Origin of the sequence: Phytopseudomonas daroniae (assembly GCF_004327275.1) — a bacterium.
In the GTDB taxonomy this organism is placed as follows: domain Bacteria; phylum Pseudomonadota; class Gammaproteobacteria; order Pseudomonadales; family Pseudomonadaceae; genus Aquipseudomonas; species Aquipseudomonas daroniae.
This window is the reverse complement of record NZ_QJUJ01000004.1, coordinates 513493-570633: the sequence shown is the minus strand read 5'-3', so window position 1 is coordinate 570633 and position 57141 is coordinate 513493. Positions and strand designations below refer to the sequence as shown.

The window sequence follows — 57141 nt, the reverse complement described above, 5'->3', positions numbered from 1 at the left end:
CCAGATCACGCTCTGCACGAACACCTTGTGCTCGTACATGGCGATCAGCGCGCCGAGCCGCCGTGGGCTCACGCGTTCCATGACCAGGGTGTTGCTCGGACGGTTGCCGGGGATCACCTTGTGCGGCGCCAGACGCTGCACTTCCTCCTCGCTCACACCCTTGGCGCGCAGCTCCTCTTCGGCTTCCTCACGGGACTTGCCGAGCATCAGCGCCTGGCTCTGCGACAGGCAGTTGGCGTACAGCCACTGGTGGTGATCGGCAACCGGGTTGTAGCTGCTCACCGGGACGATGAAGTCGGCCGGAATCAGCTGAGTGCCCTGATGCAGCAACTGGTGGTAAGCGTGCTGGCCGTTACAGCCGACCCCCCCCCAGATCACCGGGCCGGTGGCCGTGGTGACGGGCTGGCCATCCTGGCGCACGCTCTTGCCGTTGGACTCCATGTCCAATTGCTGCAGGTGCTTGGTGATGTTACGCAGGTAATGGTCATACGGCAGGATGGCGTGGCTCTGCGCATTCCAGAAATTGCCGTACCAGACGCCGAGCAGCGCCAGCAGCACCGGCATGTTCTCTTCGAACGGCGCGGTCTGGAAATGCTCGTCCATGCGGTAGGCACCGGACAGCAGCTCCTTGAAGTTGGACATGCCGATGGACAACGCGATGGGCAGGCCGATGGCCGACCACAGCGAGTAGCGCCCGCCGACCCAGTCCCACATCGGGAAGATGTTCTCTTCACGAATACCAAAGCCCACCGCCGCTTCGCGGTTGCTCGACACGGCGATGAAGTGCCGGTACAGCTCGGCCTCGGAGCCACCCTGAGCCAGGTACCAGCCGCGAGCGGCCTGGGCGTTCTTGAGGGTTTCCAGGGTGCCGAAGGACTTCGACGAGACGATGAACAGCGTGGTCTCGGCGCGCAACTTGGCCGACAGCTCATGGAACTCGCTGCCGTCGATATTGGCCAGGTAGTGGCAGCGTACGCCGCGCTGGGCAAAGGGCAGCAGCGCCTCGGAAACCAGTTGCGGGCCGAGGAAGGAACCGCCAATGCCGATGTTCACCACGTCGGTGATGGGCTTTTCGGTGTAACCGCGCCACAGGCCATCGTGAATACGCCCGACCAGCTCGGTCATCTGCTGCAGCACGCGCTGCACCTCGGGCATGATGTCGACACCATCGACCTGCACCTTGTCGCCCAACGGCCGGCGCAACGCAGTATGCAGGGCCGGGCGCTTCTCGGAACCGTTGAGCAGGTCACCGTCGAACAGCGCATGGATGCCTCGTTCCAGGCCGACTTCGCGGGCCAGATTGACCAGCAGTTCGCGGGTTTCGGTGTTGATCAGATTCTTCGAGTAATCGAGGAACAGCCCGCAGCCGCTCAGGCTGAAGGTCTCGAAGCGCTGCGCGTCAGCGGCGAAGGCCTGGCGCATGCTGAAACCGGCGAGGTGCTCGCGATGTGCGACCAGGGCTTGCCAGCTCGGCAGTTGCGTGACATCCAGCGATGATGAAAGGTGCGGCATGAAGACTCCTTGGTTCGCTCACGAATTCACAGACAGACTGTCGAGACGCCCTCTCGCGGGCACACGTCAATGATCGTGTCTGCCTCGTCTGGTTCGCCTCAACGGTCAGTTTCCAGCTCATGGCGATACGGCAACTGCGGGCCGACCCGCGAACAGGTCAACGCCGCGGCCTGCACCGCGAAATCGAGCATCGCATCGAGCCGCTCGCAAGACAACGTAGCGAGGGCAGCCGGGTTGTCCAGCCCATGCTGCACCAGGAAGGCGATGATCGCCGCCTGAAAGGTATCCCCCGCTCCCACCGTGTCACGCGTGATCACCTGACGCGCCGGCACTGACCAGTGCCCATGCTGCCGGCTGAACACGCCCGCCCCTTCGCTGCCACGGGTCAGAAACACCACCTGGCAACGCTGAGCCAGCCAGCGCTCGATACTCGTCAGCGGCTCGACACCAGGATAGAGCAGATCCAGGTCTTCCTCGCTGACTTTGATCAGATGCGCGTGGGCGGCAAAAGATTCAATCCGCTGGCGCCAGCGCTCGATATCCGGTGCGGGATTGAGACGTACGTTGGGATCCAGGCTGATCAGCCGTCGTTCGCTCTCGCGCTCGACCAACGCCAGCAAAGTATCGCCAACCGGCGGCACGACCAGCGAATAGGAGCCGACGTGCAAGCCACTGATCCGCTCATCCAGGGTCGGCAGGTGCTCGGGGTGCAGTTGCCGATCGGCGCAGCCCTCGCCCCGAAACATGTACTGCGGCGAACCCTGGGCATCCAGAGCGACCATGGCCATGGTGGTCGGTGCATCGCTGGGCACCAGGTACTGCGTGCTCACCCCCTCCTCCTGCAACACCTGGCGCAGACGCTGACCCAGGTAGTCGCTGGAGATGCCGCTGAACAACGCCGACTCTACGCCCAGCCGGCGCAGGCCGACCGCTACGTTGAACGGAGAACCGCCGGCCAGTGCCTTGAAATTCAGCTCGCTGCTGCGCTCACCAGGGTTGCAGAAGAAATCGAACAGGGCTTCACCGCATACCAGGTACATGGGTTCTCCACATCACAAAAGGCGCACTCGCGCAGGAAACAGCCGACGGCGCGGCCGCCGGGAATCGATTCATTGCAGTTGCCGTACCTGCTCCCGATAACGCTGGTACACAACCTCATAAGCCTGGCTACGCTGCGCGTCGGGCTGCGCGCCACGCTGTTCGTCCAGTGTCACGCAGGTATCGCACAGGCTCTGCAGGCTGACGGCCTGGCCGCGCTCGCGGGCCACACACCAGGCCGCCTGGATAGCCGCGCCAAGGGCGGCCGCTTCGGTATGCTGCGGGCAGGCCACGGGTGCGCCCATGATGTCGGCGACGATCTGCCGCCACGTCGCACTCTTCGCGCCGCCACCGATCAGGCGGATGGCATCGCTGCGAATACCGCTGTCACGTAGCAGGTCGAGGCCGTAGCGCAGGCCGAAGGTGGTGCCCTCGACCACCGCACGGCAGAGGTTGGCGCGGGTCAGGTTGTCACTGGTCAGACCGTGCAGGCTGCCGCTGGCAAGCGGCAGTGCCGGCACCCGTTCGCCGTTGAGGAACGGCAACATCAGCACACCTTGCGCACCGATGGGCGCTTCGCCGACCAGCGCGCCGAAGGCGTCGATATCCAGGCCCAGCAATTCACGGATCGCACCACTGGCGTTAGTCAGGTTCATGGTGCAGATCAACGGCAGCCAGCCACCGGATGACGAACAGAAGGTCGCCACCTGCGGATGCGGGCTCACCCGCGGCTGATCGGCATAGGCATACACCGTGCCCGAGGTGCCCAGGCTCATGGTGATGGCGCCGGGGGCGATGTTGCCGGTGCCAATGGCGCCCATCATGTTGTCGCCACCGCCGCTGGCCACCAGCGCCCCGGGGTTGAGGCCCAGACGCTCGGCGACTTCCGGGCGAATCGAGCCGACACAGCGATCCGCTTCGATCAGCTCGGGTAATGCCCGCACCAGCGCGCCGTCCGGGTCGATCAGCTCCAGCAGTTCGGTGTCCCAGGTGCGGGTGCGTACGTTGAAATAGCCACTGCCGGAGGCGTCGCCGTACTCGGCGCAGCAACGGCCGGTCAGCCAGTAATTCAGATAATCGTGGGGCAGCAGGATATGGGCGATACGGGCGAACACCTCGGGGTGATGATCGCGCGTCCATAGCAGCTTGGACACCGTGTAGCCCGGCGCGATGGCCACCCCCAGACGTTCCAGCGAACCGCTGTCACCACCGAGGAAGTCCAGCAGTTGCTGGTTCTCGGCCGCCGACTCGGTATCGCACCAGAGCTTGGCCGGGCGCAAGACCTCGCCCTGGGCATCGAGCAGCACCAGGCCGTGCTGCTGGCCGGACACGCCGATACCGAGAATCGCACTGCCAGGTACGCCGGCCTGCTCCAGCGCCGCTCGCGTGGCCAGCTCGAAGGCCTGCAGCCAGTCGCTCGCCTCCTGCTCGCGACGGCCATTGGCCCCACTGATCAATTGATGCGCGGCGCTGCCCTCACCGAGCACGCGGCCGCTTTGGGTGTCCAGCACCAACGCCTTGGTGCCCTGAGTGCCGCAATCGATGCCGAGGTACATGACTCAGTCGCCCAACAGGGTCTGCAGGGTACGCGTCACCCCGAGCTTGCGCAGGCTGTCGTAGCACAGCTCGAAGGCGGTGACGAAAGCCGCGGACTGCGGGATGGCGTTGCCGAAGATGACCTCGACGCCCAGCACGCGCTCACGCACCCGGTCATCGTCCTGCACCAGCGCCTGGCAGAACTCGGCACGCGGATCGGGGATGCGATACCGGCTGCCGTTCTCGTCGGCGCCCTTGAGATACAGGGCCCATGCCGCGACCACCAGGGCGGCGCGTTCCAGCGGACGACCGTCCTCGATCAGCCGGTTGATGGTCGGCACGATGAACTTGGGAAACTTCGACGAACCGTCCGAGCAGACCCGCTCGAGCTGATCGGCGATAGCCTGGTTGGAGAAGCGCTCGATCAGGGTGTCCTTGTACGCGTCCAGGTCGATGCCCGGCACCGGCGCCAGCTGCGGCGTCACGTCGAGATCCATGAAGGTGCGCACGTAGCGGCACAGCAGCGGATCGTTCATGGCTTCGTGAACGAAGCGGTAGCCCTTGAGAAAACCCAGGTAGGTCAACGCCAGGTGGCTGCCGTTGAGCAGCTTGATCTTCATCTCCTCGTAAGGCGTGACGTCGTCGGTGAACTGCACGCCGACCTTTTCCCAGGCCGGCCGGCCAGCGACGAACTTGTCTTCCAGCACCCATTGCAGGAAAGGCTCGCAGACCACCGGCCAGGCGTCCTCGACGCCGTGGCGCTCGGCCAGTTGCTGGCGGTGGGCGTCGCTGGTCATGGGAGTGATGCGGTCGACCATGGCATTGGGGAAGCTGACGTGGCTGTCGATCCAGGTGGCCAGCTCATGGTCGGCCAGGTGGGCGAAGGCCAGCAGCGCCTTGCGGGTCACCGCGCCGTTGTGCGGCAGATTATCGCAAGACATCAGGGTGAAGGCCGGCGTGCCCGCCGCGCGGCGCCTGGCCAGGGCCGCACAGAGAAAACCGAAGACGCTGCGCGGCGCATCCGGGTGCGCCAGGTCATACTGGATGTCGGGCAGATGGGCCATGAATTCGCCGCTGCTGTCATCGATGCAGTAACCGCCTTCGGTGATGGTCAGCGAGACGATGCGGATCGCCGGGTCGGCCAGCTTGTCGATCAGCGCCGCGGGCGAATCCTCGGCCAGCAGCATGCCGTTGATGGCGCCGACCACGCGCACTTCCAGGCCGGGCTCGTCGCCCAGTACGAGCATCGTGTAGAGGTGATCCTGCTCGGCCAGTGCCTGCTGCATGGCACGATCTTCACGGCGCAGGCCAACGCCGCAGATGCCCCAATCCCCGGCCTCGCCCTGATTGAGCAGAGCTTCGGTATAGATCGCCTGGTGAGCACGATGGAAACCACCGACGCCGATATGGGCGATGCCCTGACGGACATCCGACGGATCGTAAGCCGGTACCTCTACCTCGGCGGCGAGTGAGCCGAGATTGTTGCGTGTCAGTTTCATGATCGCTCCTGCACGTCAGGCGGCCTGGCCGGCCTGAATGCGTTTGTCGATGGCCATGCCATCGGCGTTGAAGAGGTGGCAGTGGAGCGGGTCGAAATCCAGCGCAAGGGCTTCACCATAGGCCGGGGAAAAATCGCCGCGTACCCGCACGGTGAGGACTTCGTCGCCCACGCGGACATGGCAGAAGGTATCGCTGCCCAGACGCTCGCTGACGTCCGCGGTGGCCTGCAGACGACCCTGCCCGGCCAGCACCACATTGAGGTGCTCGGGACGGATACCCAGGGTGACCTGGCTGCCAGTCGTCAGGCCGGTACCCGCCAGCGGCAGATCCAGGGTGGCACCGCCCTCCAGACGGATCTGGCACAGACCGTCATCGACACGCTCGACCTGGCCACGCAGGAAACCCATCTTCGGCGTGCCGAGAAAGCCGGCGACGAACAGGTTGACGGGATGGTTGTACAGCTCCAGTGGCGAGCCGACCTGCTCCACGCGGCCGCCGTTGAGCACCACTACCTTGTCGGCCAGGGTCATGGCTTCGACCTGGTCGTGAGTCACGTAGATCATGGTCGCCTTCAGCTCCTTGTGCAGCCGCGCCAGTTCCAGGCGGGTCTGCACGCGCAGGGCTGCGTCGAGGTTGGACAGCGGCTCGTCGAACAGGAAGATCTTCGGATTACGCACGATGGCCCGGCCGATGGCCACGCGCTGGCGCTGGCCGCCGGAGAGCTGTTTGGGCTTGCGCTCGAGCAGCGCTTCCAGTTCGAGGATGCGCGCGGCGTTGGCGACCTTCTCCTGCACTTCCTGCTTGCCCACCCGAGCGAGATCGAGGGCGAAGGAGAGGTTCTTGCGCACGGTCATGTGCGGGTACAGGGCGTAGGTCTGGAACACCATCGCCAGGTCGCGCCTGGCTGGCGCGGTGTCGGTGATGTCGGTGCCATCGAGGGTGATGGTGCCGCTGGACACTTCCTCCAGCCCGGCGATCAGGCGCAGCAAGGTGGACTTGCCGCAGCCGGACGGGCCGACGAACACCACGAACTCGCGGTTCTCGATATCCAGGTCGATGCCCTTGATGATCGCCGTGCCGTCGAAGCCTTTCTTCAGGTTGCGGATTTTCAAATCAGCCATAGCGGGCTCCAGTCTTATTCTTCGATTATTTACAGACGCTGCAATTCTGCTTCTGTCCAACGGGCGTAGGAGCCCGGCTTGCCGGCGATCTGCTGGGAACCAGCAGCAAAACCTTTCTCGGTCGTGACAGCAAGGCTGCTTTGTTGGAGCTGATCGCGAGCAAGCTCGCTCCTACGGCCGGCGGCCAGAATCAAATGCATATGTCTGCGTCCTCACTTCACGGCGCCGAACGACAGGCCACGCACCAGCTGCTTCTGGCTGATCCAGCCGAAGATCAGGATGGGTGCGCAGGCGAGCGTCGAAACGGCGGAAAGCTTGGCCCAGAACAGGCCCTCGGGACTGGAATAGGAGGCCACCAGCGCGGTCAGTGGCGCGGCGGCGGAACTGGTCAGGTTGAGCGACCAGAACGCCTCGTTCCAGCACAGGATCAGCGACAGCAGCATGGTCGAGGCCAGGCCGCCACGGGCGATGGGCAGCAGCACGCGGACGATTTCCTGCCAGGTGGTGGCACCATCCAGGCGCGCCGCTTCGAGGATTTCCACGGGGATGTCCTTGAAGTAGGTGTACACCATCCACACCACGATCGGCAGGTTGATCAGGGTATAGATGACGATCAGCGCGATACGCGAATCGAGCAGGCCGAACTGCTTGGCCAGCAGGTAGATCGGCACCAGCACGCCCACCGGCGGCAGCATCTTGGTCGACAGCATCCACAGCAGCGTGCGCTTGGTATGGCGGGTTTCGAAGAAAGCCATGGAGTACGCCGCCGGCACGGCGATCAGCATGCTCAGCAGGGTCGCCGAGAAAGAGATCAGCACCGAGTTCCAGGCGAAGCTGAAGTAGTCGCTGCGCTCGTTGATGTGCAGGTAGTTCTCCAGGGTCGGCGTGAAGATGAACTGCGGCGGCGTGGCGAAGGCGTCGAGTTCGGTCTTCAGGCTGGTCATGACCATCCAGAAGATCGGAAAGAAGATCAGCGCGGCGATGGCCCAGGCCAGCGTGCCGATGAGCACGCTCTGCAGGCGGCGGGATTGCTTCAGGGTCAACATCTCGGCGCCCTCACTGTTTATCGGTCAGGTTCTTGCCGATCATGCGGATCAGCACGATAGCGGCAATGTTGGCGATGACCACCGCGATCAGCCCGCCCGCCGAGGCCATGCCCACGTCGAACTGCAGCAGCGCCTGGGTGTAGATCAGGTAAGCCAGGTTGGTCGACTCGTAACCCGGGCCGCCGCCGGTGGTGGTGTAGATCTCGGCGAATACCGAAAGCAGGAAGATGGTTTCGATCATCACCACCACGGCGATGGGCCGCGCCAGGTGCGGCAGGGTCAGGTGCCAGAAGATCGCTATCGGCCCGGCGCCATCGAGGCGCGCCGCCTCCTTCTGCTCCTGATCCAGGGACTGCATGGCGGTCATCAGGATGAGGATGGCGAATGGCAGCCACTGCCAGGACACGATCATGATGATCGAGAACAACGGGTGGTGCGCCAGCCAGTCCACCGGCTGGGCGCCGAAGAACTGCCAGACCGCGGCGAGAATCCCCGAGACCGGGTGGAAGATCAGGTTCTTCCACAGCAGCGCGCTGACCGTGGGCATGATGAAGAACGGCGAGATCAACAGCACCCGCACGATGCCCCGACCAAAGAACTCGCTGGCCTCCAGCAGGGCCGAGATCAGCACGCCGAACACCACGCTGATCAGCAACACGCTGCCGACCAGCAACAGGGTATTGGTGGCACCGGACAGGAACGCGGCGTCGGTGACGAAGTACTCGAAGTTCTCCAGGCCGACGAAATCGTTGTCGCCGGGATACAGCAGGTTGTAGCGGATCAGCGAGAAATAGATGGTCATGCCCAGCGGCACGATCATCCAGATCAGCAGCAGGATCACCGAGGGGCTGACCAGGAACCAGCCGGGCGCCAGGCGTCGCGATTTTCGCGGCGCCAGCTCGCGGGCCTGCTCTGCAGGATTTTCGATGGTGTTCATCGTGTCTCCGAAAGACGGTTCTACAGCGGATGACGCTTTACGTAGGGTGGGTTAGCGGCGCCGTATAGCGTTTCTAACTGTCGCCACGATTGCGGGGCGTCGCGTAACCCACCAGGCGATCGTCTGCGTTGCGCCCATGGTGGGTTACGGCGCCATGCCTATTGCATGACACGCATGTCATGCGATAAGGCGCCTAACCCACCCTACGGATTGGCTACTTGGGATAACCGGCGCGCTTCATTTCCCGCTCGGTGCTCTGCTGTGCCGCCTGCAGCGCCTGATCAGGCTGCATCTGCCCGGTCAGGGCGGCGGCGAACAGCTTGCCGACCTGGGTGCCGATGGCCTGGAACTCGGGAATGGTCACCAGTTGGATGCCCACGTAGGGCACGGGCTTGGCGCTGGGGTCGGCCGGATCGGCCTTCTTCAGCGAGTCGAGGGTGACCTTGGCGAACGGCGCGGCCTGCATGTAGGCATCGCTGTAGGTCGAGGCGCGGGTGCCCGGCGGCACGTTGGCCACGCCATCCTTCTCGGCGACCAGCGCACCATAGGCCTTGGAGGTGGCCCAGGCACTGAAGGTCTTGGCCGCGTCCTTGGACTTGGAGCTGGTGGGGATCGCCAGCGCCCAGGAATACAACCAGGAGGCGCCCTTGTCGGTGACCTGGGTCGGCGCGAAGGTGAAGCCCACCGAGTCGGCGACCTTGCTCTGCGATTTGTCGGTGACGAACGAGCCGGCTACGCTGGCATCGACCCACATGGCGCACTTGCCGCTGTTGAACAGCGCCAGGTTCTCGTTGAAGCCGTTGCTCGACGCGCCCGGCGGGCCGTATTTCTTCATGGTGTCGACGTAGAAGTTCAGCGCGTTCTTCCACTCGCTGCCGGTGAATTCCGGCTGCCACTGCTCATCGAACCAGCGCGCGCCAAAGGCATTGGCCACGGTGCTGATCAGCGCCATGTTCTCGCCCCAGCCGGCCTTGCCGCGCAGGCAGATGCCGTACTGACCCTTGTCCGGCTGGTGCAGCTTGCCGGCGAATTCGGCCACCTGCTCCCAGGTCGGCTGCTCGGGCATCGTCAGCCCGGCCTGCTCGAACAGGTCGGTGCGGTAATAGGTGATGGAGGCTTCGGCGTAGAACGGCAGGGCGTAGAGCTGGCCCTTGGCCGAGAGGCCTTCGCGCACCGAGGGGAAGACGTCATCGAGGGCGTAGTCGGCGGGCAGATCGGTCATCGGCTCCAGCCAGCCCTTCTCGCCCCACAGCGCCGCTTCGTACATGCCGATGGTCAGCACGTCGAACTGGCCGCCCTGGGTGGCGATGTCGGTGGTCAGGCGCTGACGCAGCACGTTCTCTTCGAGCACCACCCACTTGAGCTTGATCTCGGGGTTCTGTTCTTCGAAGGTTTTCGCCAGGCGTTGCATGCGGATCATGTCGCTGTTGTTGACCGTGGCGATGGTCACGGTCTCGGCAGCCTGCGCGCCAACGGTGAGCGATAGGCATGAAGCGGCTACGAGTACTTTGATCGTGTGGTTCATGGTCTTGAACTCCTCTCCCTGGTCGCGAAGACCTCGGAAGACATTATTGTTTTTGTGGGGCCGACTCGGATTACACCCCTACAACAAGGCGCGAACAACGCCTCGACTGCACAAGTACTGATACTTTTTTGCACTGCAATGGCAGTCGGAAATATCGACTAAAACTGCTTGAGAGCCTAAAGCACGGGCTTAACAGCATCGACGGAGCGAATGAGAGCGACAGAATCAGTACAGGTTTTGCTCGGTAACGCGTTGCGTGACCAGCCTGCGGTAGCCGCTGGGCGTCATGCCCTTGAGCTGCTGGAAACGCCGGTTGAAGTTGGAAATGTTGTTGAAGCCGGACTCGAAACACACCTGAGTCACCGGCTTGTCGCTCTGAGTCAGCAACTCGCATGACTTGCTCACCCGCATGCGATTGACGAACTCGACGAAGCCACGCCCGGTGGCCTGCTTGAAGAAACGTGAGAAATACGTGGGCGTCATGCCCAGATACTCGGCCACTTCCTCCTGGGTCAGCTCCTGGGCGTAGTGTTGGAAGATGTAATCCACCGCTCGGTTGATACGCTCGACATGATGCTCGTCGGCCAGCTGCGCCGCGGTTCTGTCCGAGAGCAGCTGGTAATCGTCGCACGCGGCGAGCAGCTCCATGAGGATGAAGAAATTCCCCAGACGAGTCATACCCTGGGAGTCGGCGATGCGCTGCAGCAGATGCCGGGCCTCGGCGATGGTGCGCTCGCAGCGAAACTCGATGCCATAGTGGGCACGGGTCAGTAGCGGCTGCAGATCCTTGAGTTCGGCGAACACCGCGGTGCCGCTTTCCAGCACCTCGTCGGTAAAGTTGACCAGCATGTCGCGCTGGGCCACCGCCTCGCCCACGGCCATCTGGCTGATCCAGTTGTGCGGCAGGTTGGGGCCGGTGAGAAACAGGGTATCGGGGGAAAAGTTGCCGATGTAATCGCCGATGAACACCTTGCCCGAACTGGCGACGATCAGGTGCAGCTCGTATTCCTTGTGGAAATGCCAGCGCACCAGCGGACTGGGAAAGCCATGCTGGCGATAGATCAGCGAATGACCTTCGTGGTCATCCATCAACTCATAGGACGGATCGAGCGTTCTTTGCGTTCGGGACATGATCGGGCAGCATCGTTTTGTTTTTGTCGGAATATCGACTAGAGACCCTAGCATAGCCCTCCGAGTTCGCCGATCTCGCGCCCGCGAACCGGGCTCGCGTCCGAACAAGATGCTACAAGGCGAAAGCGGCCTTTCGTAGGGTGGACGACGCTTCATCCGTCCACCGCTCTGCAACCGCGATGGTGGATGAAAAGAGCGTCATCCACCCTACGCTCTATCACTGTGGGGGGCTTTAGCCGCGAGCCCTTCGCGCCCTTGACGGCTCAATCGCGGCTAAAGCCCCTCCCACGCAAACTGCAATGCCCGCTCCCGCCACGTTGCAGCCCCTACGCAACCATCGGCGGGCGGCCTCTCAGCCCTGTGGATAACGTGCACGCGGTGTGGCCATCGGCAGCGGGCCGTCACCGATCTGGCGGAACGCGCCTGTCTCGGAATCGTACGCCTTGATCTGACAACTTTCGATGTCATACACCCAGCCGTGGATGAACAACTGCCCGGCGGCCAGGCGTGAGGCCACCGATGGATGGGTACGCAGGTGGTCGAGCTGAGCCACCACGTTTTCTTCGGTGAGCACACCCAGGGTGGTGTGATCGGCGCAGCCGCAGTTGTCCGCGACTACCGTCTTGGCCACTTCGGCATGGCGCAGCCAGGCCTTGACCGTGGGCATGCGCTCGAGGGTGGCAGGATCGAGCACCGCTTTCATCGCGCCACAATCGGAGTGACCGCAGACGATGATGTGCTGTACGCCCAGCGCCGCTACGGCGTACTCGATGGCGGTGGAAACCCCACCGTTCATCTGGCCGTAAGGCGGTACCACATTACCGACGTTGCGGGTCACGAACAGATCGCCCGGCTCGCTCTGGGTAATCAGCTCGGGAACGATGCGCGAATCGGCACAGGTGATGAACATGGCACGCGGTGACTGAGCGTGGGCAAGCTTCTTGAACAGTGCTTGTTGCTGCGGGAACACATCCTGGCGAAAGCGCAGGAAGCCATCGACCAGGTGATCCAGCGCCTCGGCGGCAGAAGCGGCGTTTTTCTCGGATTTGCCATCGGCAGAACGATGATTACCAGGCATAGCGTTACCTCGTTTACGGATGGGGCGAAGCGTATGACAGCGCACAGCTTCCCAGTCGGCAGGATTGTCGACAAGTGGTCGAAGGCTTGGACTGTGCCAAGATCATTCAAGGCACGTCTGCGTGACAAATCTCCGCTCGCCGGGGTGATTGAGGGATGGAAAGCACTGCGCCCGCCCTCCTAGTAGCTAGTAGCCGCCACCACCTTTCTCAGAACAACCCCATCTGCTGTCCCGGCGGGCAGAACTGCGAGCAATCCAGGCTGGCCCGCTTGGTGCCGTCGTAACCGTAACGACGCCGGGCCAGGCGGAAGCGCTGGGCCAGCAGTTCGGCGAAATGGCCCTCGCCCTTCATCCGTGAGCCGAAGCGGCTGTCGTAGTTCTGCCCACCGCGGGATTGGCGAATCAGGCTCATCACATGCTCGGCGCGTTCAGGGAAATGCGTCTGCAGCCACTCCTCGAACAACCCGGCAATCTCCAGCGGCAAACGCAGCAGCACATAACCCGCCGAACTCGCCCCCGCCTCGCGCCCGGCCTCGAGCAGGCGCTCCAGTTCCATGTCATTGATCATCGGAATCATCGGCGCTGCCATCATGCCCACCGGTACGCCGTGCTCATGAAGGGTGCGCATGGCCCGCAGGCGTGCCCGCGGCGCAGCGGTACGCGGCTCCATGATGCGTTTGAGTTCGTCATCCAGGGTGGTGACGCTGAAGGCCACGCTGACCAGATTGAGGCTGGCCAGCTCTTCGAGCAGGTCGAGATCGCGCAGGATCAGTGCGCTCTTGGTGATGATGCTCAGCGGGTGGCGATAGCGCAGAAGGATTTCCAGGGCCTGGCGCGTCAACTGATGCTCACGCTCGATGGGCTGATAGCCATCGGTGTTGATGCCCAGAGCGATGGGTTTGGGCACATAACCCGGCTTGCTCAGTTGCTCCTCGAGGCGCTCGGCCAGGTTGGTCTTGGCGATCAGCTTGGTCTCGAAATCGATGCCCGGCGACAGATCCCAGTAGGCGTGGCTCGGCCTCGCAAAACAATAGATACAGCCGTGTTCACAACCCCGGTAGGGATTCACCGAACGGTCGAACCCCACATCCGGCGAGTTGTTGCGACTGATCACCGTCTTCGCCAACTCATGCCGCACCTCGGTAACGAAGGTCAGCGGTGTCTGTTCCTGATACCAGCCATCGTCCTCGGCCTCGCTCGTGGTAGGCGCGAAGCGGTTGTGGGGTTTGCTGGCGGTGCCGCGACCGCGCGGGGCTGAGGTGGGATTCATGATGGAGGCTCGATAACTGTATATAAATACAGTATTCGCTTACCCGCACAGGTACAAGCCACCTTCGTCGGAAGAGGTTGCCTGAACCGTTCGTCGCCCGCTGCGGTCGCATCTGCACACACCTTCGCATCCTGCCGTGCCGGAGCCCGCATGCCACCCGTATCGATCTTCGCTTCGTCTCGTATTGCCGGGGCCTTGCTGGCATTCGTGCTGCTGGCCGGCTGCGCCGACGAGACGCCGCCCGAGCCACAGCACCCACGGGTCAAGGTGGCGACGGTGAGCCAGGTCGATTACGCGGCGGACGCCACGCTGACCGGCGATATACAGGCACGGGTGCAGACCGATCTGTCGTTCCGCATTGGCGGCAAGATCACCGAGCGCCTGGTCGATGTCGGCGACAGCGTGCAGGCCGGCCAGGTACTGGCCCGGCTCGATCCACAGGATCAACGCAACGCGGTACGTTCCGCCGAGGCCGCCGCCGAAGCCGCTCGGGCCCAGGTAAAACTGAGTGCGGCCAACCTCTGGCGCCAGCAACAGCTGCTGCCCAAGGGATACACCAGCCGCAGCGAATACGACAGCGCCCTGGCCAGCGAACGCAGCGCGCGCAACAGCCTGGCCGCGGCCGAAGCACAACTGGCCGACGCCCGTGAACAAAGCGGCTACACCGAACTGCGCGCCGAGAGCGATGGGGTCATTACCGCCCGCCAGGCCGAGGTGGGCCAGGTGGTGCAGGCGGCCACGCCGATCTTCGGCCTGGCCCGTGAAGGTGAGCGCGACGCGGTGTTCAACGTCTATGAAGCCCTGCTCGTCGAGCCCGGCCAGGCGTTGCGCGTCAGCCTGCTGGACAACCCGGATGTCAGTGCCGAAGGCAAGGTGCGCGAGGTCAATCCCCAGGTGTCGGCGCAGAGCGGCACGCTGCAGGTCAAGGTCGGCCTGGAGCAGGTGCCGGCGGCGATGACCCTGGGTGCCACCGTCAGTGCTCATGTGCGCAACCAGACCAACCGCAGCGTCGAGCTGCCCTGGTCGGCGCTGACCAAGGCCGAGCACGAACCGGCGGTATGGCGGCTTGGCGACGACGATGTCGCGCAGCTGCATCCGGTGCAGGTCGGTCGCTACCTGACCGACAAGGTGATCATTCGCGGCGGCCTGGAAGATGGCGATCGCGTGGTGGTGGCCGGCGGGCAACTGCTGCACCCGGGCCAGAAGGTGGAAGTCGCCGAGGCGCGCGAGCAGGAGGAACAGCCATGAGACCTGCCAGACCGCTGAAAAACTACCTGCGTCGCCAGCACGGCGTTGAAAGCAGCCTCAAAATGCTCATGTACTACTCGTACACTCCGCTTTCTCGGCTACTTTCGCCTTGCGCTGACTTCCTCGCCTACGCTTTTCAACGGCCTGGTACCGGTATCGCCCTGATCGCAGCCGTGCTACTGGCAGGCTGCGCCGAGGAGGAGAAGCCCGAACCGATCCGCCCGGTGCTGTATACCGAGGTGCAACAACAGAACCAGCAGATTCTGGGCCGCTTCGCCGGCACCATCGAGGCTCGGGTGCAGAGCACGCTGGGCTTTCGTGTCGGCGGCCGCGTCGCCCAGCGCCTGGTGGACGCCGGTGCCGAAGTGAAGGCCGGCACGACCCTGGCCACCCTCGACCCGACCGATCAGCAGAACGCCCTGCGTGCCAGCGAAGGCGATCAGGCGCGTAGCGAAGCGCAGTGGATCAACGCCCAGGCCAGTGCCCGCCGCCAGCAGGAACTGTTCGACCGGGGCGTCGGCGCCAAGGCCGTGCTGGAACAGGCGCAGACCGAACTGAGCAGCGCCCGCAGCAACCGCGACCAGGCCGAAGCCGCCACGCGGCAGGCCCGCGACCGGCTCGCCTACGGCACCCTGAACAGCGAATTCGATGCGGTGGTGACGGCCTGGCACGTGGAGGCCGGCCAAGTGGTCGGCGCCGGCCAGGAAGTCGTAACCCTGGCCCGCCCAGACGTCAAGGAGGCGGTTTTCGACCTGCCCGTGGAGCTGGCCGACGCCCTGGACGACGGGGTGAAGTTCAACGTCGTCTCCCAGCTCGACCCGAGCATCGCCACTCGCGGCCACCTCCGCGAGCTGGGGCCGCGTGCCGACGCCGCGACCCGCACCCGCCGCGCGCGCCTGACCCTGGAAGACACGCCCCCCGGCCTGCGCCTGGGCACCGCGGTCGCCATCAGCCTTTCCCGCGAGCAGACGCCGCGCAGCCTGCTGCCGGCAGGTGCGCTGCAGGAGATCGACGGCCAGCCCCGCGTGTGGGTCATCGACACGGCGGCGAAAACCGTGCACCCGCGCGCCGTACGGATAGTCGGCCGCGAAGGTCAACAAATCAGCGTCGAGGGCCTGGCCCCTGGCGACAAAGTGGTCAGCGCCGGCCTGAGCGAGCTCAAGGACGGCCAGGCAGTACGCATCGATGAGGGCGTGGCACCATGAATCAGCAGGCGCCGCGCAAGAACGGCTTCAACCTCTCCGACTGGGCGCTGCGGCATCAGTCGTTCGTCTGGTACCTGCTGTTCGTGTCCCTGCTCATGGGAGTGATTTCCTACATGAACCTGGGCCGCGAGGAAGACCCCTCCTTCACCATCAAGACCATGGTCATCCAGACCCGCTGGCCGGGCGCCACGGTGGACGAGACGCTCAACCAGGTCACCGACCGCATCGAGAAGAAGCTCGAGGAACTGGACTCCCTGGACTACGTGAAGAGCTACACACGGCCCGGCGAGTCGACCATCATGGTGTTCCTGCGCGACACCACCAAGGCCGGCGATATTCCCGACATCTGGTACCAGGTGCGCAAGAAGGTCGACGACATCCGCGGCGAGTTTCCCCAGGGCTTGCAGGGCCCTTCGTTCAACGACGAATTCGGCGATGTGTTCGGCTCCATCTACGCCTTTACCGGCGACGGACTGAGCATGCGGGCCCTGCGCGACTACGTCGAACAGGTGCGTGCCGAGATCCGCAGCGTGCCCGACCTGGGCAAGGTGCAGATGGTCGGCCAGCAGAACGAGGTGTTCTACCTCACTTTCTCGACCCGCAAGCTGGCCGCTCTGGGTATCGACCAGAGCCAGGTTATCCAGAGCCTGCAGGCGCAGAACGCGGTGACGCCCTCCGGCGTGATCGAAGCCGGCCCGGAGCGTATTTCCGTACGCACCAGTGGCCAGTTCGCCTCGGAAGCCGACCTGCGCAACGTCAACCTGCGCCTGGATGATCGTTTCTATCGCCTGACCGATATCGCCGAGATCAGCCGCGGTTATGTCGACCCGCCGCAATCGCTGTTCCGCTTCAACGGCACGCCTGCCATCGGCCTGGCCATCGCCATGCGCGACGGCGGCAACATCCAGACCTTCGGCAAGGCCCTGCACACGCGAATGGACGAGCTGACCGCCGATCTGCCGGTGGGCGTTGGCGTGCATGTGGTGTCGGATCAGGCCGAAGTGGTGGACGAAGCCGTCAGCGGCTTCACCCGCGCACTGTTCGAGGCCGTGCTGATCGTCATGCTGGTCAGCTTCGTCAGCCTCGGCATCCGCGCTGGTCTGGTGGTCGCCTGCTCGATCCCGCTGGTGCTGGCCATGACCTTCATGTTCATGGAGTACAGCGGCATCACCATGCAGCGCATCTCCCTGGGCGCGCTGATCATCGCCCTCGGCCTGCTGGTGGATGACGCCATGATCACCGTCGAGATCATGGTCACGCGCCTGGAAAAAGGCGACTCGCTGCACGACGCCGGCACCTTCGCCTACACCTCCACGGCGTTCCCGATGCTCACCGGCACCCTGGTGACGGTGGCCGGTTTCGTGCCCATCGGCCTCAATGCCAGCTCGGCCGGCGAATACACCTTCACCCTGTTCGCGGTGATCGCCGTGGCGCTGTCGCTATCCTGGTTGGTGGCCGTGGTATTCGCCCCGGTGATCGCCGTGCATATCCTGCCCAAGCGCATGAAGGCCAAGGAAAGCGGCCCGGGACGCATCGCCCGCGCCTTCGACAAGGGCCTGCTGCTGGCCATGCGGCACCGCTGGTGGACGATCGGCCTGACGGTGGCCATGTTCGCCGCCTCTCTGGCAGGCATGACCCTGGTGCAGAGCCAGTTCTTCCCCGCCTCGGATCGCCCGGAAATTCTCGTCGACCTCAACCTGCCGCAAAACGCCTCGATCAACGAGACCCGCGCCCAGGTCGACCGCCTCGAAGCCAGCCTCAAGGACGATCCGGACATCGCCCGCTGGAGCACCTACATCGGCCAGGGCGCCCTGCGCTTCTACCTGCCGCTGGATCAGCAACTGCAGAATCCGTTCTACGCCCAGTTGGTGATCGTCAGCCAGGACATCGACGCCCGCGATCGGCTGGTCGGCAAATTGAAGAAACGCCTGCGCGAAGATTTCGTCGGCATCGGCAGCTTCGTCCAGCCGCTGGAAATGGGCCCGCCGGTAGGTCGGCCGATCCAGTATCGGATCAGCGGCGCGGATGTCGACCAGGTGCGCAAACACGCCCTGGAACTGGCGGCGCTGCTGGACAAGAACCCGGACATCGGCGAAATGGTTTACGACTGGAACGAGCCGGGCAAGGTGCTGCGCATCGACATCGCCCAGGACAAGGCGCGCCAGTTCGGCCTGTCCTCGGAGGACGTCGCCAACCTGCTGAACAGCATCGTCAGCGGCACCACGGTCACCCAGGTCAAGGACGACATCTACCTGATCGACGTGATCGGTCGTGCCGAAGACAGCGAACGCAGCTCACCGCAGACCCTGGAGAACCTGCAGATCGTCACCCCGAGCGGCGTGGCCATTCCGCTGCGCGCCTTCGCCAGCGTGGGCTACGAGCTGGAACAACCGCTGGTCTGGCGCCGCGACCGCAAGCCGACCATCACCCTCAAGGCCGCTGTGGCCAGCGATATCCAGCCGACCGATCTGGTCACCGACCTGGCAGCGGACATCCGCAAATTCTCGGATCAATTACCGAACGGCTACAGCGTCGCCACCGGCGGCACCGTGGAGGAAAGCGGCAAGGCCCAGGGCCCGATCGCCAGCGTGCTGCCACTGATGCTGTTCCTGATGGCCACCTTTCTGATGATCCAGCTGCACAGCGTAGCGAAGACCTTCCTGGTGTTCAGCGTGGCGCCACTGGGGCTGATCGGCGTGGTATTGGCCCTGGTGCCCACCGGCACGCCCATGGGCTTCGTGGCCATCCTCGGCATCCTGGCGCTGATCGGCATCATCATCCGCAACTCGGTGATCCTGGTGACCCAGATCGATGAGTTCGAACGCGCCGGCGACTCGCCCTGGAAAGCGGTGGTCGAAGCCACCCAGCACCGCCGACGGCCGATCCTGCTGACCGCCGCCGCGGCCAGCCTGGGCATGATCCCCATCGCCCGCGAAGTGTTCTGGGGACCGATGGCCTACGCCATGATCGGCGGCATCTTCAGCGCCACCCTGCTGACCCTGCTGTTCCTGCCGGCGTTGTATGTGGCGTGGTATCGCATTCGCGAGGATGATGAAGAGACGCAATCGTAGGGTGGGTGCAAGCGCCACGTCGGTAGCCGGCACAGACAACATTCCCAGGGGCGCTGTAACCCACCACCGACATTGCACCGATAACCCCTGCGGTGGGTTACGGCGCGCGACACCAGCTTCGTCATCGAATACATAGCGCGCCTCCACCCACCCTACGGATCGGACGGCGCACGCATGGCCGTCACACCTTGGCTTGCAAACCCTCGTCCACGGATTCCGGACGCTTGGCATAGCGCTGAGCGAGCACCGCGCAGACCATCAGCTGGATCTGGTGGAACAGCATCATCGGCAGGATCATCAGGCCGATGCTGCTGCCGGCGAACAGCACCTGGGCCATCGGCACGCCAGTCGCCAGGCTCTTTTTCGAGCCGCAAAACAGAATGGTGATACGGTCTTCCACGTTGAAGCCGCACCATTTGCCCAGCAGCGCGGTGATACCCAGCGCCAGGGCCAGCAGCAGGCAGCAGGCGAACACCAGCGCCGCCAGGGTCGGCCAGGACACCTGATTCCACAGACCTTCGACCACCGCCGCACTGAAGGCGGTGTAGACCACCAGCAGGATCGAACTCTGATCGACGTACTTCAGCCAGTTCTTGTTGCGGCCTACCCAGGCGCCGATCCAGCGCCGGGCGATCTGGCCGGCGATGAAGGGCACCAGCAGCTGCAGGGTGATCTTGCCGATGGCATCCAGGGTCGAGCCACCGTCACCGTGCACATCCATCAGCAACGCCACCAGTAACGGCGTGAGGAAGATGCCGAACAGGCTGGAGGCCGCCGCGCTGCAGATCGCCGCGGGAATGTTGCCGCGTGCCAGGGAGGTGAAGGCGATGGCCGACTGCACCGTAGCCGGCAAGGCGCACAGGTAGAGCATGCCGAGGTACAGCTCGGTGCCGATCATTGGCGACAGCAACGGCTTGAGCGCCAGCCCCAGCAGAGGGAAGAGAATGAAGGTGCAGCTGAACACCAGCAGGTGCAGACGCCAGTGGCCGGCACCGGCAACGATGGCCTCACGCGACAGCTTGGCGCCGTGCAGGAAGAACAACAGGGCGATGGCCAGGTTGGTAATCCAGCCGAAGGCCACCGCCGCATCGCCGCTGACGGGCAGGAAGGTGGCGGTGGCGACGACGGCGATCAGGGTCAGCGTGAAGTTGTCGGGCAGCAGACGGGAGCGGGCCATGGGCAGAATTCCGAGCAGACGAAGGCAGGCAGTTGCCATAGAAAGGCGCCCACTCTACCCTGAGCCTTCATTGCCGACTAACGCCATAAAGCCAGATCATGTCGCCTAACGGACACAACGCGATTGCCGAACGCAGTATTCCCCAGTTGCAGCGCCTGCCGCGGCCGCTGTACGCGCGTAATGAATCCCTGCCCCGGCAGACCGGCACGCCGCGTCATAATCACCCGTGGGTGCAGCTGACCTACGCCATCCAGGGCGTGCTGCATGTGCGCACCGCGGTCGGCAGCTTCGTCGCGCCCCCGCAGCGGGCCATCTGGATTCCCGCGGGCCTGGAACACGAGGTGCTGAGCTCGCCGAATACCGAAATGCGCAGCCTCTACCTGGACGACAACCGTGTCGATCCATTGCCCGGCAGTTGCCGCGTGCTCGGTGTGGATGCCCTGACCCGCGAACTGATCCGCAGCTTCTGCGAACTGCCGGTGGAATACGATGAAACGGGCCCGGACGGCCGGCTCGCACAGGTACTGCTCGACCGCCTGCGGGCGGCGCCCGAAGTGCATCTGTCGCTGCCACTGCCGAGCGATGCACGCCTGCGCACGCTGTGCAGTCGCCTACAGAAAAGACCGGATGACGACCGCCCGCTGGCGGCCTGGGGCGAAAACCTCGGCGTGTCGGAAAAGACCCTGAGTCGCCTGTTCCTGCGCGACACCGGCCTGACCTTCCGCGCCTGGCGCCAACGCCTGCGCCTGCTCGGCGCACTGACGCCCCTGGAACAGGGCCAGCGCGTCACCGACGTGGCATTGCTCTGCGGCTACGACTCCACCTCGGCCTTCATCGCCGCGTTTCGCCAGCAGTTCGGCGCCACGCCGGGGGAGTTCTTTCGCGGCTGAGTCAGGAGCCGCGACGAACCTGCAGCGATGAATAACCGTGCTCGCCCGGCGCACCACTGGGTATCGGCCGCCTGTGCGCCGATCACACGGATCACCTACAGCGTTATCGCCACACAGCAGGTGCCACGGGCTTGCCTTCTTAAACGTTTGACCAACACGCCAAGCGCGGCTTTCTTGCCCTGCTGCCAGGCCACTCCACCTCGCGAAGAAGCAAAAAACGCACCACCCCGGTGCAATCAGCACTATCGATGCGCCACATTCTTTCCAGGCTGGCGACGCGACTGAAAAGCTTACCGACGCAGACGGCTAAAGATGCCGGGCGTATCCGGTAAGAGACTCGGATCATGAACCGACTCTCCGGCTGCAAAGCCTCAATATTCAAACGCCTTGGCCGCAATCCTTGTTCAGTACCGGGAAATCGCGATCATGCCTCCTTAATTTCCTGTCAACATGGTCAGCTTTTTGCAGGAATTTCAGCATTCCTCAGGAGAACGTATGAAAGACCTCAATGTGATCATCGCCGGCGCCGGTATAGGCGGCCTTACCGCAGCGACTGCACTGCAGAAAGCAGGATGCCGAGTGCACGCTTATGAACGGGCGACTGAACTGGCGCCCATCGGAGCGGCCATTTCTATCTGGCCAAACGGTGTCAAGGTTCTGCAAGCGCTCGGGCTCGCCGAGGCCATTCGAGACGCGGGCGGTGATATGCGCGCGATGAGCTACAGCGACCAGACAGGAAAACTCCTGACCCGCTTCAGCCTTGGCGCGCTTTACGAACACGTCAATCAGCGCGCCATACCCATCGCCCGCGCTGAACTGCAGCGAATCCTGCTTGAGTCAGTTGGCCTGGAGAGCATCTCGCTCGGGGTGGCGATTGAGGGCTATGAGGAGGACGAAGACGGCGTTTCGGTGAAACTTTCCAGCGGCGAAACGATACGTGGGGATCTGCTGATTGCGGCCAACGGTACGCACTCCACCCTGAGAAACCTCGTCACCGGAAAACAGATTGACCGTCGCTATTGCGGCTATGTGAACTGGAATGGTCGTGTCCGCGCAGACTCAGCGCTGGGCGACGGCCACGAATGGGCACAGTACGTGGGTGAAGATAAGCGGGTGTCTCTAATGCCCATGGGTGGCGGCGAGTTCTATTTCTTCTTCGATGTGCCATTGCCGCAGGGCACGCCCAACATACGTGAGCGCTATCGGGAAGAGCTCAAGGAGCATTTCGCTGGATGGGCGCCCCCCGTCCAACGCCTGATCGAGCAACTGGATCCCGCGATGATCGCGCGGCTGGAGATTTACGACACGGAACGGCTTCCCTGTTTGGTCAGTAAGCGTGTCGCACTGTTAGGCGACTCGGCCCATGCCATGACGCCCAATATAGGCCAGGGCGGCTGCCAGGCAATGGAAGATGCCTGGGTTCTGATGCAGTGCCTGACCTCGTCCAGCCGGGTCGATGAGGCACTCGAAGCCTATCAACACGCGCGCGCCGACCGCGTGGCATCACTCGTCAGCAAAGCGCGAGAGCGAGCCGCGATCATTCATGGTGAAAACCCGCAGGCAACTCAAGCCTGGTATGCGCAGCTGGCCCTGGAAACAGGTGAAGGGATTATCAACGGGCTGGTGAAAACAGTGCAGGGCGGACCTCTGTGAGACTGAACGGCTGCCCACCCCGAGGCCATGCCTGCTCAGATGTTTAAGCATAAGGCAGCCCGTAGACTTTGCGTTGAAGCAGAGACCGTGCACCCACGCAGCCCCTTGAGTGATCAGTGGCAACAGACGCAGATCTCGCTGAAACAGCACCAGCAGGTGTGACCGCCGCTCAGCGACCTTGAGATAGCGTCGCCGTGACAGCTGCTCCCATGCCGCCGCCTTCATCGCCAGCGCGCCCCTCGCGCACCGACAGCAGAGCGCTGCTGCGCCCCCAGCCGCTGTCCGGCTTGGTGCCATAAAGCCTGGCGGACATGAGCCAACGCCACCCGTAGCCAATCAATTGCCCGTGCATGCAGCCCAAGGGCGCTTTCGTCATGTCTTCACGCTCTGCGCCAATCACCGCGTAGTGCCTAGCCACGCGCAGAGCCAGTGCACGCTGCCTCATATAGAGGCAGGACTCTGCGCTGCAGCGAATGCCGGCGGCCAGCAAACGCTGCGCATGTGCTGCCTGAATTGCAGCCCAGGCCGCGGATTGCAAGGGGGTTGCGACTACATGACAGAAATATATCGAGTCCTCCCATGCTTACCTGTCCACTTGGTCAGATATTTGCAATAGCGAAAATACCTGACCATTCGGCCAGAGAAAAAGACCAATAAACACAACTTAGGAGCATCGATGAATCGCACAATGCCGCTGTCCCTACTGCTCGCCGGTAGCCTGCTCAGCACCGCTGATGTTTATGCCGACAGCCCGCTGCTGTGGCAGAACAACAGCCTGTCGTACCTGTATGGCAAGAACTTCAAGGTCGAGGAACCGATCCAGCAGACCGTCACCTTCGAGCACGCCAGCGGCTGGAGTTGGGGCGACATCTTCCTGTTCGTCGACAACAAGTGGTTCAACGGCGAGAGCGGCAATGCCGGCCATACCTACTACGGCGAGTTCAGCCCGCGCCTGTCGCTGGGCAAGATCAGCGGCAGCGACCTGTCCTTCGGCCCGATCCAGGACGTGCTGATCGGCGCCACCTACGAGCGCGGCGAGAACCGCAATCGCAATTACCTGCTGGGCCCGGCGGTGGATCTGAACGTGCCCGGTTTCGACCGCCTGGGCATCAACGTCTATTACCGCAAGCCCGACGGCATCACCGGCAAACCGTCCGGCCAGTGGCAGATCACCCCTACCTGGGCCATCACCATTCCCGTGGGCAAGTCGGACATCCTCATCGACGGCTACATCGATTGGGTGGTCAACGATGCCGGCTCCAAGGCCAGAGGCGATTACCTGGCCAAGAACCTGCACATCAATCCGCAGATCAAGTACGACCTGGGCAAGGCGCTGGACTGGGGTGAGCAGCAAGTCTACGTCGGTATCGAGTACGACTACTGGAGCAACAAATTCGGCATCGAGGACAGCTCGGCCTTCACCACCAACCAGAACACCGCCAGCGCCATGCTCAAGGTGCATTTCTAAGCCAAGGAAAACGCGCCGCTCGCGCGGCGCCGGAGAAGCCTCGATGACAGCATCCATCCCACCACGGCGCCTGCTCGCCGCCACCGGCAAATGGCTTGGCGCCCTGGGTCTGGCCGGGCTGATGGCCAGCGCCCAGGCCGCCGCCCTGACGCCCGTCAAATTCACCCTCGACTGGCGTTTCGAGGGCCCTTCCGCCCCGTTCCTGCTGGCCGCGCAGAAAGGCTACTTCGCCGAAGAGGGCCTGGAGGTGAGCATCGACGCCGGCAATGGCTCGGCCGGTGCGGTCACCCGGGTCGCCACCGGCGCCTACGACATCGGCTTCGCCGATTTCAACGCCCTGATCGAATACAGCGCGGGCAACCCGCAGACGCCGCTCAAGGCCGTGTACATGGTCTACAACAACACCCCGGCGGCGGTGTTCGCGCTGAAGTCCTCGGGCATCGCCAGCCCCGCCGACCTCAAGGGCAAGACCCTCGCCGCGCCGGTGTTCGATGCCGGACGCAAGGCCTGGCCAGCCTTCGCCCGGCACAATGGCCTGGCAACGGACGACGTGACCTGGCAGAGCGTCGACCCGGCGATCCGCGAGACCCTGCTGGCCCGCGGCCAGGTGGACGCCATCACCGGTTTCTACTTCACCAGCCTGCTCAACCTGCAGGCCCGCGGGGTCAAGCCGGAGGACATCGTCAGCCTGCCGTATCCGCAGTACGGCGTGGAGCTGTATGGCAACGCCATCATCGCCAGCGACAAGCTGCTGCAGGACAAACCCGAACTGGTCAAAGGCTTCCTGCGCGCCTTCAACAAGGCCCTGCAGGAAACCCTGACCGATCCCGACAGCGCCGTGGCCTACGTGGTCAAGCAGGATCCCCTGGCCAAGGCCGACCTGGAGCTGAGCCGCCTGCAGCTGGCCCTGGACGCCAACGTGGCCACCGACGAAGTGCGCGAAATCGGCCTCGGCGCGGTGAAGGCCGAGCGCCTGCAGCGCGCCATCGAGGAAGCCGTCAGCGCCTATGGCCTGCAAAACGTCCCCACGGCAGACAGCCTGTTCGACGCCGCCTACCTGCCCGCCGCGGCGGATCGCCAACTGCCCTGAAAGCCGTCCCCGGCGTCGCCTGCCGCGCCGGGGATGCAGCACAGCCCGAGAGTGTTCCATGGAATTCGTCAAATTTGAGAACGTCAGCCTGGCCTACAACGAAGGCGGGCCGCTGGCCATCGAGCAGATCGACATCACGGTGCGCGAGAACGAGTTCGTCGCCGTGGTCGGCCCGTCCGGCTGTGGCAAGTCGACGCTGATGAAGCTGGTGTCCGGCCTGCGCGAACCCAGCGCCGGCTATGTCTACCTGGGCGGCCGCCAGATCGGCGGCCCGCAGAAATGCATCGGCATGGCCTTCCAGGCCTCCAACCTGCTGCCCTGGCGCACCACCCTGCAGAACGTCATGTTGCCGCTGGAGATCGTCGAGCCGTACCGCTCCAACCTGCGCCGCGAACGCAAGGCCTACGAGCAGCAGGCCCGCGACCTGCTGGCGCGGGTCGGCCTGGCCGGCTACGAGGACAAGTTTCCCTGGGAGCTGTCCGGCGGCATGCAGCAGCGCGCCTCGATCTGCCGCGCACTGATCCACAAACCGCGCCTGCTGATGCTCGACGAACCCTTCGGCGCCCTCGACGCCTTCACCCGCGAGGAACTCTGGTGCCTGCTGCAGGAGCTGTGGCGCAGCGAGCCGTTCACCGTGATCCTGGTGACCCACGACCTGCGCGAAGCGGTGTTCCTCGCCGACACCGTGTACGTGATGAGCAAGCGCCCCGGGCGCATCCTGCTGCGCAAGCCCATCGAACTGGCGCGCCCGCGCACCCTGGAAGCCACCTACAGCGAAGCCTTCGCCGCCGACGTGCACCTGCTGCGCGAACAGATCGGGCGTATCCGCGAGTCCTGAACCTCCACGAGATCCACTGCCATGCTCACTGAAAAACAACTGATCCGTCTGGCGCCCTGGCTGGTCATCCTGTTCCTGCTGATCCTCTGGGAAGCCATCTGCACCGGCTTCAAGGTGCCCGAATACCTGTTCCCCGCCCCGAGCGCGGTGTGGCAGGCCGGCCTGGCGCGCTGGGAACCGATCCTCATGCATGCCACGCAAACCCTCTTCACCACCCTGGCCGGCTTCGCCATCGCCGTGGCCGTGGGCCTGCTGCTGGGCATCGCGGTGGGCCTGTCGCCGCTGGTGTACAAGGCGCTGTATCCGCTGCTGGTGGGTTTCAACAGCATCCCCAAGGTGGCCTTCGTGCCGGTACTGGTGGTGTGGTTCGGCATCGGTACGGTGCCGGCGATCCTCACCGCCTTCCTGATCTCCTTCTTCCCCATCCTGGTCAACGTCGCCACCGGCCTGGCCACCCTGGAGCCGGAACTGGAGGACGTGCTGCGCTCGCTCGGCGCCTCGCGCCTGGACATCCTGCGCAAGGTCGGCCTGCCGCGGGCCATGCCGTACTTCTTCGCCTCGCTGAAGGTGGCCATCACCCTGGCCTTCGTCGGCTCGGTGATCTCCGAGACCGTGGCCTCCAACCTCGGCATCGGCTACCTGATGATGGCCGCCAGCTCGTCCATGGACATGGCCCTGGTGTTCGCCGGGCTGATCGTCATCGGCGCCATGGGCGTGGTGATGTACGAGCTGTTCGCCTTCTTCGAGAAGCGCCTGACGGGCTGGGCGCACCGTGGCGAAAGCAGCGCCCTGTAAATCAATGGCCGGGAACCAGAACGCCCACAAGCCGTTCTGGTGCTGGCCACATGGCCGAGCTCATGGTTGTGCGGCCGTACCTATCGCAGTTGTAGTTGCTCCTGATGAAAAATAGCCACTGAGCCTGGCCATCAAATCGGTCAATTTTTCGCGTGTCTTCGACGCCCCTGGATCAGCAGACAGGGTCAACACTGAGCTGGCTAACCTGAACACGACCTCAGAGGAGCCTGCCCATGGCCGCTACCCGTATCTGGATCAAGAACCCCCTTGCCGTCTTCACCGCCAACGATCAGGACGCCAGCGCCGGACTGGTGATCGAAAACGGCGTGATCGCCGAACTGCTGGGCGCGGGACAATCGCCCAGCGCACCCTGCGATCAGGTGTTCGACGCCAGCCAGCATGTGCTGCTGCCCGGCTTGATCAACACCCATCACCACTTCTACCAGACCCTTACCCGCGCCTGGGCGCCGGTGGTCAACCAGCCGCTGTTCCCCTGGCTGAAGACGCTCTACCCCGTGTGGGCACGGCTGACCCCGGAAAAACTCGCGGTGGCCAGCAGCGTCGCGCTCGCCGAGTTGCTGCTGTCCGGCTGCACCACCGCGGCAGACCATCACTATCTGTTTCCGGATGGTCTGGAAGACGCCATCGACGTGCAGGTCGAGGCGGTTCGTGCACTGGGCATGCGCGCCATGCTGACCCGTGGTTCGATGAGCCTCGGCGAGAGGGACGGCGGCCTACCCCCGCAGCAGACGGTGCAAGAAGGTCAGGTGATCCTCGACGACAGCCTGCGGCTGATCCGCTGCTATCACCAACGCGGCGACGGCGCACAGGTGCAGATCGCCCTGGCTCCCTGCTCGCCGTTCTCGGTAACTACCGAGATCATGAGCGCCAGCGCCGCGCTATCCGCGGCCGAGGATGTGCGCCTGCACACCCACCTCGCCGAGACGCTGGACGAGGAGGATTTCTGCCTGCAGCGCTTCGGCCTGCGCACCGTGGACTATCTGGACAGCGTCGGCTGGCTCGGCCCGCGTACCTGGCTGGCCCACGGCATCCACTTCAACCCGGACGAGATCGCCCGCCTTGGCGCTGCCGGCACCGGCATCTGCCATTGCCCGAGTTCAAACATGCGCCTGGCCTCGGGGATCTGCCCGACCGTCGACCTGCAAGCGGCCGGCGCGCCGATCGGCCTGGGCGTTGACGGCTCGGCCTCCAACGACGCCTCCAACATGATTCTCGAAGCCAAACAGGCGTTGTACCTGCAGCGCCTGCGCTACGGCGCCGAGCGGATCACCCCGGAGCTGGCGCTGGGCTGGGCCACGCGCGGTTCGGCGCGCCTGCTCGGACGCAGCGACATTGGTGAATTGGCGGTAGGCAAGCAGGCGGATCTGGCGCTATTCAAGCTCGATGAACTGCGCTTCTCCGGCAGCCATGACCCGCTCTCGGCGCTGCTGCTGTGCGGCGCCGACCGCGCCGACCGGGTGATGATCGGTGGCCAGTGGCGAGTGATCGACGGCCAGATCGACGGTCTCGACCTGCTGGCGCTGATAGCCCAACACCGGCAGGCGGCAAAAGCACTGATCGGCGGGTGATGCGAACACTGCAGCGTGTCGGGCAACGCGAATACGGTCACCAGCAGGTCATGTTTTGCTCTCTGCACAACGCGAGCAGGGAGCGAGAGACCTTTGGGATCGATGCTTGCCACGCACCAGCGCATGGCGACCCGTGCTGCCCATGCACCAGTCCGGCACATCGCGGCGTACGCGCGGCCGGGTTCGCAGGCGTCGTACTGGCGCTGCCGGTTTTTGTCTAGTTGGTCAGCTTTTTGCAGTCATCCGAAAGCCCAAGGGCAGCCACGCAAAATAGACGAACAAGGAGCCTCACCTATCATGCAGAAGAAGTCGAACAAAGCCATGCTACGCGCACTCGTCGCCGCCCTCGGATTCAGCGCCACGCTCGGGGCCTACGCCGCCGACCCGCTGAAAGTCGGTTTCGTCTACGTTGGCCCGGTTGGTGACCACGGCTGGACCTATCAGCACGAACAAGGCCGTCAGGAGTTGATCAAGCATTTCGGCGACAAGGTACAAACCAGCTTCGTCGAGAACGTGGCCGAGGGCGCTGACGCCGAGCGCGTGATACGCAACATGGCCAAGGGTGGCTACGACCTGGTGTTCACGACCTCCTTCGGTTACATGAACCCCACTGCCAAAGTCGCCAAGCAGTTTCCCAAGGTCACTTTCGAGCATGCCACCGGTTACAAACAGGACAAAAACCTCGGCACTTATCTGGCCACGTCCTATGAAGGCCGTTACGTCGGTGGCTTCCTCGCCGCCAAAATGACCAAGACCAAGAAGATCGGCTATATCGCCTCTTTCCCGATTCCAGAGGTGATCCGCGACATCAACTCGATCCAGCTGGCACTCGACAAATACAACCCCGGGACGGAAATCAAAGTGGTGTGGGTCAACTCCTGGTTCGACCCGGGCAAGGAAGCCGACGCCGCCAACGCGCTGATCGACCAGGGTGTCGATGTGGTGTTCCAGCACACCGACAGCCCGGCACCGATCCAGACCGCCGAGCGCCGTGGCGTCTACTCCGTGGGCTATGCCTCGGACATGGGCCACTTCGGACCGAAGGCCGTGCTGACCTCCATCGTCAACAATTGGGGCCCGCACTACATCAAGTCGACCCAGGCCGTGATCGACGGCAACTGGAAGTCGCAGGATTACTGGGGCGGCCTGGCTGATGGCACCATCCAGCTGCCGATCAGCGACTTGGTACCGGCCGACGTGAAAGCCGAAGCCGAGGCGATCATCGCCGACATCAAGACAGGAGCCTTCCACCCGTTCACCGGCCCGATCATGGATCAGAGCGGCGCAGTCAGGATCCCGGCCGGGACTACCGCCAGCAACGCCGAACTGGCGGGCATGGACTACTACGTCAAAGGCATTGGCGCACAAATCCCGAAATAAGCCCCCCTGCAGGTATGACCCTGGCTGCGCTACACGCAGCCAGGTGGACTCAGGAGCGATACGCGCCGCCCCAGCGCAAGCATGACCGCGCCCCAATGGCGGACTGCAATTGCGCCCCTTCGCTGCCCTGGGAACGAGAACACTCGCAGCACCGCCCCACCAGGAGCAACCATGAACGCACTGCCGATCATCGATATTTCTCCCCTGTATAGCGCCGACCAATCCGGCTGGCCGACCGTCGCCAGGCAAATCGACCAGGCTTGTCGCGAGTGGGGTTTCTTCTATATCGAAGGCCACCCGATCAGTTCCGCGCGCATCGCCGAACTGAAAGCCGCCGCCATCGACTTCTTCGCCCTTGCGACCGAGGAAAAGCTGAGCATCGACATCACCCAGAGCCGGCATCACCGTGGCTATGGCGCCATTGCCACCGAGCAGCTCGACCCGAGCAAGCCGTGTGACCTGAAAGAAACCTTCGACATGGGGCTCAACCTGCCCGCAGGACACCCCGATGTGCTCGCTGGCAAACCGCTGCGCGGGCCAAACCGCTATCCACGCATCACTGGCTGGCAGGCGCTGCTGGAGCAGCACTACCTGGACATGCACGAACTGTCGAAAACCCTGCTGCGAGCCATGGCCGTGGCGTTGGGCATTGAACGCGACTTCTTCGACCGGCGCTTCGAGCAGCCGATCAGCGTGCTGCGGATGATCCACTACCCGCCTAGCCAGACAGCCAACTGCAGCGAACAGCAAGGTGCCGGGGCGCATACCGACTATGGCTGCGTGACCCTGCTGTACCAGGACAGCGTCGGCGGCCTGCAAGTGCAGAATGTTCGGGGCGAGTGGATCGACGCCCCCCCCATCGATGGCACCTTCGTGGTCAACATCGGCGACATGATGGCGCGCTGGAGCAATGACAATTACAAGTCCACCCCACACCGGGTGATCAGCTCTCAGGGTATCGATCGCTATTCGATGCCATTTTTCGCCGAACCGCATCCGGATACCGAAATCAGCTGCCTGCCGGGCTGCCTGGACAGCGCACACCCAGCCAAATACGCCCCCATATCCTGCAGCGACTACATGCTCTCGCGTTTCGCCGAAACCTATGCCTATCGCCGTGACACGGATCAGGCCGCCGCCAGCAGCCCCTGACGCGCAACGGCGGCCTGTCGCCTGCATGCAGCCGCCCGTAGCGGTCTCGAAGGCATGCACCGGCCTGCAACCGTCACCGAACCGAAAAGCGCCAGAATCAGTCTCGCCGCAGCCCTGCCGACCGCCGCCGAACGGCGGCAAAACGCGGCCTTGATTCGTCAGGTTGCCGTGTGAGCCGCTGCTGTCCAGCCTGCGCAGGCAATCCCAGCCGCGCAGAGCTAACCGACCTGCGGCCTGGCGAGGCAGCAGGTGGAGTGGATCAGTGCCCGGGTTTCCACGGCCGGCCGAGGGAAACCGGGGCGAACAGGCGGGTCTTGAGCGTATCGCGAGAGAGGATCACCAACACCAGAATGGTCGCCACATACGGCAGCATCGCCAGCAGGTTGGCCGAGATGTTCATGCCGATCCCCTGAGCCACCAGGTGCAGGATGCTGGCCAGACCGAACAGGTAGGCACCCAGCAGTACGCGCCACACCCGCCAACTGGCGAATACCACCAGGGCCAGGGCGATCCAGCCGCGCCCTGCGCTCATGTTTTCCGCCCACATCGGTGTATAGGCCAGCGACAGGTAGGCGCCAGCCATGCCGGCCATGGCCCCGCCGAACAGCACCGCCAAGGTACGCACGCGCAGAACCGGCAGGCCCATGGCGCTGGCCGCGTCGGGATTCTCGCCAACGGCCTGGATGATCAGGCCCAGGCGGCTTTTCATCAGCACCCAGGCGACCAGAGCGAACAGGGCCAGAGACAGGTAGACCAGCACATCCTGCTTGAACAGCATATGGCCGATCAGCGGAATGTCGCTGAGGAGGGGAATGGCGACCGGCTCGAAACCGCTGAGCGGCTTGCCGACCCAGGCGCTGCCGATAAAGGCCGACAGACCGATACCGAAAATGGTCAGGGCCAGGCCGGTGGCTACCTGGTTGGCCTGGCAGCCCAGGGCCACCAGGGCGAACAACGAGGCCAGCAGCATGCCGGCCAGGCAGGCCAACAGCACGCCGAGCCAGAGGCTGCCGGTGGCGAAGGCGACGATAAAACCGACCACCGCGCCGAACAGCATCATGCCTTCCTGGCCGAGGTTGAGTACGCCGCTTTTCTCGCAGATCAGTTCTCCGAGGGCGACCAGCAACAACGGCGTACCGCAGCGCACCATGGCAAACAGAATGTTTCCGAGCAGTTCCATGTCCATGAATCAGTTCTCGCAGGCGTTGAACAGGGGAAGGTGCAGGCGCTTCATGCCAGGGCCTCCCGTTTTTTGCCGTCGGCCTGCGGCTTTCGCCACCAGGCCTTGAAGCGCAGGCGGTAGAGGATCAGCACATCGCAGGCCAGGAGGAAGAACAGCATCATCCCCTGGAACAGTTCGGTCAGTGATTGCGGCAGGTTGAGCTGCATTTGCGCGTTTTCCCCACCGAGGTAGAGCAGCGCCATGAGGAGGCCGGCGAACAGGATGCCAATCGGGTTTAGACGGCCGAGGAAGGCCACGGTGATGGCCGCATAGCCATAGCCTGGCGATACCTGTGGCACCAGTTGGCCGATCGGCCCGGTGACTTCGCTGACCCCGGCCAGGCCGGCCAGACCACCGCTGATCAACATGGCCAGCCAGACCAGGCGCTTCTCGCGAAAGCCCATCAGCCCGGCAGCGCGGCGGTCGAGGCCGAGCACCTTGATCTGGAAGCCCATGAAGCTCTTCGACAGCAGCACCCACACCGCCACGGCAGCGAGCAGCACGAAGTACAGGCCGGCGTGCACACGGCCATCCTCGAACAGCTGCGGCAGGCGGCTGGCATCACCAAACATGGCCGACTCGGGGAAGCTGAAGCCGTCCGGATCCTTCAGCGGGCCGTGGACGAAATACAGCAGCAGGTTGAGGGCGATGTAGTTGAGCATGATGGTGGTGAGAATTTCATTGGCGTTGAAGCGCGTGCGCAACCATGCTGCCAGCGCGCCCCAGGCAGCACCGCCGAGCGTGCCGATGACGATCACGCCAACCAGTGCCCAGTGGCTTTCCCAATCAATGATGTGTACCGCCAACGCACTGCCGGCAAGGGCGCCGATCAACAGCTGGCCTTCAGCACCGATGTTCCAGATGCGCGCCTGATAGGCGACCGCCAGGCCGAGGGCGCAGAGCAGGATCGGCGAAGCCTTGATCAGCAATTCAGAGACGCCGTAGAGATCCTGGATCGGTTCGATCAGCAGGGTGTGCAAGGTTGCCAGTGGCGAATGCCCGAGGGCGGCGAACAGCAGGCTGCCGCACAGCAGGGTGAGCAGACCGGCCAGCAGTGGCGAGAGCAACAGCATGCGCCGCGACTGTTGCAGGCGTGGTTCGAGCGTGATGAACATAGACGATCTCTTCAGGCTGCTGCTTGTGGGTTATCGAATTGGCCAGCCATCCAGCGGCCGACTTCGCTCACCGAGGTGTCAGCGGTGGCTTTCAACGAGGACAGCCGCCCGCTGCATAGCGCGCCGATGCGATCACTGATCTGGAACAATTCATCGAGGTCTTCGGAAATGACCAGAATCGCCGCACCGGCATCGCGCAGAGCGATCATTGCGCGGTGAATCGTGGCCGCGGCACCGACATCCACCCCCCAGGTTGGGTGCGCGGCGATCAGCAGTTTGGGCTCCTGCATCACTTCGCGGCCGAGGATGAATTTCTGCAGATTGCCGCCCGACAGGCTGCGCGCCGGGGTTTGCGCGTCCGGAGTCTTGACGCCAAAGCGGCGGATGATCTCGTTGGCCAGTTTGAGTACCCGCTTGCGGCGGATCAGGCCGTAGTCGATCAACCCCAAGTGGAAGGAGGCGAGCAGGGCGTTGTCGGACAGGCTCATGTCCGGCACTGCCCCATGGCCCAGACGCTCGGCAGGGACAAAGGCCATGCCACGTCGACGCCGCGCATCGGGGTACAGGTTGGCCACCGGCATACCGTCGATGGTGATGCGCTCTCGTTCACCGCTGGCCAGGCGCTGCTCGCCGCTGAGCAGGGCGAGTAGCGCGTCCTGGCCATTGCCGGCGACCCCGGCTATGCCGACGATCTCGCCGCTACGTACCTCCAGGCGCAGGTTGCTCAGGGATGAGCCGAACGGATCACTATTAACCCAGGTCAGGTCGTCCACACGCAGGCGCGTCAGCCCGCCCTGGACTTTCGGGTAGCGGGCTTCCAGGCCTTCGGCATCACCCACCATCAGCCGCGCCAGTTGGAGGTCGCTGCACTGGCTGGGCACACACTGGCCGGAAACCCGGCCACCACGCAGCACCGTAGCGCTGTCGCAGAGGGCACGTACTTCGCCGAGCTTGTGGCTGATGAAGAGGATGCTGCAGCCCCCGGCTGCCAAGTTTTTGAGTGTCACAAACAGCTCGCCTACTTCCTGCGGAGTGAGCACCGAGGTCGGCTCGTCGAGGATCAGCAGGCGGATGTCCTGCATCAGGCAGCGGATGATCTCCACACGCTGACGTTCGCCGATCGACAGGCTGTGCACCAGACGCCGTGGATCGACCTGCATGCCGTAGCGCTTCGATACCTCACGAATGCGCGGCTCAAGTTGGCGCGGCGTGCCGGCGGCAGCCCCCAGAGCGAGTGCGATGTTCTCCGCCACACTGAGGGTTTCGAATAGCGAGAGGTGCTGGAAGACCATACCGATACCGAGCTCCCGCGCCTGTGCCGGATCCCGGATTCGTACCGGCTGACCTTGCCAGACAATGCTCCCGGAATCGGGTTGGGTCACTCCGTAGATGATCTTCATCAAGGTACTTTTACCCGCGCCGTTTTCGCCCAGCAGGGCGTGGATTTCACCAGGGGCGATACACAGGTCGATGGCGTCGTTGGCCAGGCAGCCAGGGTAGCGCTTGCTGATGGCGTGCAGTTGCAGGCGTATGGCGGGCGAACGGGCAGGCATGATGAGCTCCCTTCAAGGTAGGTTGCCTGGGTCAAAGCAAAAAGCTGGCCAAATGGTCAACTAATTGCCGACTCACGATCTTCTGATTCAGGCCCACGCATGACAAAAGAGGCCGCAAGGCGCGGCCACAAGGCGTGTACGTGAGCGCTTTCAACGTCCGATAGCGATAGCCGGCGGCCCGTAAGCAGGTTCTAGAGCCTGAGGGGGATTGGTTGCCCGGCGCAGCGGGCACTCTGCAGGCACGCTTACGGAGCACGAGTGGCATGGCGCTGGGCATTGCTGGTGCGTGCGGGTCAGGCTGGGGGCTGCAGACCGCACCCCTTGAGGATAATGTGGGTCAGGGTTTGCCGGGCACTGTCGAAATCACGCTGCTGCAGGCTGTCCTTGCCGTGGACTCGGCAGATCTGCGCGGCGAAGTCGGCGTAATGCTGGGTGCTGCCCCAGAGCAGGAAAATCAGGTGCTCGGGACTAACCGGGTCGATCTTGCCAGCATCGATCCAGCCCTGGAACACCGCTGCCCGGCTGTTGAACCAGATACGGTAGTCCTGATCGAAGTACTGGCTCAGGTGTACCCCGCCGCCGATCACCTCCATGGCGAAGATGCGCGATGACTGCGGATGGGTACGAGAAAACTCCAGTTTGGCATGGATGTAGCGCGACAGCGCCAGGGCTGGATCATCGTCCACGGTGAGGTTGTTGAACGTGCTGTCCCACAGCTCGATGATATTGGCCAGAGTTGCCATGTACAGCCCCAGCTTGTTGCTGAAGTAGTAGTGCAGGTTGGCCTTGGGCAAACCGGCCTTGAGCGCGATGGTGTTCATGCTGGTGCCCTTGAAACCGTGGCGGGCGAACTCTTCTTCAGCCGCGAGGAGAATCACCTCCTCGTTCTTCTGGCGAATGCGCCCGGCCGGTTTTTCCGTGCTGGTGCTGTGTGAGGGAATGAAGAAGTTCATGGAACGTCTCGCTCTGTCTGGAAGGCTGGCGGCGGGCTGTCGGCACCACCGCAGGGAAAAACGCGGTTGACTCAATGCTTGCTACGAGTGCGGCCGATACCCGCATCGGGCAGGATCAATCGAGCCTGCCGCCCAGGCATCCAAGCTGTCTCGCTCGGCCTGAATCATAGGGGATGCGGCCCAGGGTGTGCCGTGGAAGTCCAGCGCGCGCACCTTGATCGCCAGCATCGGCTGGCCTGCTCCGCTGCCTCGAACATTACCCCCGTTGGCGCGGCGCTGAACAGCGGACGGGGCGACGCACCGTAGCGGGCGTCGACAAGATCGGGCCGTTGCCCTAGGGGAGCGTGGTAAGTCTTCACGGTGTCGGTATCCCGTCACATGACTTGCAGGCGGAACAGGGCGATCTTGTTGATTTCCGCCAGGGCAGTGGCGAACTCCTCGTCCATCGTGTTGCCGATGCGTGTCTCGAAAGCCGTAAGGATCTGCTGACGGTTGCTGCCCTTCACCGCCTTGATGAAGGGGAAGCCAAAGCGTGCCTTGTAGGCGTCGTTGAACGCGTTGAAACGGGCGAACTCCTCGGCGCTGCATGCATGGATGCCAGCACCGGCCTGCTCCGACGTGGACGCGGCGGTGAGCTCGCCGCGGATGGCGGCTTTGCCGGCGAGATCCGGGTGGGCATTGATCAGCGCCAGTTGCTCATCGTGGCTGGCCGCTTGTAGTACCGCGGCCATCTGCGCATGCAGGGCGTCGATATCGTCGAAACTCGCCGGTTCTCCCTGGTCATAGGCGCGCTCGGCGACCCACGGCGAATGCTCGTAAATATCGCCAAAGGCAGCGATAAAGGCCTCGCGCGACAGGGTCGACGGCGTCAGGGTGTGGAAACGGTTCATGAATGCACCTGCGGGCAGGGGTGTACGGTTTGCCAGTGGCGGGCGATGTCGATGCGGCGAGCGAACCACACGCGTTGGTGGCCTTGCACGTAAGCGATGAAACGCTGCAACGCGGCCAGGCGGGCCGGGCGACCGAGCAGGCGGCAGTGCATACCGATGGAGAGCATCTTCGGCGCGCCGGCCTCACCTTCGGCATAGAGCACGTCGAAGGCATCCTTGAGGTAGGTGAAGAAATCGTCGCCGCTGTTGAAGCCCTGCACCTGGGTGAAGCGCATGTCGTTGGTGTCCAGGGTGTAGGGAATTACCAGGTGCGGCTGGCCGTTCGGGGTGTTCTTTTCCCAGTACGGCAGGTCGTCGTCATAGGTGTCGCTGTCGTAAAGAAAGCCGCCCTCTTCCATCACCAGGCGCCGGGTGTTGGGACCGGTTCGCCCGGTGTACCAGCCCTGCGGGCGCTCGCCACTGATCTCGGTGAGGATGCGGATGGCTTCGGCCATGTGCGCGCGTTCTTCGGCTTCGGGCATGTCCTGGTAGTTGATCCAGCGCAGGCCGTGGCTGCAGATCTCATGACCGTCGGCGACCATGGCTTTGATCGCCTCGGGATGGCGCTGCGCGGCCATGGCCACGGCGAAGATGGTCAGCGGAATGCGCTGTTCGCGGAACAGCCTGAGCAGGCGCCAGAGGCCGGCCCGGCTACCGTATTCGTAGAGCGACTCCATGCTCATGTGGCGGGCGCCAGGCAGCGGCTGGGCGGCGACCATCTCGGACAGGAAGGCTTCGGATTCGCCATCGCCGTGCAGGATGCAGCGCTCGCCGCCTTCCTCGTAATTGAGCACGAACGACAGGGCGATACTGGCATCGCCAGGCCAGTGTGGATGGGGCGGCGTGTCGCCGTAGCCAATCAGGTCGCGAGGGTACAAGGTGACCTTCCTCTTGTTGGATGCTGCACACTCTGTGGCAGCCAGGGATGGAGTAGCTGGCAAGGGTATTGCAAAAAACCTGCCCACCTGGTCAGGTATAAATGCTGACCACCCCTGCTGCCTGTACAGGCAGTACCGGTTAATCGAAAGGAGTGCGCAATGGGACGTTTGACCACCCACGTGCTGGATGCCAGCCATGGCTGTCCGGGCAGTGACATCGAGCTGCAGTTGTACCGCGTGGACGGTACCGCGCTGAGCCTGCTGGCCAGCCTGCGAACCAATGCCGACGGCCGTTGCGACGCGCCGCTGCTGGAGGGCGAGGCCCTCATGCCCGGGACTTACCAATTGCATTTCGCGGTGGGGGACTACTACCGGGCGCGTGGTGTTGAGCAGCCGCAACCGGCGTTTCTCGACACCGTGGTGCTGCGCTTCGGGGTTGCCGACAGCACGCAACACTACCATGTACCGCTGCTGGTTTCGCCCTACAGCTATTCCACCTACCGCGGCAGCTGACCTGCTTTGGTGCCAGGCAAGCTGCCCTCCCGCTCATCTTGCCTCACGCTGGTGCACACAGCGCCCGGCGGCATAGGTGGCACGGATGGCGCGGTCGTCACCGAGGGTGATCAGGGCGAACAGGGTTTCCTCCAGGCTGGCGGACTGCTGTAGGCGGTAGTCGATCAGCGGCGTAGCCTTGAGGTCGAGGACGACGAAGTCGGCATCCTTGCCCGGCAGGAAGTTGCCCAGCTTATCGTCCAGGTACAGCGCCTTGGCCCCGCCCAGGGTCGCCAGGTGCAGCAGCTTGAACGGGTGGGTCTGGCGCCCGCGTAGCTGACCGACCTTGTAGGCCTCCGCCAGGGTCTGCAGTTGCGAGAAACTGGTGCCGCCACCGACATCGGTGCCCAGGCCCACACGCACGCCGTGCTGCTCCATCTTCGCCAGGTCGAACAGGCCGCTGCCAATGAACAGGTTGGAGGTGGGACAGAACGACAGCGCCGAGCCGGTTTGCGCCAGGCGCTGGCATTCGCCGTCGCACAGGTGGATGCCATGGGCGAACACCGAGCGCGCACCGAGCAGGCCGTGATGATCGTAAACGTCCAGGTAGTTGCTGCGCTCGGGGAACAGCGCCTTTATCCACTCCACTTCCTTGACGTTTTCCGACAGGTGCGTGTGCAGGTACAGATCCGGGTACTCACGCAGCAGTCGGGCGGCCTGGTCGAGTTGCTGCGGGCTGCTGGTCGGGGCGAAACGCGGCGTCACCGCGTAGTGCAGGCGGCCCTTGCCATGCCAGCGCTCGATCAGCACCTTGCTCTCGGCGTAGCCGCTTTCCGGCGTGTCGAGCAGGTAGTCCGGCGCATTGCGATCCATCAGCACCTTGCCCGCGATCATGCGCAGGTCACGGGCCTGCGCGGCGCTGAAGAAGGCATCCACCGACTGAGGGTGCACGGTACCGAACACCAGTGCGGTGGTGGTGCCGTTGCGCAGCAATTCCTTGAGGAAAACCTCGGCCACTTCGGCGGCGTGGGCCTCGTCGGCGAATTGCGCCTCCACGGGAAAGGTGTAGGTGTTCAGCCAGTGCAGCAGGTCTTCGCCGTAGGCGCCGATCATACCGGTCTGCGGGTAGTGGATATGGGTGTCGATAAAACCGGGGCAGAGCAAGGCATCGGGGAAATGCTGCACCGTTATCTCGGCCGCAAGCTGGGGCAGCAGGTCGGCCGCTGGCCCGGCCTGGAGGATCTTGCCGTCCTGTACCAGCAACAGGCCGTCGGCGAAGTACGCATGGCTGTGGGCGTCGCCCACGTCGGCGGGATCGGCCAGGCTGTGCAACAGGGCACCGCGAAACGCTTGAATCGGACTCATGGGCTGTCTTCGTCTGAGGTCTGTAAAGAGTGAAGAGGGTCTGAATGGGCTCAGGCTCGCCGCGATCTGGGCAGCAGACGCGCCAGGGGTGGTTTTTCCTTGGCGGCCTGCGTGCCGAAATTGGCGTTGTAGGTCGCGATCACTTCGCCAGCGATGGACACGGCAATCTCCATGGGCAGTTTGCCTTTGACCTCGGCCAAGCCCATCGGGCAACGCATGCGTTGCACCACGTCGCTGGCCAGACCGCGATCGCGCAGGCGGTGTTCAAAGCGCGCGCGTTTGCTTTTCGAACCGATCAGGCCGAACCAGGCGAAGTCGTTGCGCGCTAGGATGGCGGCCGTCAGCGCCAGGTCGAGCTGGTGGTTGTGGGTCATGACGATGAAATAGCTGCCGGCAGGCTGTTCGCTCACTTCATCGACCGGTTCGTCGCTGACGATGCGTTCGACGCCGCGCGGCAGACTCGCGGGGAATTCGGCCTCTCGCGAATCGATCCAGCGCACCTTGCACGGCAGGCTGGCGAGCAGTGGCACCAGGGCGCGGCCGACATGCCCGGCACCGAATACGCTGATGCGCGCCTGGGCGCGGCCCATGGGCTCGAACAGCAGCACGGTGGCGCCGCCACAGCATTGGCCGAGGCTGGCGCCGAGGGCGAAGCGCTCCAGACGCGGCTGCTGGCTGCCGTCGGCGAGCATCTCGCGGGCGATCTGCAGGGCCTTGTACTCCAAGTGGCCGCCGCCGATGGTGTCGTGGCTACGCGCGGCCGACACCACCATCTTCGCCCCGGCATTGCGCGGCGTGGAGCCGCGTTCCTCGATCACGGTCACCAGCACGCAGGCTTCGTCCTGCTGTTGCAGGCTGGCCAGGGCTTCGATCCAGACGGTGCTGTTCATTGTGCTTGCCTCATCTGTTGCACACCCCACAGCACGCGCTCGGGTGTGGCGGGGGCGTCGATATCCGGGTGGATGCGGTAGTCGGCGATGCTCGCCACGGCGTCCTTGATCGCACACCAGGCGGCGATGCCAAGCATGAAGGGCGGCTCGCCGACGGCTTTGGAGTGGAACACCGTGTCTTCCGGGTTCTTGCGGTTTTCCACCAGTTTCACCCGCAGGTCGCCGGGCATGTCGGCCACGGTGGGGATCTTGTAGCTGGCCGGGCCGCTGGTCAGCAGGCGGCCCTTGGCGTCCCACACCAGTTCCTCGCAGGTCAGCCAGCCGACACCCTGGATAAAGCCGCCTTCGACCTGGCCGATGTCGATGGCCGGGTTTAGCGAAGCGCCTACGTCATGCAGGATGTCGCTGCGCAGCAGCTTGTACTCGCCGGTCAGGGTGTCGACCAGCGCCTCGACGCACGCCAAGCCGTAGGCGAAGTAGTAGAACGGGTGGCCGCTGCCGCTGGCGCGGTCGTAATGGATCTTCGGCGTGCGGTAGTAACCGGTGGACGACAGCGACACCTGGCCAATCCAGGCCAGCCGTGCCAGTTCGTCGAACGGCAGCAGGTGTTCGCCGGCGCGTACCTGGTTGTTGCGGAACTCGACCTCACGGGTCGGCACGTTGAAATGGCGGGCGGCGAATTCGACCAGGCGCGCCTTGATGATCTCGGCAGCGTTCTGCGCGGCCTTGCCGTTCAGATCGGTGCCACTGCTGGCGGCGGTGGGCGAGGTGTTGGGCACCTTGTCGGTATTGGTGGCAGTGATCTGGATGCGCTCGATATCCACCTGGAACACTTCTGCCACCACCTGGGCGACCTTGGTATTGAGGCCCTGGCCCATCTCGGTGCCGCCGTGGTTGAGGTGGATGCTGCCGTCGGTGTAGACGTGAATCAGCGCGCCGGCCTGGTTGAGGAAGCTGGCGGTGAAACTGATGCCGAACTTCACCGGGGTCAGCGCCAGGCCTTTCTTCAATACCGGGCTGTTGGCGTTGAATGCGCGGATCGCAGCGCGGCGGGCGTGGTAGTCGCTGCTGTCCTCCAGTTCGGCGGTCATTTCCGCCAGCAGGTTGTGTTCGACGGTCTGCCCGTAGTGGGTGACGTTGCGCGTGTCCTTGCCGTAGTAGTTGCGCTTGCGTACTTGCAGCGGATCGAGGCCCAGATGCCGGGCGATGCGATCCATCACTTCCTCGATGGGCAGCATGCCCTGAGGGCCGCCGAAGCCACGGTAAGCGGTGTTGGAGGCGGTATTGGTCTTGCAGCAGTGGCCGTTGATCAGCGCGGCGCCGAGAAAGTAGGCGTTGTCGGCGTGGAACATCGCGCGGTCGACGATGGAACGCGACAGATCCGGGGAATAACCGCAGTTGCCGGCCAGATCCATGTGGGTGGCCAGCAGGCGGCCATCGTCATCGAAGCCAATGTCGTACTCGATATAGAACGGGTGGCGTTTGCCGGTCATGTGCATGTCTTCGAAGCGCGGCAGGCGCATCTTCGTCGGGCGCCCGGTCAGGCGCGCCACCACCGCGCACAGGCAGGCCGGGCTGGCGGCCTGGGTTTCCTTGCCGCCGAAGCCACCACCCATGCGGCGCATGTCGACCACCACCTTGTGCATCGGTACGCCGAGCACTTCGGCCACCAGCTTCTGCACTTCGGTGGGGTTCTGCGTGGAACAGTACACCAACATGCCGCCATCTTCGCAGGGCAGTACCGACGACACCTGAGTCTCCAGATAGAAGTGCTCTTGCCCGCCAATATGCAGTTGGCCTTGCAGGCGGTGTGGCGCGGCGGCCAGAGCAGCGGGGGCATCGCCGCGGCGCTGCTGATGCAGATCCACCACGTAATGCTGGCTGCGCATGGCCTGCACCACGTCGAGCACCGGCTCCAGATCCTGGTATTCGACGATGGCGGCCATCGCGGCGCGACGGGCGTTGTCCAGACTGTCGGCGGCGACCGCGAGGATCGGCTGGCCGACGAACTGCACCAGGCCATCGGCCAGCAGCGGGTCGCCCGGTAGCAGCGGGCCGATATCCAGCTGGCCCGGCACATCCTCATGGGTGATGACGATGGCCACCCCCGGCATGCCCTGGCACGGCGAGGTGTCCAGGCGGGTGATGCGGGCATGGGCGCGTTCGCTGCGCAGGGCGTAGAGGTGCAGCTGGTTGGGAAATTCCAGGCGGTCGTCGATGTAGATCGCTTCGCCGCTGACATGCTTGTCGGCGCTCTCGTGCTTGAGCGATTTGCCCACGCCGGTGGCGAGGCCCTGGCGGAACAGTTCGGCCAGTTGCTGCTGGCTCGGCGCGGGTTTATGCATGGTCGGTCACCCGGGTGGCGATGTGCGGCTGGGTCAGTTCCAGGTGGCAACGGCGCAGCAGGTTCTGCGCCACCAGCAGGCGGTATTCGCGGCTGGCGCGAAAATCGCTGAGCGGGGTGAAGTCCTCGGCCAGGGCGGCACAGGCGGCTTCCACCGTGGCACTGTCGAACGGCTGCCCACGCAGCGCCTGCTCACAGGCCGTGGCGCGCTTGGGAATCCCGGCCATGCCGCCGAAGGCGATACGCACGTCGCCCAGCCTGCCGTCCTGCAGTGGCAGGCTGAGCGCGGCGCAGACCGCGGAAATATCATCGTCCAAGCGCTTGGAGACCTTGTAAGCACGGAACTGCTGGCTGGCAGCGGCGCGGGGCACGATCACCTTCTCGATAAATTCACCGGCCTGGAGGGCCGTCACCTTGTAGTCGAGGAAGAAGTCCTCCAGCGGCAGGCTGCGACGTTGCTCGCCCTGACGCAGAACGAGGGACGCGCCGAGGGCGATCAACAGCGGCGGGGCATCGCCGATTGGCGACGCGTTACCGATGTTACCGCCGAGGGTGCCCTGGTTGCGGATCTGTAGGGAGGCGAAACGCTCCAGCAGGGCGCCGAAATCCGGGTATTCGCTGGCAAGGATGCTGTGGCAGTCGCTGAGGGCGGCACCGGCACCGATCTCGATGCGGTCGTCGAGGAGCTCGATGCGTTTCAGCTCCGGGATATGGCCGACATGGATCAGCAGCGGCAACTCGCGGTGGAACTGGGTAATTTCCAGCGCCAGGTCGGTGCCGCCAGCGACCAGACGGGCCTCGGGGTGGACGACGAATTGGCTGGCCAGTTCGTCGCTGCTGGTCGGTAGCAGGCAGCGATGGCCGTTGTACTGCAGTTCATCGCCGGGCTGAGCGGTGATGGCACGCAGGCGGGCAGTCACCTCGGCTTCGTCGGCGTCGAACGAATCGCACTGGCGTTGGCTGCAGGCTTGCTCGGCAGCGGCGAGAATCGGTCGATAACCAGTGCAGCGGCACAGGTTGCCGGAGAGCGCCTGGTGAGTGGCCTGGGAATCGTACTGCTGCACACCTTTCTGCAAGGCAAACAATGACATGACGAAACCAGGGGTGCAGAAGCCGCACTGCGATGCATGGCAGTCAGCCATGGCCTGCTGTACCTGATGCAGACGACCTTGCTGTTTGAGATCCTCGACGCTGATCAGTTGCTTGCCGTGCAGGCTGGCAATCAGTGTCAGGCAGGCATTCACCGCTCGATAGCGCAGGCCCTCGTCCTGCAGTTCGGCCAGCACCACGGTGCAGGCGCCGCAATCTCCCGATGCACAGCCTTCCTTGGTGCCGGTACGCCTGCGGCAGGTACGCAGGTACTCCAGTACGCTGAGGTTGGGATCCAGGTCGCGCTCCTCGCAGAGGCTCTGGTTGAGCAAAAATCGCAGCATCAGTGTGGTTTCCGTAGGTTGTCCGTGGCGCTTGCAACGACTCTCCACGGACGGCTCGACATGCCATATGCCTTTGCTCCAGATGCACAAGATTCATCTGGGCCAAAATCAATTAGCTGACCTTCCGGTCAGGTATTTTCCTTTAAGCAATAACCGGGCCTACCGCCGTGGAGCCTTTTTGGGCGTGGCTTCGCCGGTATCGATAACCCAATAGGCCTGCATAAAATCGCCAGAATGGTGCATCGCTAGCGGTCAGCGCCTGTTTGCGGGGCGGTTTTGGGGCGGATGGGACACGTATGTCGGGCGGGCGTTTTGGCTATGCAACACGAGGCTCTGTTCCCGTTTCATCGCGAGCCATGAGTGAAACGGGAAACAGCCTATGAGGCCGTGATCATGGAATCAGAGCAGCTTGCCCGGATTCATCAGACCTGCGGGATCCAGCGCCTGCTTGAGGGTGCGCATCAGCTCCAACTCCAGCGGGTTCTTGTAGTGGCGGGCGGCCTCGCGCTTGGCCTGACCCAGACCGTGCTCGGCGCTGATGCTGCCGGCGAAGTCGCGGGTAACCCCGTAAATGACGTGCATGATCGCCTCGGCCTGGGCCTTGAAAAGCACATCATCGCTGCCCGGCGGTTTGCTGATGTTGTAGTGCAGGTTGCCGTCGCCAACGTGGCCATAGGCGACGATGCGCACGCCCGAAAACGCCTCCTGCAGCTTACGGTCGGCGGCCTCGATAAAGGCCGGAATGCTGCTGACCGGGACGCTGATGTCATGCTTGAGGCTCGGCCCTTCATGGTTCTGCGCTTCGGAAATACCTTCGCGCATCTTCCATAGCGCCGCGACTTGGGCTTCGCTGCCAGCCACCACGGCGTCCAGTGCCTCGCCCTGTTCGAGCGCTTCGCCCAAACCGCTTTCCAGCATCTCGGCCAGCGGCGCATCGACCAGGGTGTCGCTCAGCTCGATCAGCACATACCAGGGATGAACCTCGGTGAATGGGTCGTTGCACCCAGCCACATGCCGCAGGACGAACTCCACGCTCTGCCGCGACATCAGTTCGAAGCCGGTCAAGCGATCACCGCACAGGGCGCGCATGCGCCCGATCAGATCGACAGCCGCCTGCGGGCTCGGCAGTGCGACCCAGGCGGTGGTGCGGCTGCGCACGGCGGGATACAGCTTGAGCACGGCCGCCGTGATGATCCCCAGCGTGCCCTCGGAGCCGATGAACAGGTGCTTGAGGTCGTAGCCGGTATTGTCCTTGCGCAGGCCACGCAAGCCATCCCAGATTCGCCCATCGGGCAGCACCACTTCGAGCCCCAGGGTCAGGTCGCGCATATTGCCGTAGCGCAAAACCGCCGTACCGCCGGCATTGGTGGCCAGATTGCCGCCAATGGTGCAACTGCCCTCGGCACCCAGCGAAAGCGGAAACAGCCGGCCCACTTGCGCAGCGGCTTCCTGCAGGTGTTGCAGGATCACGCCCGCTTCGACGGTGATGGTCTCGTTGGCCGGATCGACCTGCCGAATCCGGGTCATCCGGGTCAGCGACAGCACCACCTGGCAGCCCGAGTCGTCGGGAATGGAGCCACCGCACAAACCGGTATTGCCACCCTGGGGCACCAGGGTCACCCCGGCTTCGCCACACAACCGTACGACCGCCGCCACTTCATCGGTGGAGGCGGGACGAACGACCAGTGCCGCTTTGCCACGATAAGCATTACGCCAGTCGCTGAGATAGCTCTGCATGCGCTCGTCATCACGGATCAGGCCGGCTTCGCCGACGACCTGCTCAAGCGCCTGCAGCAGCACAGGATTCAGATTGCTCATGGACATTGCTCTCCTCGGAAATTCGTCAGCGCGACTCCGGTGCCTCGGCTACGGCGCTATCCACCGGCTCGTCGTCCAGTTCGATGCGCTGGATCCGGCCGACCAGAAACAGATAACAGAACGCCGCCAGCAAGGCATTAACCGCCACATAGGTCAGTGCCAGATCGAAAGAACCGGTACGGCTCACCAGGTAGCCGACCACGATTGGCGTGGTGATCGCCGCCAGGTTGCCGAAGGTATTGAACAGCCCACCGGAGAGGCCGATGATCTGCCGCGGCGAGGTATCGGCGACCAGCGTCCAGCCCAGGGTTCCGAACCCCTTGCCGAAGAACGCCAGAGCCATCAGCGCCAGCACGGCCGTATCGGTGTCGGCGTAGATACAGAGCACCATGCTGGACGACAGCGCCATACCGGAAACAATCGGCAACTTGCGCGCCAGTGTCAGGGAGTGGCCACGACGTAGCAGGCCGTCGGATAGCAGACCGCCGCACAGGCTGCCGACGAAACCACTGATCGCCGGCAGCGCCGCGGCGAAACCCGCGCCTATCAGGGTCATGCCGCGCACCTGGATCAGATAGACCGGAAACCAGGTCAGGAAAAAGTAGGTCGTTGCATTACTGAAGAACTGTCCGGCATAGATGCCCAGCAAGGTGCGCTGACTCAACAGCAGCCAGAGATAACCGCGCTGCGAGCGCCCGCTGCGGTTCTGCAGCGGGTGCAGGTCGATCAGCCCGCCGCCCGTCTCTATGTGGGCGAACTCCGCGGCACTGATTGCGGGATGGTCGCGCGGGCTATGGATGATCCTGAGCCACAAGACGCACAACAGCAGACCGAAACAGCCGAGCACGATGAATACGTACTGCCAGCCCATAGCCTGTACCACCCAGCCCATCAGCGGGGCGAACAGCGCTGTCGAGCAATACTGTGCGGAGGCGGAAACGGCCGTGGCGGTGGCACGCTCAGCGGTCGGGAACCAGGCCGCGATGATGCGTGCATTGCCGGGAAAACAGGGCGCCGCGGCGAGCCCCACCGCCAGCCGCAGAAGGAACAGCGTGGCGATTGTCCAGGCCAGCGGCAAGAAACCGACGAAGGCCTGCGACAGGGTCAGCAGCGACCAGGCGAACAGGGCGATGGCATAGACACGCTTGACATCGAAACGGTCGAATAGCCAGCCGCCAGGGATCTGTGCCACCACGTAGGCCCAGCCGAAAGCCGAGAAGATATAGCCCAGGGTCACTGCACCGATCCCCAGCTCCGCTTGCAGGGCCGCACCGGCAATCGACAGGCTGGAGCGGTCGGCGAAGGTCACCGAAGTGACGAGAAACAACATCAGCAAGATGCTATAGCGCACCCGACTCGCTCTGGCTGTTGGCATCTGGCTGATCATCCAATGATTTCGAAATCACACCGGCACACAATGCTCCGGTGACGAATCAGGCCGACATCGAGGACGGCGCGCTTGGCTGAATGGACGGGGAACCTAAAAGCGCACAGATGAATATGTGCTGGGTGGCAGAAAGAATCATCAATCAAGTGCCTCAGTGTTTTTATAGTGGCAGGGCTGTGTGGCGAAACACGGCCTGTGGCGCTTTACATGAGAGGTGCGGGTGCTTTCTGCTTGACATACGTTATCGTACGACAATTGAAAATATTTTACATCCGAGACCAGTACCTTGAGAGATATTGATTCAACTCAAGAATACCAGGGGCCTCTGTAACGAAAGGTCACAACATCCTGACCGATTGCTGCGTTGACATGCACGGATGAGCTTGATACTAATCTGCAAAGTCATACGACAACGTATGACACAACTAATAACAATAGAGGCAAGGTCATGCCCAAGACCTTAAGCGCCCACCCCGCACACCACGCCTGTGTCGATTCGCTTCGGCACCTCGGTGATCACCCCAATGGCTGGCAGTTTTCGCCATGCGCCTGAGTCCAGTTACCTCGCTGCACTGCCATCGCCAGCGCGACCAGGAATTGCCCGATAACCTGACGCTCTCCCCTCGCCAGGTATCAGTTCGTGCCTGGGCGCTCGCCTGCAGAGCGTCATGGACACGTTGCTTTCCAAGCCGCAAATCATGCGTCAACCAATGCTGACGACCCTCAGTTCAATCCGGAGCCTCCAATGAAAAAAATATTCCGCGCCTCCCTCCTCTCTGCCATGGTCGGCATGGGTGCTATCGGCACCCACTCGGCCGCTATCGCCGATGACGTCAAATGGCCAACCCGCCCCGTCCAGGTGGTGGTGATCGCCAACCCTGGCGGCGATAGCGACTTCAACGCCCGCATGATGGCCAAGTACTTCAACCAGATCACCGGCAAAACCATGGTCGTCACCAACATCGCAGGCGGCGGCGGTACTCTCGCAGCCGAACAAGTGAAAGGTGCAGCAGCCGACGGCAATACCATCCTCTTCACCCACCCGGGCCAACTGATCGTCAATGAAGTGGCCGGCCTGACTGAAGACAGCTACGAGACCTTCGATGTTGCCTGCATCGCTGGTGTCGACAAGAGCGCAATCTTCGCTGCTTCCAAGCAGTCCGGGATCACCAGCATGAAAGACCTGATCGAGAAGGCCAAGGCCAAGCCAGGCAGCATCACCTATGGCACGGAAATGGGCAGTTTTTCCCATATTCAGGGCCTGATGCTGGAAAAGGTTACCGGCACCAAACTGAAGATGGTCGATGGCGGTACCGTGTCCGACCGCGTGGTGGGCATGCTAGGCGGCCGCCTCGATCTGGGTGCGATCAGTTACGGCTCCCTGCAAGACTACATCGACGGTGGTCAGATGCTCGCCTTGGGCCAGCCCAACGACGAACGTAACGAACTGCTGGGCGACATCCCGACGCTCAAGGAGCAGGGTGTGGACATCAGCCTCGACAAACCCTACGTGGTGGCCTTCCCGAAAGGTACCGACCCGGCCATCGTCGAGAAGATGGCTGACATCATGAAACAGATCACCGAGAAGCCGGAATACGCCGAAGACCTGAAGAAATTCAAACAGCCGGTTGCCTACTTCGGTACCGAAGAATCCAAGGCAATCCTGGCCAAGACCCGCGAAGACTTCATGCAGTTCAAGGATCAGTTGCGCCAGGGCAAGTGAGTCATTACGTAGCGCTGGCCCGATAACTCGGGCCAGCGCTGCGCATTCGTTCTTCGAGGTTTCATATGAGTACCACCACGAAAAAGAAAGAGCTGACCATCGGCATCGCCATGATCGGCGCCAGCCTCGCCTACCTGGTGATGGCCTACCAACTGCCGGGGCATGATGGCGTCGACGCCGGAACCGTTCCGATACTGCTGGCCGGCCTGATGCTTCTGCTGGGTGCGATGCAGCTACTCACTGCACTGGCGCAAAAGCCGCAGGCCCGCACCGAAGCTGCCAGCCAAGGGAGCAGTGATCTGCCGGAGCTGCCCACCGAGGCAGCCCCCAAGGAAATCATCGAACCCAAGACTGTGCTACTGACACTGGGCTTGATGCTGGGCTACATCGCCTTGCTCGGCCCGGTCGGTTTCCCGGTCATGACGGTGATCTATCTGTACCTGCAGTTTCTGGTGCTGACGCCTGTCCGCCAGAAACCCAGACACCTGAGCTACCTGCTGATTTCGGTAATCAGTTCGGCTGCCATCTTCCTGCTGTTCCGCGAGGCCTTCGATCTGATGCTGCCTGCCGGTCTGCTGAACAACTTCCTCTGAGGATCGACCATGCTCGAATTACTCCAGCAAGGCTTTGGTGCGGTCTTTTCACTGAACATCATGCTGCTGATGGCCATCGGCGTGGCGGTCGGTATCGTGTTCGGCGCGGTGCCTGGACTGTCCGCCACCATGGCTGTGGCGCTGTGCCTTCCCCTGACCTTCACCATGGGCCCGCAAGCCGGCCTGTCGCTGCTGGTGGCGCTGTTCATCGGCGCCACATCGGGAGGACTGATTTCAGCGATTCTGCTGAAGATTCCAGGAACCCCATCGTCCATCGCCACGGTTTTCGATGGTGGCCCATTGATGGAACAGGGCCACGGTGCGAAAGCGCTGGGCATCGGTATCGTGTTCTCCTTCCTGGGCACGCTGTTCAGTATTGCCGCACTGATGTTCATCGCTCCGCAACTGGCCAAGGTGGCCCTGAGCTTCGGCCCTCACGAATACTTCGCCATTGCCATATTCTCACTGACCCTGATCGCTACGCTGTCAGCTGGCTCGATGGTCAAGGGGCTGTTCGCCGGTGCCCTGGGTTTTGCAGCCGCCACCGTAGGCATCGCCCCGGTGGAAGCCATCCGTCGCTTCACCTTCGGTTTCAGCGAGCTGAATGGTGGCTTCTCCATGCTCACGGTGATGATCGGCATGTTCGCCGTAGCCGAGATCATCAAGCTTGCCGAAACGGGTCGCCATGCGGTGCAAGGCAAGGCCAAGTCGGTCAGCATGAAGAACATCAAGGGCTTTGGGTTTTCGCTCAAGGAGTTCCGCGAGCAATTGCCGAACGCTGGCCGCTCCGGCCTGATCGGCCTGGGTATCGGTATCCTGCCAGGTATCGGCGCGGGCACCTCGAACCTGGTGGCCTATATCATCGCCAAGAAACGCGCCAAGGACGGGCATACCTACGGCAAGGGCAATATCGGTGGCGTGGTCGCCAGTGAAACCGCCAACAATGCCGGTATCGGTGGCGCGATGATGCCGCTGATGACGCTGGGCATTCCCGGTGACACCGTCACCGCGATCATGCTCGGCGGCTTCCTGATCCACGGCATCCAGCCCGGCCCCCTGCTGTTCATCAGCCAGGGGCCGCTGGTGTACACCATATTCGCCGCGCTGATCGTCGCCACCTTCATGATGCTGTTCATGGAGTTCTACGGCCTGCGCCTGTTCGTCAAGCTGCTCGATGTGCCCAAGCACATCCTGTTGCCGATCATACTGGTGTTGTGCGTAGTGGGTGCCTTCGGTCTTTCCAGCCGCCTGTTCGACGTCTGGTCGATTCTGCTGTTCGGCCTGCTCGGTTTCGCCTTCGTCAAGGCCGGCCTGCCAGCGGCACCGTTCATCATCGGCTTCATCCTCGGGCCGATGGCGGAGACCAATCTGCGTCGTGGCCTGATGCTGTCGGACGGCAACTTCATGGACTTCTTCACCAACCCCATCTCCGGCAGCTTCCTGGGCATCGCCCTGATGTTCATCCTCTGGCAGGTGTACAGCGCAATGCGTCCGAAACCGAGCGCGATCAACGAAATTCTGCGTACCTGATCGCGCCACCTGCGAACAAAAACGCCGCTCCAGTTGGAGCGGCGTTTTGCATTGCGGGGCACTAGTGTCGCAACAACGATCCTATGTCGGCCAGGGTGGTCGATGTGCCCGAGGCGGCGAACGGGGTATCGTAATGTGGGATGGTAGCCATAAGGCGCAAGCGGCCGTTCGATGATCCGCGTTGAACCGTGGATCACGGCCTTCGGCCCCGGATTACGCCTGCGGCTAATCCAGGCTACATTCGGGGCACGGCACCCGGTAGGTTGGATTAGCTCGTAGGATGGGTGAAACCCATCGGCAATTGATGGGTTTCACCCATCCTACGAGCTCAGCCTGATCGCTCGGATACGACATTTGATGTGTGATCCTAGTTAGTCGTCGCTTTTCTTCAACTTCGGATTGGGGAAGAACTGCACGGCCTTGACCTTGGGATCGGCAGCCTTGGGCTTCAGGGCACTGACGTTGACGCGGGTCGGCAGCTCCTTGGCCACCGAGTTGCCGCGCTCGTCCAGGGTGTCGGCATAACCGCACTGCACGCACTCGCGATGCGGCACGCCATCGACGTTCCACATCTTGATGCTGTCCATTTCGCTGCACGCCGGGCACACGGCCCCGGCGATAAAGCGTTTCGGCGTGACCTCGCTCATGCCGCCTCCGTACTCAGGCCCAGGTGGCGCAGCAGGGCATCGATGCTCGGCTCGCGGCCGCGGAAGTCGACGAACAGCACCATCGGCGCCTGGGAGCCGCCACGGGCCAGGATCGCCTCGCGGAAGGCGCGACCGGTCTGCGGGTTGAGCACGCCCTCTTCCTCGAACTTCGAGAAGGCATCGGCGGACAGCACTTCGGCCCACTTGTAGCTGTAGTAACCCGCGGCGTAACCGCCGGCGAAGATGTGCGCGAAGCTGTTGGGGAAACGGTTGTAGGCCGGCGGACGCATCACCGAGACCTCGTCGCGAATGCCTTCGAGCACCTCCAGCACGCTGCGACCGTCACCGTGGCTGGCGTGCAATTCGAAGTCGAACAGCGAGAACTCCAGCTGGCGCACCATCATCAGCCCGGACTGAAAGTTCTTCGCGGCCAGCATCTTGTCGAGCAGATCCTGGGGCAGCGGCTCGCCGGTCTCATAGTGGCCGGAGATCAGCGCCAGGCCCTCGGGCTCCCAGCACCAGTTTTCCATGAACTGGCTGGGCAACTCCACGGCATCCCAGGCCACGCCGTTGATCCCGGAAACACCAACGTGCTCGACCCGGGTCAGCAGGTGATGCAGGCCGTGGCCGAATTCGTGGAACAGGGTGGTGACTTCATCGTGGGTCAGCAGCGCCGGCTTGCCGGTCGAAGCAGGGGTGAAATTGCACACCAGGTTGGCCACCGGGCTGACCAGTTCGCCACCGGCGGCGCGGCGCTTGTCGCGGGCACCATCCATCCAGGCACCGCCGCGCTTGTTGGCGCGGGCGTAGAGGTCGAAGAAGAAGCGCCCGACGTGCTGGCCGTTCTCCTCGATCTCGAACAGGCGCACGTCCGGGTGCCAGCTGTCGAAGCCGGAGAGCTCCTTGATCTGGATGCCGTAGAGCTTCTCGACGATGGCGAACAGGCCGCCGAGCACCTTGTCGATGGGGAAGTAGGCGCGCAGGGTTTCCTGGGAAATGCTGTAGCGCTGCTCACGCAGTTTTTCGCTGTAGTAGCCCACGTCCCAGCTCTGCAGGTCGTTGCAGCCACGCTCGGCGGCATAGGCCTTGAGCTCGGCCAGATCCTGCTCGGCGAAGGGCTTGCTGCGCACCGCCAGGTCACGCAGGAAGCTCAGCACCTGCTCGGTGGACTCGGCCATCTTGCTGGCCAGGCTGAGTTCGGAATAGTTGGCAAAACCGAGCAGGCGCGCCAGCTCCTGACGCAGATCGAGAATCTCGGCCATCACCGGGCCGTTGTCGTTCTGCCCGGCGTTCGGGCCCTGATCCGAGGCGCGGGTGCAGTAGGCGGCGTACAGCTCTTCGCGCAGGGCGCGGTTGTCGGCGTAGGTCATTACCGCGTAGTAGCTGGGAAATTCCAGGGTGATCAGCCAGCCTTCCAGCCCCTTGGCCTCGGCCGCCTGTTTCATTTGCGCCTTGGCCGAATCGGTGATGCCGGCCAGCAGGCTTTCGTCCTCGACGTGCTTCGTCCAGGCCTGGGTGGCGTCCAGCAACTGGTTGGAAAAGCGGCTACCGAGCTCGGAGAGCTTCATCTGGATCTCGCCGTAGCGCTTCTGCTGCTCGGCCGGCAGGTCGATGCCGGACAGACGGAAATCACGCAGGGCATGCTCGAGAATGGTCTTCTGCGCCACGTCGAAACCGGCCGCTTCCGGGCTGGCGGCCAGCGCTTCGTAGGCCTGGAACAGGGCACGATTCTGACCCATTTCAGTCCAGTATTCAGACAGCTTCGGCAGACAGGCCTCGTAGGCAGCGCGCAGCTCGGCGCTGTTGCACACGGCATTCAGGTGGCTGACCGGGCTCCAGGCGCGGCCCAGTTTCGAACCCTGCTCGTCGAGCGGGTCGATCAGCGATTCCCAGCGCGGCGCATCGCCCTGGCTGGCCAGCAGCTCGGCCACCGCGTCGCGGCTTTCGGCGAGGATGGCATCCACCGCCGGCTCTACATGTTCAGGAAGGATGGTCGAATACGGCGGCAGGTCGAAGGATTGCAGCAGGGGATTGTTCGCACTCACGTCGGGTACCTGTGGTGGAATGAATAAGAGGGCTTATTGGCCCGATATGGCGTCCATCTTAATTACAATCAAGGCCTGACGCAGCTTAAGAGGTTCTATCGTGACGATTCGTAGTTATCAGGGCACCAAGCCAAACCTTGCAGATCGAGTATTCGTCGACGCCTCGGCGGTGGTCATCGGCGATGTCGAAATCGGTGAAGACAGCTCGGTGTGGCCGCTGACCGTGATCCGCGGCGACATGCACCGCATCCGCATCGGCAAGCGCACCAGCGTGCAGGACGGCAGCGTGCTGCACATCACCCACGCCGGCCCGTTCAACCCGGACGGTTTCCCGCTGATCATCGGCGACGAGGTGACCATCGGCCACAAGGTCATGCTGCACGGCTGCACCCTGGGCAGCCGCATCCTGGTCGGCATGGGCAGCACGGTGATGGATGGCGCCGTGGTCGAGGACGAGGTGATCATCGGCGCCGGCAGCCTGGTGCCGCCGGGCAAAGTGCTGGAGAGCGGTTACCTGTACGTCGGCAGCCCGGTGAAGCAGGCGCGACCACTGACCGACAAGGAGCGCAATTTCTTCAGCTACACCGCCGGCAACTACGTGAAGCTCAAGGATCAGCACCTGGCGGAGGGTTTCGACCGCTGATCAAAGACTCTCTGGCAAGCGGTGCATCTATCGCCTCGAAGGTGTAACCTTCATTTGACGTAAAATAAATACCAAATGACGGAGGTCGCCATGGGCATCACCGTAGTGAGCCAGAACAGACGCAAGAAGGATGACGATCATCCGATCGCTGCTGCCTTCTGGGATTTCAGCGCAGGCCGAGACAACCTCAATGAAGCCGAACGGTTGCAGCAGATCAGAACGGGGTTCACGGCTGATCTGGCCCAGGCCGTGAAAGCCGCCTTTGTGCTCCCCGAAGGCAGCCTGGAGAGATTGCTCAACGCCTCCACTTCGACGCTGGAGCGGCGGCGGCGCGAACACAAGAACCTCGATCCGGTTGCCTCCGAGCGCCTGGATCGGATCGCCACGGTTTGCCAACTGGCCGAAGAGGTTTTCGAGAGCCGGCAGGAGGCCGCCAACTGGATGTCCCGGCCCAACGGGGCACTGGGCGGTCAGGTGCCGGTCATGCTCTGCGAAACGGAAATCGGCGCCAGGCAGGTTCGCCGTGTACTCAATGCCCTCGACTGGGGTGGCGCGGCCTGATGCGGGCCTGGCGTGTGGCCAAGGCCAAGCGAGCCAGGGATCTTTCCGGCATCGGTGCGGCGCTCGAAGGCGGGCGCTGGAACGAGCAGGATGTGCCTGCGGTATATATGGGACTCTCCCCGGCGATATGCTGCCTGGAAACCTTCGTGCATGCCGAAGGGCCACCGGCGATGCCGATGAAGATCACCTGCTTCGAATTGCCGGATGATCCCGAACTCTACTGGGAACCCGACACGGGCGAGCTCCCCAGAGGCTGGAACGCCTTGCCGGTAGACCGCCCGAGCATGGAGTTCGGCACTGGCTGGCTACGCTCTGCAAGCCACCTGGGCCTGATCGTGCCGTCTGCGGTACTGCCGCTGGAACGCAACCTGGTGATCAACCCGCAGCATCCGGCCGTCAGCCAGATCAGCATCGTCGACATCTACGACTTCACCTACGACCCGCGCATGTTCAAGGCGTGAGTCGCTGTATTTCCCAGGAGAGCACGTGAATATCCGTCCTATTACCGAAGCCGACTTCGAGCAGGTCTGGCCGATCATCCGTGACGTCGTCCAGGGCCAGGAAACCTATGCCTACGATCCGGCCATGGATCGCGACACCGCCTGGAAACTCTGGGTCGAACTGCCCCGCGCCACCTTCGTGGCCGAGGAAGACGGACAGATTCTCGGCAGCTACTACATCAAGGCCAACGCCGCCGGGCCCGGCGACCACGTCTGCAACTGCGGCTACATGACCGCCGCAGTTGCCCGTGGCAAGGGCGTGGCCAGCGCCCTGTGCGCACATTCCCTACAGATCGGTCGCGAACTGGGCTTTCAGGCGATGCAGTTCAATTCCGTGGTGGCCAGCAATACGGTCGCCGTGGCGCTATGGCAGAAGCACGGTTTCAGCATCGTCGGCACCCTGCCCCAGGCCTACCGCCATCGCACCCTGGGCCTGGTGGATTGCCATGTGATGTATCGCTGGCTGCACGATTGAAGGAAGCAGGCCAACGCCCACCGGCATATGACGGGGCGGGTCTTATCGACAAAGCGCCTCTTCTGCATCGAGCCGGGGCGTGCGGACGGTCGTAGGGTGGATCGGGGCGCGTAGCTGACGCTTCACCTACGCGACCCGACCCGTCCACCGCTCCGAAATCGCAATGGTGGACAAAAAGAGCGTTGTCCACCCTACGTCTGCTCCCGCCTGTGGAGGCTAGCCAGCCGTGCCAGGGAGAAGGCCGATAGGTTCACCGCGCCCGCCTCCTGGCAGTGCTGCATGGCCAACGCCTCGCCGATCCCGGCGGAATGCTTGAAACCATGTCCCGAGCAGGCCGACACCAGGGTCACGTTGGCCATCTGCGGATGCGCGTCGATGATGAAGTTGAAGTCCGGGGTGATGGTGTAGGTACAGACCCTGGATTTGAGCACTCGCTTCGAAACACCCAGCAGGCGGCCAGCCACGTGGGCGTCGTACATGGCATCGATATCGGCCTGGCTGACGCTGCGATCGACCGCGTCAGGATCACAGCCGTCGAGGTACTGCTCGGTGGCGATCTTGATGGCATTCTCGCCGGGCAGCGGCGGGAAGCCGTAGCAGCTGTCGGTGTCTGCCGCGCCGTGCAGCAGGATGTACACCGGTGAATCAGGCGCGAAGCGCTCGGGCTCATCCAGCTCGAACCAGAACAGCTGCTGGCGGCATACCTTGAGCAGGCCTTCGAACGGCGCGCCGAGCAGGCGACCGGCCCACATGCCGGCACAGACGATCACCTTGTCCGCTGTCAGCGTGCCGTTG

At 63.4% G+C, this 57141-nt stretch carries 49 protein-coding genes (2 of these 49 cut by a window edge); 20 read left to right on the top strand and 29 right to left on the bottom strand.

What is annotated here, in order from left to right:
• From pgi to DNK10_RS13350, 12 genes are all read right to left on the bottom strand, one after another.
• On the bottom strand, positions 1 to 1512 hold the 5' portion of the coding sequence (gene pgi, locus DNK10_RS13400) for a glucose-6-phosphate isomerase (RefSeq protein WP_131191891.1). It extends 153 nt beyond the left edge of the window; the window shows 1512 of its 1665 coding nt (coding positions 1–1512); its start codon is at positions 1510 to 1512; its stop codon lies beyond the left edge, outside the window.
• Positions 1513 to 1610: 98 nt separating this feature from the next.
• Positions 1611 to 2552 (bottom strand): carbohydrate kinase family protein, encoded by a 942-nt coding sequence (locus tag DNK10_RS13395; protein ID WP_131191890.1) that lies wholly within the window; start codon positions 2550 to 2552, stop codon positions 1611 to 1613.
• 69 nt (positions 2553 to 2621) lie between these two features.
• The gene (gene xylB / locus DNK10_RS13390) at positions 2622 to 4106 is read right to left on the bottom strand and encodes a xylulokinase (protein ID WP_131179250.1); all 1485 of its coding nucleotides are present in this window, start codon (positions 4104 to 4106) and stop codon (positions 2622 to 2624) included.
• 3 nt (positions 4107 to 4109) lie between these two features.
• The gene (locus tag DNK10_RS13385; protein WP_131191889.1) at positions 4110 to 5585 is read right to left on the bottom strand and encodes a mannitol dehydrogenase family protein; all 1476 of its coding nucleotides are present in this window, start codon (positions 5583 to 5585) and stop codon (positions 4110 to 4112) included.
• A gap of 15 nt (positions 5586 to 5600) precedes the next feature.
• Positions 5601 to 6707, bottom strand: coding sequence for an ABC transporter ATP-binding protein (locus DNK10_RS13380; protein WP_131191888.1), 1107 nt, complete (start codon positions 6705 to 6707; stop codon positions 5601 to 5603).
• A gap of 29 nt (positions 6708 to 6736) precedes the next feature.
• Positions 6737 to 6907 carry a hypothetical protein gene (locus DNK10_RS25890; protein ID WP_165495984.1) on the bottom strand — a complete coding sequence of 57 codons (171 nt, stop codon included), beginning with the start codon at positions 6905 to 6907 and terminating at the stop codon, positions 6737 to 6739.
• Positions 6908 to 6919: 12 nt separating this feature from the next.
• Positions 6920 to 7753 carry a carbohydrate ABC transporter permease gene (locus tag DNK10_RS13375; RefSeq protein WP_131191887.1) on the bottom strand — a complete coding sequence of 278 codons (834 nt, stop codon included), beginning with the start codon at positions 7751 to 7753 and terminating at the stop codon, positions 6920 to 6922.
• A 10-nt stretch (positions 7754 to 7763) separates the two neighbouring features.
• Positions 7764 to 8690, bottom strand: a complete 927-nt coding sequence (locus DNK10_RS13370; RefSeq protein ID WP_131191886.1) for a carbohydrate ABC transporter permease — start codon at positions 8688 to 8690, stop codon at positions 7764 to 7766.
• Between the two features lie 214 nt (positions 8691 to 8904).
• Entirely contained in the window at positions 8905 to 10215 is a 1311-nt protein-coding gene (locus tag DNK10_RS13365; RefSeq protein WP_131191885.1) for an ABC transporter substrate-binding protein, read from the bottom strand.
• 225 nt (positions 10216 to 10440) lie between these two features.
• Positions 10441 to 11346 carry a helix-turn-helix domain-containing protein gene (locus DNK10_RS13360; RefSeq protein ID WP_131179256.1) on the bottom strand — a complete coding sequence of 302 codons (906 nt, stop codon included), beginning with the start codon at positions 11344 to 11346 and terminating at the stop codon, positions 10441 to 10443.
• 352 nt (positions 11347 to 11698) lie between these two features.
• The gene (locus DNK10_RS13355; RefSeq protein WP_131179257.1) at positions 11699 to 12424 is read right to left on the bottom strand and encodes a carbonic anhydrase; all 726 of its coding nucleotides are present in this window, start codon (positions 12422 to 12424) and stop codon (positions 11699 to 11701) included.
• A gap of 208 nt (positions 12425 to 12632) precedes the next feature.
• Entirely contained in the window at positions 12633 to 13694 is a 1062-nt protein-coding gene (locus DNK10_RS13350) for a PA0069 family radical SAM protein (RefSeq protein ID WP_131179258.1), read from the bottom strand.
• Between the two features lie 150 nt (positions 13695 to 13844).
• Here DNK10_RS13350 and DNK10_RS13345 point away from each other — a divergent pair, with 150 nt between their 5' ends.
• Genes DNK10_RS13345 through DNK10_RS13335 form a run of 3 tightly spaced genes read left to right on the top strand, consistent with a single transcriptional unit; the run spans position 13845 to position 19218 of the window.
• Positions 13845 to 14942: an efflux RND transporter periplasmic adaptor subunit gene (locus DNK10_RS13345; protein WP_131191884.1), complete on the top strand. Its 1098-nt coding sequence runs from the start codon at positions 13845 to 13847 to the stop codon at positions 14940 to 14942.
• Entirely contained in the window at positions 14939 to 16147 is a 1209-nt protein-coding gene (locus DNK10_RS13340; RefSeq protein ID WP_244216252.1) for an efflux RND transporter periplasmic adaptor subunit, read from the top strand. The genes DNK10_RS13345 and DNK10_RS13340 overlap by 4 nt, the downstream gene beginning before the upstream one ends.
• A complete protein-coding gene (locus tag DNK10_RS13335) occupies positions 16144 to 19218 on the top strand; it encodes an efflux RND transporter permease subunit (RefSeq protein ID WP_131191883.1) in 3075 nt (1024 codons plus the stop codon). The genes DNK10_RS13340 and DNK10_RS13335 overlap by 4 nt, the downstream gene beginning before the upstream one ends.
• A gap of 181 nt (positions 19219 to 19399) precedes the next feature.
• Here the strand turns inward: DNK10_RS13335 and DNK10_RS13330 are convergent, their stop codons facing one another.
• Complete coding sequence (locus DNK10_RS13330; RefSeq protein ID WP_131179261.1) at positions 19400 to 20395, bottom strand: bile acid:sodium symporter family protein; 996 nt, start codon at positions 20393 to 20395, stop codon at positions 19400 to 19402.
• 98 nt (positions 20396 to 20493) lie between these two features.
• Here DNK10_RS13330 and DNK10_RS13325 point away from each other — a divergent pair, with 98 nt between their 5' ends.
• Together DNK10_RS13325 and hpxO are read left to right on the top strand one after the other, a co-directional pair.
• Positions 20494 to 21285: an AraC family transcriptional regulator gene (locus DNK10_RS13325; protein WP_131191882.1), complete on the top strand. Its 792-nt coding sequence runs from the start codon at positions 20494 to 20496 to the stop codon at positions 21283 to 21285.
• 495 nt (positions 21286 to 21780) lie between these two features.
• Positions 21781 to 22938: an FAD-dependent urate hydroxylase HpxO gene (gene hpxO, locus DNK10_RS13320; protein ID WP_131191881.1), complete on the top strand. Its 1158-nt coding sequence runs from the start codon at positions 21781 to 21783 to the stop codon at positions 22936 to 22938.
• A 169-nt stretch (positions 22939 to 23107) separates the two neighbouring features.
• Here hpxO and DNK10_RS25885 read toward each other — a convergent pair whose 3' ends face one another.
• Positions 23108 to 23251 carry a hypothetical protein gene (locus tag DNK10_RS25885; RefSeq protein ID WP_165495983.1) on the bottom strand — a complete coding sequence of 48 codons (144 nt, stop codon included), beginning with the start codon at positions 23249 to 23251 and terminating at the stop codon, positions 23108 to 23110.
• Between the two features lie 363 nt (positions 23252 to 23614).
• Between DNK10_RS25885 and DNK10_RS13315 the strand changes: the two genes are divergently transcribed.
• From DNK10_RS13315 to DNK10_RS13285, 7 genes are all read left to right on the top strand, one after another.
• The gene (locus tag DNK10_RS13315; protein WP_131191880.1) at positions 23615 to 24406 is read left to right on the top strand and encodes an outer membrane protein OmpK; all 792 of its coding nucleotides are present in this window, start codon (positions 23615 to 23617) and stop codon (positions 24404 to 24406) included.
• A 43-nt stretch (positions 24407 to 24449) separates the two neighbouring features.
• Positions 24450 to 25496, top strand: a complete 1047-nt coding sequence (locus DNK10_RS13310; protein WP_131191879.1) for an ABC transporter substrate-binding protein — start codon at positions 24450 to 24452, stop codon at positions 25494 to 25496.
• Between the two features lie 58 nt (positions 25497 to 25554).
• Positions 25555 to 26334, top strand: coding sequence for an ABC transporter ATP-binding protein (locus tag DNK10_RS13305; protein ID WP_131191878.1), 780 nt, complete (start codon positions 25555 to 25557; stop codon positions 26332 to 26334).
• Between the two features lie 21 nt (positions 26335 to 26355).
• On the top strand, positions 26356 to 27129 hold the full coding sequence (locus tag DNK10_RS13300) for an ABC transporter permease (RefSeq protein ID WP_131191877.1): 774 nt from the start codon (positions 26356 to 26358) through the stop codon (positions 27127 to 27129).
• A 233-nt stretch (positions 27130 to 27362) separates the two neighbouring features.
• A complete protein-coding gene (locus DNK10_RS13295) occupies positions 27363 to 28718 on the top strand; it encodes an 8-oxoguanine deaminase (RefSeq protein WP_131191876.1) in 1356 nt (451 codons plus the stop codon).
• 297 nt (positions 28719 to 29015) lie between these two features.
• Positions 29016 to 30098, top strand: a complete 1083-nt coding sequence (locus tag DNK10_RS13290) for a BMP family ABC transporter substrate-binding protein (protein ID WP_131191875.1) — start codon at positions 29016 to 29018, stop codon at positions 30096 to 30098.
• Between the two features lie 171 nt (positions 30099 to 30269).
• The gene (locus DNK10_RS13285; protein ID WP_131191874.1) at positions 30270 to 31250 is read left to right on the top strand and encodes an isopenicillin N synthase family dioxygenase; all 981 of its coding nucleotides are present in this window, start codon (positions 30270 to 30272) and stop codon (positions 31248 to 31250) included.
• A 259-nt stretch (positions 31251 to 31509) separates the two neighbouring features.
• On the opposite strand, the gene DNK10_RS13280 is transcribed toward DNK10_RS13285, so the two are convergent.
• The 6 genes from DNK10_RS13280 to puuE all read right to left on the bottom strand — a co-directional run bounded on the left by DNK10_RS13280 (position 31510) and on the right by puuE (position 37900).
• On the bottom strand, positions 31510 to 32436 hold the full coding sequence (locus DNK10_RS13280) for an ABC transporter permease (RefSeq protein WP_131191873.1): 927 nt from the start codon (positions 32434 to 32436) through the stop codon (positions 31510 to 31512).
• Between the two features lie 44 nt (positions 32437 to 32480).
• Positions 32481 to 33587 (bottom strand): ABC transporter permease, encoded by a 1107-nt coding sequence (locus tag DNK10_RS13275; RefSeq protein ID WP_131191872.1) that lies wholly within the window; start codon positions 33585 to 33587, stop codon positions 32481 to 32483.
• Between the two features lie 11 nt (positions 33588 to 33598).
• Positions 33599 to 35140 carry an ABC transporter ATP-binding protein gene (locus DNK10_RS13270; RefSeq protein WP_131191871.1) on the bottom strand — a complete coding sequence of 514 codons (1542 nt, stop codon included), beginning with the start codon at positions 35138 to 35140 and terminating at the stop codon, positions 33599 to 33601.
• A gap of 293 nt (positions 35141 to 35433) precedes the next feature.
• The gene (locus tag DNK10_RS13265; protein WP_131191870.1) at positions 35434 to 36093 is read right to left on the bottom strand and encodes a TetR/AcrR family transcriptional regulator; all 660 of its coding nucleotides are present in this window, start codon (positions 36091 to 36093) and stop codon (positions 35434 to 35436) included.
• 374 nt (positions 36094 to 36467) lie between these two features.
• The gene (gene uraD, locus DNK10_RS13260) at positions 36468 to 36983 is read right to left on the bottom strand and encodes a 2-oxo-4-hydroxy-4-carboxy-5-ureidoimidazoline decarboxylase (protein WP_131191869.1); all 516 of its coding nucleotides are present in this window, start codon (positions 36981 to 36983) and stop codon (positions 36468 to 36470) included.
• The gene (gene puuE, locus DNK10_RS13255; RefSeq protein WP_131191868.1) at positions 36980 to 37900 is read right to left on the bottom strand and encodes an allantoinase PuuE; all 921 of its coding nucleotides are present in this window, start codon (positions 37898 to 37900) and stop codon (positions 36980 to 36982) included. Before puuE ends, uraD begins: the two co-directional genes overlap by 4 nt.
• A gap of 159 nt (positions 37901 to 38059) precedes the next feature.
• Here puuE and uraH point away from each other — a divergent pair, with 159 nt between their 5' ends.
• The gene (gene uraH, locus DNK10_RS13250; protein ID WP_131191867.1) at positions 38060 to 38413 is read left to right on the top strand and encodes a hydroxyisourate hydrolase; all 354 of its coding nucleotides are present in this window, start codon (positions 38060 to 38062) and stop codon (positions 38411 to 38413) included.
• A 33-nt stretch (positions 38414 to 38446) separates the two neighbouring features.
• Here uraH and guaD read toward each other — a convergent pair whose 3' ends face one another.
• From guaD to DNK10_RS13220, 6 genes are all read right to left on the bottom strand, one after another.
• Positions 38447 to 39757, bottom strand: coding sequence for a guanine deaminase (gene guaD, locus DNK10_RS13245; protein ID WP_131191866.1), 1311 nt, complete (start codon positions 39755 to 39757; stop codon positions 38447 to 38449).
• A 50-nt stretch (positions 39758 to 39807) separates the two neighbouring features.
• Positions 39808 to 40647 carry a xanthine dehydrogenase accessory protein XdhC gene (gene xdhC, locus DNK10_RS13240; protein WP_131191865.1) on the bottom strand — a complete coding sequence of 280 codons (840 nt, stop codon included), beginning with the start codon at positions 40645 to 40647 and terminating at the stop codon, positions 39808 to 39810.
• Positions 40644 to 42992: a xanthine dehydrogenase molybdopterin binding subunit gene (xdhB, locus tag DNK10_RS13235; protein WP_131191864.1), complete on the bottom strand. Its 2349-nt coding sequence runs from the start codon at positions 42990 to 42992 to the stop codon at positions 40644 to 40646. Before xdhB ends, xdhC begins: the two co-directional genes overlap by 4 nt.
• A complete protein-coding gene (xdhA, locus tag DNK10_RS13230; RefSeq protein WP_131191863.1) occupies positions 42985 to 44424 on the bottom strand; it encodes a xanthine dehydrogenase small subunit in 1440 nt (479 codons plus the stop codon). The genes xdhB and xdhA overlap by 8 nt, the downstream gene beginning before the upstream one ends.
• A gap of 399 nt (positions 44425 to 44823) precedes the next feature.
• A complete protein-coding gene (locus tag DNK10_RS13225) occupies positions 44824 to 46242 on the bottom strand; it encodes an FAD-binding oxidoreductase (RefSeq protein WP_131191862.1) in 1419 nt (472 codons plus the stop codon).
• Between the two features lie 25 nt (positions 46243 to 46267).
• A complete protein-coding gene (locus tag DNK10_RS13220; RefSeq protein ID WP_131191861.1) occupies positions 46268 to 47617 on the bottom strand; it encodes an MFS transporter in 1350 nt (449 codons plus the stop codon).
• 757 nt (positions 47618 to 48374) lie between these two features.
• Between DNK10_RS13220 and DNK10_RS13215 the strand changes: the two genes are divergently transcribed.
• The 3 genes from DNK10_RS13215 (at position 48375) to DNK10_RS13205 (ending at position 51475) form a co-directional block, all read left to right on the top strand.
• A complete protein-coding gene (locus DNK10_RS13215) occupies positions 48375 to 49352 on the top strand; it encodes a tripartite tricarboxylate transporter substrate binding protein (protein WP_131179267.1) in 978 nt (325 codons plus the stop codon).
• A gap of 65 nt (positions 49353 to 49417) precedes the next feature.
• The gene (locus DNK10_RS13210) at positions 49418 to 49945 is read left to right on the top strand and encodes a tripartite tricarboxylate transporter TctB family protein (RefSeq protein ID WP_131179268.1); all 528 of its coding nucleotides are present in this window, start codon (positions 49418 to 49420) and stop codon (positions 49943 to 49945) included.
• A gap of 9 nt (positions 49946 to 49954) precedes the next feature.
• Positions 49955 to 51475: a tripartite tricarboxylate transporter permease gene (locus DNK10_RS13205; RefSeq protein WP_131191860.1), complete on the top strand. Its 1521-nt coding sequence runs from the start codon at positions 49955 to 49957 to the stop codon at positions 51473 to 51475.
• Between the two features lie 371 nt (positions 51476 to 51846).
• Here the strand turns inward: DNK10_RS13205 and DNK10_RS13200 are convergent, their stop codons facing one another.
• A complete protein-coding gene (locus DNK10_RS13200; protein WP_131191859.1) occupies positions 51847 to 52122 on the bottom strand; it encodes a YheV family putative zinc ribbon protein in 276 nt (91 codons plus the stop codon).
• Entirely contained in the window at positions 52119 to 54167 is a 2049-nt protein-coding gene (gene prlC, locus DNK10_RS13195) for an oligopeptidase A (protein ID WP_131191858.1), read from the bottom strand. Before prlC ends, DNK10_RS13200 begins: the two co-directional genes overlap by 4 nt.
• 100 nt (positions 54168 to 54267) lie before the next feature.
• Between prlC and DNK10_RS13190 the strand changes: the two genes are divergently transcribed.
• The 4 genes from DNK10_RS13190 (at position 54268) to DNK10_RS13175 (ending at position 56346) form a co-directional block, all read left to right on the top strand.
• Entirely contained in the window at positions 54268 to 54810 is a 543-nt protein-coding gene (locus tag DNK10_RS13190) for a gamma carbonic anhydrase family protein (RefSeq protein ID WP_131179272.1), read from the top strand.
• A gap of 90 nt (positions 54811 to 54900) precedes the next feature.
• Entirely contained in the window at positions 54901 to 55371 is a 471-nt protein-coding gene (gene parS / locus DNK10_RS13185; RefSeq protein ID WP_131179273.1) for a type II RES/Xre toxin-antitoxin system antitoxin, read from the top strand.
• Positions 55371 to 55832 carry an RES family NAD+ phosphorylase gene (locus DNK10_RS13180; RefSeq protein ID WP_131179274.1) on the top strand — a complete coding sequence of 154 codons (462 nt, stop codon included), beginning with the start codon at positions 55371 to 55373 and terminating at the stop codon, positions 55830 to 55832. Before parS ends, DNK10_RS13180 begins: the two co-directional genes overlap by 1 nt.
• Positions 55833 to 55857: 25 nt before the next feature.
• Positions 55858 to 56346 carry a GNAT family N-acetyltransferase gene (locus tag DNK10_RS13175; RefSeq protein WP_131179275.1) on the top strand — a complete coding sequence of 163 codons (489 nt, stop codon included), beginning with the start codon at positions 55858 to 55860 and terminating at the stop codon, positions 56344 to 56346.
• 191 nt (positions 56347 to 56537) lie between these two features.
• Here DNK10_RS13175 and solA read toward each other — a convergent pair whose 3' ends face one another.
• Positions 56538 to 57141, bottom strand: the 3' portion of a protein-coding gene (gene solA, locus DNK10_RS13170) for an N-methyl-L-tryptophan oxidase (RefSeq protein WP_131179276.1). Its footprint extends 584 nt past the window's final position; 604 of the gene's 1188 nt are visible here — the last part of the coding sequence; the start codon falls outside the window, past its right edge — the gene reads right to left on this strand; its stop codon occupies positions 56538 to 56540.

What these genes read in the sequence shown, in the direction of transcription:
- DNK10_RS13350 (WP_131179258.1), bottom strand. Translation starts at nt 13,694, where the DNA reads ATGAATCCCACCTCAGCCCCGCGCGGTCGCGGCACCGCCAGCAAACCC.
- parS (WP_131179273.1), top strand. Translation starts at nt 54,901, where the DNA reads ATGGGCATCACCGTAGTGAGCCAGAACAGACGCAAGAAGGATGACGAT.
- DNK10_RS25885 (WP_165495983.1), bottom strand. Translation starts at nt 23,251, where the DNA reads ATGTCCGCCAGGCTTTATGGCACCAAGCCGGACAGCGGCTGGGGGCGC.
- DNK10_RS13325 (WP_131191882.1), top strand. Translation starts at nt 20,494, where the DNA reads ATGTCGCCTAACGGACACAACGCGATTGCCGAACGCAGTATTCCCCAG.
- DNK10_RS13210 (WP_131179268.1), top strand. Translation starts at nt 49,418, where the DNA reads ATGAGTACCACCACGAAAAAGAAAGAGCTGACCATCGGCATCGCCATG.
- DNK10_RS13205 (WP_131191860.1), top strand. Translation starts at nt 49,955, where the DNA reads ATGCTCGAATTACTCCAGCAAGGCTTTGGTGCGGTCTTTTCACTGAAC.
- xdhB (WP_131191864.1), bottom strand. Translation starts at nt 42,992, where the DNA reads ATGCATAAACCCGCGCCGAGCCAGCAGCAACTGGCCGAACTGTTCCGC.
- DNK10_RS13385 (WP_131191889.1), bottom strand. Translation starts at nt 5,585, where the DNA reads ATGAAACTGACACGCAACAATCTCGGCTCACTCGCCGCCGAGGTAGAG.
- DNK10_RS13375 (WP_131191887.1), bottom strand. Translation starts at nt 7,753, where the DNA reads ATGTTGACCCTGAAGCAATCCCGCCGCCTGCAGAGCGTGCTCATCGGC.
- DNK10_RS13395 (WP_131191890.1), bottom strand. Translation starts at nt 2,552, where the DNA reads ATGTACCTGGTATGCGGTGAAGCCCTGTTCGATTTCTTCTGCAACCCT.
- DNK10_RS13340 (WP_244216252.1), top strand. Translation starts at nt 14,939, where the DNA reads ATGAGACCTGCCAGACCGCTGAAAAACTACCTGCGTCGCCAGCACGGC.
- uraH (WP_131191867.1), top strand. Translation starts at nt 38,060, where the DNA reads ATGGGACGTTTGACCACCCACGTGCTGGATGCCAGCCATGGCTGTCCG.
- DNK10_RS13310 (WP_131191879.1), top strand. Translation starts at nt 24,450, where the DNA reads ATGACAGCATCCATCCCACCACGGCGCCTGCTCGCCGCCACCGGCAAA.
- guaD (WP_131191866.1), bottom strand. Translation starts at nt 39,757, where the DNA reads ATGAGTCCGATTCAAGCGTTTCGCGGTGCCCTGTTGCACAGCCTGGCC.
- DNK10_RS13180 (WP_131179274.1), top strand. Translation starts at nt 55,371, where the DNA reads ATGCGGGCCTGGCGTGTGGCCAAGGCCAAGCGAGCCAGGGATCTTTCC.
- DNK10_RS13295 (WP_131191876.1), top strand. Translation starts at nt 27,363, where the DNA reads ATGGCCGCTACCCGTATCTGGATCAAGAACCCCCTTGCCGTCTTCACC.
- DNK10_RS13275 (WP_131191872.1), bottom strand. Translation starts at nt 33,587, where the DNA reads ATGTTCATCACGCTCGAACCACGCCTGCAACAGTCGCGGCGCATGCTG.
- DNK10_RS13330 (WP_131179261.1), bottom strand. Translation starts at nt 20,395, where the DNA reads ATGGCCCGCTCCCGTCTGCTGCCCGACAACTTCACGCTGACCCTGATC.
- DNK10_RS13380 (WP_131191888.1), bottom strand. Translation starts at nt 6,707, where the DNA reads ATGGCTGATTTGAAAATCCGCAACCTGAAGAAAGGCTTCGACGGCACG.
- DNK10_RS13365 (WP_131191885.1), bottom strand. Translation starts at nt 10,215, where the DNA reads ATGAACCACACGATCAAAGTACTCGTAGCCGCTTCATGCCTATCGCTC.
- DNK10_RS25890 (WP_165495984.1), bottom strand. Translation starts at nt 6,907, where the DNA reads ATGCATTTGATTCTGGCCGCCGGCCGTAGGAGCGAGCTTGCTCGCGAT.
- DNK10_RS13355 (WP_131179257.1), bottom strand. Translation starts at nt 12,424, where the DNA reads ATGCCTGGTAATCATCGTTCTGCCGATGGCAAATCCGAGAAAAACGCC.
- xdhA (WP_131191863.1), bottom strand. Translation starts at nt 44,424, where the DNA reads ATGCTGCGATTTTTGCTCAACCAGAGCCTCTGCGAGGAGCGCGACCTG.
- xylB (WP_131179250.1), bottom strand. Translation starts at nt 4,106, where the DNA reads ATGTACCTCGGCATCGATTGCGGCACTCAGGGCACCAAGGCGTTGGTG.
- xdhC (WP_131191865.1), bottom strand. Translation starts at nt 40,647, where the DNA reads ATGAACAGCACCGTCTGGATCGAAGCCCTGGCCAGCCTGCAACAGCAG.
- DNK10_RS13360 (WP_131179256.1), bottom strand. Translation starts at nt 11,346, where the DNA reads ATGTCCCGAACGCAAAGAACGCTCGATCCGTCCTATGAGTTGATGGAT.
- DNK10_RS13280 (WP_131191873.1), bottom strand. Translation starts at nt 32,436, where the DNA reads ATGGACATGGAACTGCTCGGAAACATTCTGTTTGCCATGGTGCGCTGC.
- DNK10_RS13315 (WP_131191880.1), top strand. Translation starts at nt 23,615, where the DNA reads ATGAATCGCACAATGCCGCTGTCCCTACTGCTCGCCGGTAGCCTGCTC.
- DNK10_RS13200 (WP_131191859.1), bottom strand. Translation starts at nt 52,122, where the DNA reads ATGAGCGAGGTCACGCCGAAACGCTTTATCGCCGGGGCCGTGTGCCCG.
- DNK10_RS13290 (WP_131191875.1), top strand. Translation starts at nt 29,016, where the DNA reads ATGCAGAAGAAGTCGAACAAAGCCATGCTACGCGCACTCGTCGCCGCC.
- DNK10_RS13270 (WP_131191871.1), bottom strand. Translation starts at nt 35,140, where the DNA reads ATGCCTGCCCGTTCGCCCGCCATACGCCTGCAACTGCACGCCATCAGC.
- DNK10_RS13300 (WP_131191877.1), top strand. Translation starts at nt 26,356, where the DNA reads ATGCTCACTGAAAAACAACTGATCCGTCTGGCGCCCTGGCTGGTCATC.
- DNK10_RS13345 (WP_131191884.1), top strand. Translation starts at nt 13,845, where the DNA reads ATGCCACCCGTATCGATCTTCGCTTCGTCTCGTATTGCCGGGGCCTTG.
- uraD (WP_131191869.1), bottom strand. Translation starts at nt 36,983, where the DNA reads ATGAACCGTTTCCACACCCTGACGCCGTCGACCCTGTCGCGCGAGGCC.
- DNK10_RS13265 (WP_131191870.1), bottom strand. Translation starts at nt 36,093, where the DNA reads ATGAACTTCTTCATTCCCTCACACAGCACCAGCACGGAAAAACCGGCC.
- DNK10_RS13285 (WP_131191874.1), top strand. Translation starts at nt 30,270, where the DNA reads ATGAACGCACTGCCGATCATCGATATTTCTCCCCTGTATAGCGCCGAC.
- DNK10_RS13305 (WP_131191878.1), top strand. Translation starts at nt 25,555, where the DNA reads ATGGAATTCGTCAAATTTGAGAACGTCAGCCTGGCCTACAACGAAGGC.
- DNK10_RS13215 (WP_131179267.1), top strand. Translation starts at nt 48,375, where the DNA reads ATGAAAAAAATATTCCGCGCCTCCCTCCTCTCTGCCATGGTCGGCATG.
- DNK10_RS13370 (WP_131191886.1), bottom strand. Translation starts at nt 8,690, where the DNA reads ATGAACACCATCGAAAATCCTGCAGAGCAGGCCCGCGAGCTGGCGCCG.
- hpxO (WP_131191881.1), top strand. Translation starts at nt 21,781, where the DNA reads ATGAAAGACCTCAATGTGATCATCGCCGGCGCCGGTATAGGCGGCCTT.
- DNK10_RS13220 (WP_131191861.1), bottom strand. Translation starts at nt 47,617, where the DNA reads ATGCCAACAGCCAGAGCGAGTCGGGTGCGCTATAGCATCTTGCTGATG.
- DNK10_RS13335 (WP_131191883.1), top strand. Translation starts at nt 16,144, where the DNA reads ATGAATCAGCAGGCGCCGCGCAAGAACGGCTTCAACCTCTCCGACTGG.
- DNK10_RS13225 (WP_131191862.1), bottom strand. Translation starts at nt 46,242, where the DNA reads ATGAGCAATCTGAATCCTGTGCTGCTGCAGGCGCTTGAGCAGGTCGTC.